The organism is Aeromonas cavernicola (assembly GCF_002795305.1).
Lineage (GTDB): Bacteria > Pseudomonadota > Gammaproteobacteria > Enterobacterales > Aeromonadaceae > Aeromonas > Aeromonas cavernicola.
Map to the genome: position 1 here is coordinate 55,099 of NZ_PGGC01000005.1, position 57,671 is coordinate 112,769.

The window sequence follows — 57,671 nt, forward strand, 5'->3', positions numbered from 1 at the left end:
TTATGAATATCCGAACTGGCGCCGCAAGTTGTCCACCGACCTGGAAGATATTTTCACTAATGAGGCACTCAAGGCACTGGCTGGCAAGATGAGTCGCGCCCGTGATGAGGCCAGTCGTTGAGCTGCTGTCACTCTCAGCTGTCTCACTTCAATCCGCTCGGGCCTTGGCCTGAGCGGATGCTCTGCCATGAAAGGAAATCTCGATGCTCGTTGAACGTTTGGTTGCTGTCCGCTGTTGCGATCCCTTCTCCCGCCTAGGCCTTCATACCAACCCGGATGGACCCGGTCTCAGACTCACAGTTTGGTTACCCGATGCGGTCGCCGTTCGCGTAAAGGATCTTAAGTCAGGAAAAATAGTGGCTACCCTGACGGCCACCGATGAAGTCGGTCTTTTTGAAACAGTTTTCACCCGCCGCAAGAACCCCTTTCCTTACCAGTTGCTCGTCACTTATCCAGATACATCGACGGTTGAAGTCACTGATCCTTACCAATTTCAAGATGCTGCGTGGGCAGGGCTCGCTGAGCTCACCTGCCAACCCGAAAACCTCTATCACACCCTGGGTGCCCAGCTACGCACGGTCGAATTGCTCGGCCAACAGGTGACGGGAGTTCGTTTTGCCGTCTATGCGCCTAGCGCTACCGCGGTGAGCCTTATCGGCGACTTTAACTTCTGGGATGGTCGCCGCCATCCGATGCAGCGTAGTCAGTGCGGCCATTGGGTGTTGTTCGTGCCAGGCCTCAAGGCAGGGGATCGCTACAAATTCGAACTAAAAGATCTGATGGGCAACCGACTGCCTCACAAGAGTGATCCGGTGGGGTTCTACTGCGAGCAATATCCTTCGTTTGCCTCTGTGGTGTATGACCACGACCATTATCAGTGGCAAGACGCGGCGTGGCTTGCCAGCCAACATAACGACAAACGCGAGCAACCACTCTCTATCTACGAGCTGCACGTCGGCTCGTGGAAGCGACATCCCAACGGTGACAGCCTCAGTTGGCGTGAGCTGGCGGTAGAGCTGGTCGCATATGTTAAAGAGATGGCGTACACCCATATCGAGCTGTTGCCCGTTTCCGAGCATCCGTTTAGCGGTTCTTGGGGTTATCAGCCGGTGGGGATGTTCTCACCAACCAGCCGTTATGGCAGTGCGGATGATTTCAAATTTTTTGTCGACCAGTGCCACCAAGCGGGGATCGGGGTGATTTTAGATTGGGTACCTGCCCATTTTCCGTCTGATTCCCACGGACTGGCTCGATTTGATGGTACCCCGCTTTATGAGTACGAAGATCCACGCCGTGGCTGGCATCCAGATTGGAACTCCTATATTTACGATTTTGGGCGCGATACCGTACGTCAATTTTTGGTGGCAAGTGCCTTATTCTGGCTCGACAAATTCCACATCGATGGCCTGCGGGTCGATGCGGTTGCCTCCATGCTCTATCTGGATTACTCCCGTGAAGAGGGAGAGTGGGTGCCAAACGTTGATGGTGGCAACCACAACTATGAAGCGATCAGCTTGCTGAAGTGGACGAACGAAGCGGTGTACGGCAAGTATCCCCATGCGATGACCATTGCAGAAGAGTCTACCGCCTTTGCTGGTGTCTCTCGTCCGACCTTCTTAGGCGGCCTCGGATTTGGTTTTAAGTGGAATATGGGCTGGATGCACGACACCCTCACCTATATGCAAAAAGAGCCGATCCACCGTCGTTATCATCACAATGACATGACCTTCTCGATGGTCTACCACTATGACGAGAACTTCGTGTTGTCGCTGTCCCATGACGAAGTGGTACACGGCAAGCACGCCATGCTCTACAAAATGCCGGGTGATGAGTGGCAGCAAGCGGCTAACTTGCGCGCCTACATGGGGTTCATGTATGCCCACCCCGGTAAAAAGCTCAATTTTATGGGAACCGAGATCGCGCAAAGCAGCGAATGGAATCATGATGCCCAGCTACCGTGGCATCTCTTGCAGTTTCCCAAGCATGCAGGCCAGCAGCGGCTGATCCGGGATCTGAACCAACTCTACCGTCATGAGCCTGCCTTGTATCAAGCCGATTATGAGCAAACCGGCTTTCGCTGGTTGGATCACCATGATGCCGATAACAGCATTTTTGCTTGGTTGCGGGCCGACCAAGCGGGCCTGCAAACCATCGCTGTAGCCGCTAACTTTACCCCAGTGCCGCGTATTGGCTATCGCCTTGGGGTACCCGCAGCGGGCCGTTATCAGGTCGTGCTTAATACGGATAGTGAGCACTACTGGGGAAGTAATTACGAGGTGGGATTGGTGTTTGTGGCTGATGACATCCCATGGCAGGGAATGGCGCACAGCATCGTGCTAGATTTGCCACCCTTGGCGACCTTATTTATCAAACAGGAGCATTAATGTTAGTGATGGAAACAGGGTCGGTGTTCCCGTTGGGACCGCAGCTTGACCAACAAGGTTGCCATTTTTGTGTGTGGGCCCCGCAATCTGAGCGGGTAGAGCTGTGCCTGTTTGACGAGCAGGAGCAAGAGTCGCTACGCCTTGAGTTACCCGGGCGCTGCGGCCAGTATCGCTTTGGTTATCTCCGTGGCTTGCAAGCGGGTCAGCGTTATGGCTTTCGGGTGCATGGGGCGGCGCAAGATGGCTTGTTATTTGATCCAGAGAAGTTGCTGATTGACCCTTATGCCAAGGCGCTTAGTCGACCAGTTTATTGGCATGATGAGCAGTATCAGGGCGATAGTGCTGCCATGGTAGCCAAGTCGGTGGTAGTAGCCGAAGCATTCGATTGGCAGGGCGTCAGCAAGCCGATGATCGATGCCGCCCACACGGTCATTTATGAGGCACATATCAAAGGCTTAACCCGTTTGCACCAAGGAATACCCAGTGAGCTGCGCGGTACTTATCTTGGCCTGAGTCATCCATTGATCATCGAGCACATGAAGCGCTTAGGGGTCACCTCGGTGCAGTTAATGCCGGTCGCGGCGTTTATGGCAGAGCCCAGACTCGAAGAGTTGGGGCTCACTAACTACTGGGGTTATAACCCGATTGCCTTCATGGCTCCTGAGCCTCGCTACAGTTGCCACCCCAGTGAAGCCGTGATCGAGTTCAAAACCATGGTGCGCGAGCTCCACCGTGCAGGGCTTGAGGTGATCCTTGATGTGGTCTACAACCACACCGCCGAGGCGGGAGTGGATGGCCCCATGCTGTCGTTCAAAGGGTTTGATAACGCCGGTTACTACGCCTTTGAAGTCGGTGCCCATGGCCCAGATTATATCCGTCATGCCAATGTGACGGGCTGTGGTAATAGCGTTAACCTGGGCAACCCGAATGCGCTGCGACTGGTGCTGGATGCCTTGCGCTATTGGGTGACCGAGATGCAAGTGGATGGTTTTCGCTTCGATCTGGCGGTCACCTTGGCCCGAGAGGCGGGCGAATTTGAGCCCATGGGAGCCTTCTTTAAAGCAGTGATGGCCGATCCTGTCCTCGCTGAGGTCAAGCTTATCGCTGAGCCTTGGGACATCGGTTCGTTTGGGTATCGTTTGGGGCAATTCCCTAGCCAATGGTTGGAGATTAACGACCGCTACCGCGATACCGTGCGTGCCTTTTGGCGTGGTGATGGTGGCAAAATGGGGGACTTTGCCACCCGGCTGGTCGGTTCGCGGGATCTGTTCCCGAAAAACTGGCGGGCCCCCCATACCAGCGTGAACTACCTCTGCTATCACGATGGTTTTACCTTGGAGGATCTGGTCTGTTACAACCAGCGCCACAATGAGGCCAACGGCGAGGATAACCGCGACGGTCACGGCCATAACCTCTCCAATAACTACGGGGTGGAAGGGCCGACGTTAGATCCTCGGATCAATAACTTGCGCCAGCAGCAAAAACGGAACCTCATTGCTACCTTGTTGCTCTCCCAGGGAACGCCGCACTTTTTGGCGGGGGACGAGATGGGCCGCAGCCAGCTGGGCAACAACAACGCGTACTGTCAGGACAACCAGATCAGCTGGGTCAACTGGCAGTGGCGGCCAGAGGATGAGCGATTGCTCACTTTCACCCAACAAATGCTGGCGCTCCGAGCTGGATCTGAGGTTTTTGCCAATTTACAGCTGCGTGATGACAGCTGGCATGGTGAATCTCAGCGCTGCCATGAGGTTAACTGGTATCACCCAGATGGCCACCAGCTAACTGATCAGGATTGGCATGCCCCGATGGGGCAGGCATTTGCTATGGATATTGGCATGATCAATAGCGAAGGGGAGCGTTGGTACGTGCTGTTTAATGCCAGTGGCTACGACATTCAATTTCGCTTACCCCCGCCCGACGAGGGGATGGAGTGGCTCCAAATTATCGATACGGCGACCAATGATGGTTTGCCGTTTTTACCCGATGATATTAAACGTCAGGTTGCCGTCGGGCGTGCTCACTCCCTCAAGCTGTTAGAGCGGGTTAAATTGGATAACAAGATCGCGCAAGCCTTGCCCCCTACCGCCCATGAAGAGGCGACCACGGCGCAAGATGAGATCGCTGATGCCAGCAAGGTATAATGTGGTTAACGTCAGACTCCGCGAGCCGTTATGCTGGGCGTCAATGTTACATAGCAAGGAGGTGAGATGAGCCGTCATAACCCCGAACAGTGGCGCAACACACTGAGCGCTGAGCAGTTTCACGTCTGCTGGGAGAAGGGCACTGAACGCCCTTACAGTGGCGCTCTGCTGCACAACCGTAAGAGCGGTGATTATCTTTGCGTCTGCTGTAAACAGGTGCTGTTCCACTCGGATGCGAAATTTGACTCCGGCTGTGGTTGGCCTTCGTTTGACAAAGCGATAGCGGGGAGGGTGACCTATACCGAGGATCACAGCCACGGTATGAAACGGGTTGAAATTACCTGTAGTCAATGTGGTTCGCACCTTGGCCACGTCTTCCCAGACGGCCCGACTGAGACGGGGCAGCGCTACTGCGTTAATAGTCTCAGCCTGGATTTTCAACCTGAGGCCTGATCCCTCGTGACTTAACACAAAAACAACGCCTCCCTCGGGAGGCGTTGTTTTTCAGCCTGACAGCCCCTGTACGCCGGTCTGGGAGTTTGATCTCATGACGGTATGATCAATAAATGGACTGCACCATACTCAGAGGCCCCGCCCCAGCAATGTGCGCTCGGGATGGCCATGGGCGACGAATTTGTCCTCAAGATCGCCTCTTGGGTAAAATCGACATGTTCATCACTTTAGAGTTGATTCGTGGCAAGGTTCGCTACTGCTATTGCCCCGACAATCGGCACCGCGCCATCGATTCTTTTCTTCAAGTTGCTCTTGATCAGCTATCTGTTTGACATACCTAGTGAGCGTCGCTGAGACATGTATCTATCAGGAGATGCTCGACGACATTGTCAATGATGTCATGAATTATCGGATGGTCGGGCCTGCTATACCGACAGCCCCCACCTCACTCAACCACCAATGAAGACGGTTACCGGCACTACACCCGTTACCCAGACTCGTAGCGGGAATACCCGCTGCGAGCACACTGTACGTGCAATAAGAATGGCAGCAAGCTGTTGATCCGACCGGCCTAGCAGGAGGTCCGATAACAAATTGTCCAGCACCGGCTGAGGGAAACAAGCAGACGGATTGACAAGGGGCAGCAAGAGACTGTGGAACGCAGTTTTGCGGATGCAAAGTAGCATCACGGGCGCCTACATGAGCGTTATTAGGGGCTGGACAAGATACAGGGACAGTGCGTCAGAACATAAGGGGGCGTTGGTGCGGAGCGGGAAGGAGCCCAAGAACCGCCTGCGCTAAGTGCTTTACCTAGGGAAATTGTTGGGGTTCTGGTTTTTGGGGCGTAGGCCCGAGACATCTAGCAAAAATAACCCCTCTTTTTTCAAAGAGTGGTTATTTAGCAGCCTGAAACCACTTCATCAACGAACTGGTTTATTAAATTGGCGGAGGGGGTGGGATTTGAACCCACGGATGGTCGCCCATCGCCGGTTTTCAAGACCGGTGCATTCAGCCGCTCTGCCACCCCTCCGAACGGCGAGCATACTACGCCAAGGGCCTGTTCATATGCAATACATATTTCCTATGAAATAGTGGAAGCGAGCAAAATGGTGGGTGGCTTGAAATTGTCCCTCGTCATCCCGATTTGTTCTTCATACAATGCAGGCGTTATATGTAGCAACAAACCGTGATCACGAGATAGCCACTTGCTGTCTCATCCTTGACCTTAAAGAGGACACCCAAGATGGATACCCGTTCTATCTTAACTGGCACCGAACGTGCTGCACGCGATACCAATAAGGTGCTGCGCAATACCTACATGCTGCTCTCTCTTACGCTGGGATTCTCCGCGATAGTGGCGGGCATTGCGACTGTGATGAATATGCCACCACTGCACTGGGCGGTATTTTTGATTGGTGTCTATGGTCTGATGTTTTTGACCCAGAAAAATCAGAACAATGGGATGGGACTGGTTTTTACCTTTGCCCTGACCGGTCTGCTGGGCTACAGCCTAGGCCCCATCATTAACATGTATATGAACAATGGTGGTGGTGAGATAGTGATGACGGCCCTTGGTGGCACAGCACTCACCTTCTTTGGATTGTCTGCCTATGCCCTGACTACCAAGCGTGATCTTTCCTTTATTGGTGGCATGTTGTTCGTCGGTTTCTGGGTGTTGCTGGTCGCAATGATTGCAAATATCTTCCTGCAGATGAGTGCCCTGAGCTTGGCTTTGTCCGCCATGTTTATGCTGTTCTCATCCGGTGCCATCTTGCTGACTACTCAGCAGATTGTGCGTGGCGGTGAAACTAACTACATCTCGGCGACAGTGACCTTGTATGTCTCTATTTACAATATTTTCCTCAGTCTCCTGAGCCTGCTGGGTGGCAACCGCAACTGATTAGTGCTGTGGGACTAGACGCTCGTTGACTCTTGGTATTCAAGAGCTCAAGTAGTCAATCAGAAAAAGGATGGCCGCAGTCAGACGGGCCATCCTTTTTTATATCGTCAGTTCGACTAATGGGTTTCACCTGATCGGCTCGGACGCAATATTATTCTGCTACTTGGTCAAATAGCGGATGGTAAAGCACTTCTCCGGAGAGGTTTGCTAAGGAGCCTGGCTGTAACTCCATGGCCATAAAACTGTCGGCCGGCACATCATAAATAGAGTGCAGACCAAAATCGCTCGCAGGACGAAAACCAAAACGACGGTAGTAAGTCGGGTCACCCAGTACAACTACGGCGTGCCAGTCCATCTCTAATGCGGTATCGAGTGCTGCGCGGATCAGGCCAGAACCAATACCTTGGCCCTGCCAAGCAGGGTGAACGGCCACAGGAGCAAGCCCGAGCCAAGGCCCTTCGACACCATTAATGGTGATGGGGCTTAACATCAGGTGCCCCATGAACTCGAACTCTTCTTCTTCGAGCATGGTAACGACAGCCGCACCGCACTCACGTAACTGATTCACTAACGTTGCTTCATCGGTGCGGCCAAATGCGGCAGCGACTAACTCATAAACTGGCAACATGTCACCGGGGCGTTCGGTTCTTAACATACAACGTGACTCCTGAGGACCGCAGAGTGGTCATTATTTCACAACATCGCCGCCAGCTGAGCTTGTTTGTTTAAAAATGAAGGGCCTCAATTGGATTGATTTTGCATGGCAGCGGCACAAGGCTATGAAGAGCTGTGTGATAGAGAGCGAATGGCAATGTTTTCAGCGCCAAACGTTATGTTGAACAACCTGCGCTTGGGGACGATAACGAGAGCAGGTTCCTCGCCAGTAGGAGGAACCTATGAAGAACCTATAGGGGTGGGGGCGTGTTATCACGTAACGAAATAGTAAGGCGGGTATGTGCCAGAGGCTAAGGTGCTAGGCGTTCGATCTGCCAGTGATTCCCTTCACGTGTGTAGTAGAATCTGTCGTGCAAGCGATGCTCGCCGCCTTGCCAAAATTCGACCGTATCGATGACGACTCGATATCCGCCCCAGAAACTGGGTAAGGGCACTTCTCCATTAGCAAACTTCTGCTTAAGCTCAAGAAATTTAGCTTCTAGCACGCCCCGTGCAGAAATACGGGTGGACTGTTTAGAGACCCACGCAGCTATTTGACTATCTTTGGGGCGGCTATGGAAATATTTCAGCACTTCCAAGGCACTGATTTGCTCAACCTTGCCCGTTATATGCACTTGTCTATCTAGGGTATGCCACGGGAAAAGGAGGCTAATGCGAGGATTAGCGGCTAGTTGCTGTGCTTTGCGGCTAGCTAAGTTGGTATAGAACACCATTCCTTGTGCATCATAGTGTTTGAGCAGTACCGTACGCTGCCAAGGTTGACCGTGGCTGTCTACGGTCGCCACCACCATGGCGGTAGGATCCGTTAATTTGGCTTCGCACGCTTGTGCCAGCCATTTCTCAAACAGATCAAGAGGATTGGCAGGTAAGTCCGCTCGATGTAGACCACCTTGGGTATATTCACGGCGCAGATCAGCAACATCCATCATCTTGATTTTCCTTAAACAAATGATGGTGCGATGACCATCAAAACAGTGATGCAGGCATTGTGCGTTGCTCACATGCTGCTGACAAGCCATAACCCATGGCGCTTAACACATTCTCGCCTATTGTTTTTTTGGCCATAGCTCAGGTCATTTTGCCTTTGACATACAGTGTGCCAGCATCTGTCGATTGTACTCCTCTGCATATGCAGCAAGTCGTTCGAACTCAGCCTGCTGATCAGGCTCAATCACATCACCAAACCCCATTAAATAACGTTCGCCGCAGCGTGCTCTGGCGCTTGCCTCTTCCTCGTCGGTAACCCCAGGGGCTAAACCGCCTCTCCCTCCCCGTATAATCAGCCGATAATCTTGCGCGCTCAGACTGCGTTCAACCGCCGCCAGAGGTTCCAATGCGGCTACGCTACCTGCTGAGCAAAGCAGTATCGCACCGGCTAACGTCCATAACACCTTGGCCATAATCTGATCCCCCCTAACATGAGCAATACATAAAGACCTAATGATCCCCCGCCACTGCTACCGCTACTACTGAGATTACTCGTGTTGCCACCAGTGGCGACTGGGGTGTCTGGCGCTGGGTCTGCAGCCATCTGATTTACCCCATTAATAGCAAAGAAAATATTATTACTACAGGTCAGCCGCAGCCTAGCTGAGCTAAGCAATGAGGCAGGCATTAACACGGTTGCTGCGCCATTGTTGGGCAAGCCTTGTGCTAAATCAGCCCAAGTAAGGCCACCATCTTGGGTTAATGCTAAATCGACCGAGGTGCAATTGATCGGGGGCTGATCGGTATTGGCCACATTCCAGGTGACGGTTTGATTGCTCCCCGCCACCATACTGCCCACGGAGGGGGTAGTAATAGCAAATGCAGTACCGGTATTCACTACCCGGACGACCATCTCGTCACCGCTAACGCCGCCCTGTCCATCTCGGACGGTCAAGCGAAAATTCAGGTCACGGTTGGTGGTGGGCCAGGCCTCCCCGCTGGCTAAGGTTCCTGCAAATAACGAACTCATTGCCGGTAAGGTGCGAGTAGGATTAACCGTTGGGGTCACAAAGCGAAATAAGGGACGAGTCCCATCATCGATCATGGTGACGGCACTCCCTGAGGCCTCACCAAGATCCAGCTGCTCCCATGTGTAGGTCAATGTATTGCCATCAAGATCTAAGGCTCGGCCTGCATTGAGTGTAAAGGCCGTATTCGCTGGGATCACCCAATCCGGCCCTGCATCGACAACAGGCGCATTGTTGGTGCTCGGCAGTGTGGTGCCACAGGAGGGGAGCGAGGCCATCAGCGTGCGCATCTGCTCGATAGATTTACTGTGGAAGAAGGGGGTGCTACTGCTTTGCAAATTCTCACTACCACAGAGGCCACTGTACCCCATGATGGTCGAGCCGCTACCAGGCTCCCAAGCCGAGTTGGTCCTACGTCCAGTTGCACATGCTTGAGCGGTGCCGTTAAAGGTGTGGTCAGCGCCTAATTGATGGCCCAGTTCATGGGCGACATAGTCGATATAAAATCCATCCCCACTGGGATTAAATGCCCCTGTCATACCGCGAGAGCGATGTGTCGGATGACAGAGGGATCTCATGGTCGCCAGTCCGCCACCAGAGGTTGTGAGAACATGCCCCAGATCAAATTCACTGGTCAGCAATAATGCCTGTTGTTGCTGATTAATTGAGATATCTTGCGTTGAATTAGTGAAGGGGTCGGTTGCGGGATCCGTAAAAATGACCTTGTCATTGTCTGCGACCAACTGAAATTCGACACCAACATCTCGTCGGTACACTTCGTTAACGCGATTGAGTAAGGTGGCTATTGCGGATAAAGCAGCAACCTTGGTGCCACCGTGATATTGGGTATATTCGCCTGTGGCAGAGATGGCAATGGCATAGCGCTTACGCAGATTGCCTTCGACCAGTACGCCGCGTTGCTCATCTTGGGAAAACGTCTCCGCTGCCTCATCAGCTTCTTGCCGTCTTAACACATTTTTTTGTGCGTACACTGCATACGCAAGACCATCTGGCAGTGGATCGATGTAGAAGGTCTGCCCCTGATGCATGAACATACCGTGAAACCCTTGCTCTGTGATATCGAATCGACCCGTGTCGCTGGCCAGTTTCGTCGAGGTGCCGCTGTAGGTTTTAATGGAGGGATAACGTAGTGCCAACGCGCTAGCAAGTACTTGATTGGGGTGAATGTAGTATTCAACTACGCTGCCATCAGGCAATGGCAACGTGAGTTTATCGGCTAAGCCATCGTCCTCAAACGGCGTGTCCGGGGTAACCACCGTCACTTTCGTCGCACGTAAGTCAAATGCCTGACGAGCATGCTCACCGCTCTCTTGAAAAGACCAGCGAGGTGCTGCCATGGCTGGGATAGATAACGCGATAGCGATCACTGCGACCCTGTATTTCATAGCGCCTCCTTGCCCTATGGTAGTGATCATCAGTATGGTGCAGCCGTTGTGGTTGAGCGTGGTTATTGGCAGTAAATGCCAAAGCGCTAACCCCAGTTATGACTCTGCGGGCTATCGGTGCTGCTGGCTCTGTGGTGTTTGTATAAAAAACGGATGCTCTTGGAAGGCATTCTGGATAGGGATATCGACGTTTATGCTGCTGATGAGGGCGAGGTATGATTGCGTGGCACACCAAACGCCTGAGCATGACGTGGCGCTTTGGTTGATAAGGTGGGCCTGCTGAGGGGGAGACCATGACCACGGCCCCAGTAGGGCGCGGTGGTCATGGTAGTGCTTAGGCGTAGAACGCTTCTACTGTGCCTTTGATGGTGATGAGCATAGGCTGACCATAGCGATCTTTGGCCTTGGGGGAGGGAATTTTTACCCAACCTTCGCTGATGCAGTACTCCTCGACATTGGTACGTTCTTTACCATTGACGCGAATACCGATCTGATACTCAAAGCACTCCGCGACATAGTGGGGGCTGCGAGGATTAGCTGCCAGACGGTCGGGCAGGGTGGGTTTGTTGTCGCTCATGATGACTACCTGTTATCGATATAAAGTGGGCCATTGTAGACAATGGCCCTGCTTGGCTCAAGACAGCCTTATTGTCAGTATTGCGCTACGCGAGATAGCTCCATGAGCGGGGATGAGGCTCTTTGCGACGTAGGGTTGCACCTAGCATCAATAACAATGAAAACCAACCCAGAGTCCCACCGCCGCTGCCACCATTTTCATTCCCAACATTATCTTCTTCTTCTTTGTCATCAATCTCACCCTTGCCAACGGTCAGTGCCAGAGGTGCGGTGATGGCAAAAAAAATGTTGTCACTGCAGGCAATTTTAAGGCGTACCAAGGGGGAAATTTCAGCAGGGAGTAAGACTTTTGCACTGCCGTTATTTGGGATGTTGCCGGCCAGGGGCAGCCAACTTGCGCCTTCATCACGAGTGAGGCTTATGTCGACGGAAGTGCAGTTGATCGGGTTTTGATCACTCCCTCCTACGTTCCATGTCACCTTGTTATTTTTCCCACTGACCAATGCATTACCTTGTGGCAGGTTGATATAAAAACGAGCACTACTCACGACCTGCACGGTCATCTCATCGGTGCCAATTCCCCCCTGATTATCACGGGCCGTGAGGCGAAAATGCATCGTCCGTTCTTGTTCTGGCCAGGTTTCGCCTTTGGCGAGCTTGCCGGTGAGTAGCGACGCTAAAGCGGGTAAGGTTCGCTGCGGTAGGGATGTGGGAGGGAGAAAGCGAAATAGTGGCCGAGAACCATCGTCAAGGGCAAGAGACTCTTGTGTGGAGGCTTCGCCTAAGTCCACTTGCTCCCAACTATAGAACAGTGGATCGCCATCGGGGTCACTGCCGTCGCCGCGTAAGGTGAACGGAGTGGCTGCGGGGATCGCATAATCACCCCCAGCATTCACCAGTGGTGCTCGGTTGTTGATCTCTAGTGAGGAGCCATTGGCAGGGAATAAGGCAAGATGTGCTTTGATTTGGTCGATGGACTTACTGTGAAAAAACGGATCACTTTGACCCTGTATGTCTTCCGTACCACATAATCCGGCATAGCCCATAATGGTGCTACCACTGCCGGGCTCCCAAGCTTGGCGCGCGCTGCGGCTGCCAATACCACAGTTGCCGGTGGTGCCATTAAAGGTATGCTCTGCGCCAAACTGGTGGCCTACTTCGTGAGCAACGTAATCAATAAAGAAGGCGTCCCCTGTTGGATTGAGGGCGCCAGTCATCCCCTTGGAACGATGGACTGTTCCTAAAGCGCCCAATACAGCTAAGCCGCCCCCTTTGGTGGCCAACACGTGTCCAAGATCGTAATCCCCCAATACCTTGGCGTTGTGCGCTGCAGCTTGTACAGATGAATTGAGGTTCATGTCCTTTGAGCTGTTGGTAAACGGGTCGTTTTGCGGATCGGTATAAATCAAGGCGTCATTACCGCTTGCAAGCCTCAACTCCACGCCTAAGTCGCGCCGATAAACCTGGTTCACTCGGTTGAGCAGGGTGGTGATGGCATTAAGGGCTTTCTCTTTTGTGCCACCAAAAAACTGGGTGTATTCACCCGTCGTGGAGATCGCTATGGTATAGGTTTTTAATAGTTCGCCTCGGTTGAGCACTTGCGGATCATCGGCGTTTTTAGGCATAACCTTTTGCGCTGCGGCTAGCAAGGTATCAGGACTCTCTTCAAGCCGACTGCGTGAATCTTGTTGGTAGTAAGCGGCGTAGCGGCCGTCACCTAGGGCGTCGAGGTAAACGAGGCGCCCCTCATGCACAAATAAACCATGAAAGCCGTTTGGCCCGATATCAAATCGCCCCTCTTCTGCGGGATTGTCTGCTCGACGCCCTTTGAAGGTGAGCAATGAAGGATAGCGATTAGTTAGGTCATCTGGCAGTAACGTATAAGGTTCCAGCCTGTAAGTGACATAGCCACCATCTGGCAACGGCAGAATGACAGAATTCATTCCGTCATAAAGTTGCTGCAAATAGCCATCGTCCGCATTTAACAAATGATAGGCTCGTGCCCTAATTTCCCCTTGTGCTTGCTCACTTCCCTTTGCTGCCAAGGTTTGCCACGGTTCAGCCCACAGCGCAGTAGATACCAGCATACTCGCGCTTACTAAACACCCGCCGATGATGTATTTCATACTAACGAGTCTCCCTTTAGTTAGTAAGTTACCTATCGGGTCAAGTAGGAATTTACTTAAATGTTATTAACGCCCGTTATCTACGTGGCGGGGCTCATTCCTGCATTTATAAGTAGCAGCATTGCATCTGCTCTGGCCTGTCCCTATGATTGGCCGGATTTCATGGTTCAAGGTTAATCTCATGCTCAAATCCCCACTGTTACCCCGCTCCGGGGATCTGGTCGTCGCCATTGTTGACGATGTTCTGGCGCAAGGCCTCACCCTTGATCGTGCCTACGCTCGCCATTTTTCTGGCATTGAGCTCAAGCCACAAGAACAGGCAAGGATTGCCTTGGTTACCGGAGACCTGCTGCGGCGCCTTAGTCTCTATTGTTTTCTGACCGGTATTCAGGTGCGGCAGGCCGAAAAAAATGTCTGGCCGTTGCTCCACAGTTGGCACGCGTTTCACAAAATTGCTCAGCCAAACCACCCCACGTTGGATCGTTTTAATGAAGAGGCATTTCGCCGTCGTCTGACCGAGGCGAAGAAAAACCCTGTGCTGATGGATGGCTGCCCTAGTTGGCTGGAGAAAATAGGACAAGCGCAGTTAGGGGAGGCTTGGCCTGCCGAGCGTGCCGCATTGGCGTGGATGCCTAAGCGTTATTTACGAGTAAATAGCCTCAAATGCAGTAAGTCTGAACTTCAAGCCGCGTTGGCCAAAGAGCAGGTCAATACGACGACGGTCGATGAGGTCGATTCAGCCCTCCAGGTCATCTCTGATGCTGCCTTATTTCGCACTAAGGCCTTTGCTGATGGTTGGTTCGAGCAGCAAGATGCAGGCTCTCAACTTGTTGCCGCAGCATTAGATGTCAGCCCTGGAATGCGGGTGATCGACGCCTGTGCCGGAGCGGGGGGAAAGACCCTGCATCTGGCAGCCCTGATGCAGGGTAAGGGGCGGCTGCTGGCAATGGATGTTGAAGAGTGGAAGCTGGAAAACCTTAAGCAGCGGGCGCGTCGTGCTGGAGCGCACAACATCGAAACGCGAGTTATTACCAGCAGTAAAACGGTTAAGCGCCTCAAAGAGAGTGCCGATCGCGTGTTACTGGATGTGCCTTGCTCAGGATTGGGGGTCCTCAAAAGAAACCCTGACGCAAAGTGGCGCGATACGGCAGAGCGTCTGCCAGTGTTAGTCGCATTGCAAGAGGAGATCCTGCAGCGCTATAGCCAGATGGTTAAGGTGGGAGGATTGCTGGTCTATGCAACCTGCTCCATTCTGCCGGAGGAAAATCGGCAACAGGTGGATAAATTTCTAGCTGGTAACGCCAATTTCCGGCTGCGAGATGATCACAGTGTCAGCCCTGCTGCGACCGGTTTTGATGGTTTTTATATGGCTCGTTTGGAGCGAATAGCCTAACTCTGAGGGGGAAGGCTCACCTTTGATGGGCGTTAACGCGAATAATCTGAGCGGGTATTGGCTGCTCAGATAGCCGTTGATGTTATGCAAATGGGGCTGGCCGATAGTCATTTATCAAGGCGTTATCAGCTATTTACTGTCTGACAGGGTTATCTGCGCCCTCTTCTTAAGGCGCTCTGACCACCACCATATTGGCTGAGGGTGACCCAGTGATCGCTAAGAAGAGAATTAAGATGCCCCAGCGTCGCCATTTAGTTGCTGATTGGTCAATGGTTTTTACTTACGGGAAAGGAGTCGGTATGATTTCACGAGCCAAAAAGAATAGATGGATGATGTGAACTCGATATGCGGATGAAACACCTGATTGCCGCGGCACTGACCGCCATTACTCTCTCCGGTTGCAGCTTGGTTTATCGCATCGATATTCCACAAGGCAACTATGTCGAACAAAAGCAGATCAATAAATTGCGTCAAGGCATGACCCGTGAGCAGGTCAGCTACGTGCTGGGTTCCCCCATGCTTCGTGACACATTTGATACCGATAGCTGGTACTACCTATATGAATTCCAGCCCGGTAAGGGAGACAAGGAGCGTAAAGAGCTGACCGTCAATTTTGTTAACGATAAGTTGAGTTCGGTCACCGGGGATTTCCCACTCCCTGCCGCATTCACCACCCCGCTCTAACCTTGTTGGTGGCAGGCTCGTTAAGGGCCTGTCGCCTCCCTGCTTGCTGTAGGCAGTTCAGGAACCCGCCATGGGTTCCTGAACTGTCCATTATTATCTGCTACGACCCCTTGTGGCTCAGCAATTTGCCGATTTCATATGATGGTGGCCCGTTTAGCTATCGCCGAGGTGTGATAGGGCGCGGCTTCTGTTCCTGTTGTGCTCTGCTGATACTCCACTAGGGGCTGACTGGGCATGGCGCGGGCAATGGTGACCGACGGTGAGCACCCACATGAGCCGCAGATGCTAAGCTGCGCCACTCTTGCCACAGTAACCCGCAGAGCGGCAGGGTGAGCAGAAGCACGGTGGTAGGTTGGGCCAGCAGCACACCATCAAGGCCCCACTGCTGCGGTAGCAGAAAAATGAGCGGCAGGAGCAGTAGGGTTTTGCTGACCGAGATAAGCAGGGCTTGGCGGGTTCGGGCCATGGCTTGTAACAGTACAATACCAAACATGATGATCCCCTCTAGGGTAATCGCACTGAGGTTGAGGGTTAAGCTACTGACGGCAGCGGCGAGCAGCTCGCTATCTTGATCCCCGATATAGAGCATGGCGACCTGCTGTGGCAGCAGTTGGATCACTGCCCACACCAACAGACCGTAAATGAACGTTAAGATAAGCCCCATCTCCATCAGATATTTCAGGTCACGGTGGCGTTGGGCTCCAGCCGCTTGGCTAATGAGGGGCTGAATCCCAAATGCGAGCCCTTGTAGGATCACGATAAACACGGCCTCGGTGTAACCTGCCACTGTGAATCCGGCCACATCCATGAGTGAGCCATAGCTGATCAGCTGGCTGTTATGCAGCATCAACAACAGCCCCAAATTAAATTGTGCGATCAAGCTTGGCAGTCCGTTAAAGAGCAGGCTTGGCATGGAGGGCAGGTTAGGTGCCATGTCGCGCCAACAGAGGCGTAACCGAGCATATGGGGTAAAAAAGTAGCCAATGCCCACTAGGCTGACGATGCCTTCTGCCATGAGGGTAGCTTGAGCGCTACCAATTAAGCCCAAACCTAAGGTGGCCACCATCACATAGTTAAGAAGAATATTCAGCACGGCGCCGCTGCTTACCAGCACCATGGCCAGTGTGGGTCTGCCATCGTTGCGCAGCAGATAGGGTACCGCCAAGTTGCAGGCCAGCAGCAGGGTGCCCCCGCCAATCCAAGCGAGATAATCGCTGGCTTGGCGCCAGGTTTCGCTACCCTGTTCAATCCCCAAGATCAGCAGTATGTCAGTGTGGCCATAGTAGAGCAGCACTGGTGCTGTGATGCCGAGGCCCAGCAGTAGCCAGAGCGCGTTGACCAGTGCCTGGCGAGCGTGTAGACGGTTTTTTGCGCCTTGTTGAAATGAAATGGCTGTGGCGGCACCCATGCTGATCATGGCTGCTAGGCCAATCAGTATCATGATCACCGGATAGACCAAATTGATCCCAGCTAGCCCAGCGGCCCCCACATAATGGCCGACAAAAATGCCATCAACTAAGTAGTAAGCGCCGGAGACCAGCATGGCAAGGACTGAGGGGAGGGCATAAGCCCAAAAGCGGCGGGTCATAACCCGCTTACGTCGTTGAAAATAGTCAGACATGTCTGCTCTCTTTAGGCGATCACCATTTGAGCGGAGAGTCTAAATTAAGCCACTTTTACTGATAATGAGGCTTTTACTTGATGGATTGATGAGTATTTTTCATCAATCCAGTGGTTTGATAGCGCGCTTTCAGCATCTCGATCAAGCTGCGTAAGCCACTGCCAAGCTGATGACGGCTGGGATAGAACAGAGAGAATCCAGCAAATGTTGGGCACCATGGGGTGAGCACGGCCACCAATTTCCCTTCGGTGATTTTGTGGCTCACCTCTTCCTCTAGGCAGTAAGCCAGCCCAAGCCCAGCCTCTGCGGCCCCCAGATAAAGTGCGGGGGTACTGGTGGTGAGCGGCCCTTTTACCTCGATCTCCAACAGGTTGCCATCAGCCGCAAAGGCCCAACGATAGTGGTGATGAGGGGTCAGACGATAACCTATACAAGCATGGCGAGTCAGTTCACTCGGGTGTGTTGGTGCGCCATGTTGGGCCAGATACGCAGGTGACCCTACCACCAGATAGCGCTGCGCGGGGCCTAATGGCAGGCCGATCATCTCACTGGGCAGTAGATCGCCATAAAACAGCCCTGCATCGTAGCCACCTTCAATAAGTTGCGGCATCAACTCGTGTTCCACTACCTCGACCTGCATTTTGGGATAACGGCCCAAATAGTCGATCAAGACAGGCGCTAATAAGGTGTCAATGGCACTGCGTGGCGCACACAGCTTCAATCGTCCTACCGGCTCGTCACTATGGCGGGTCAACTCGCCTAATGCCTCATCGAGTGCAGTCAGGGTCGGTAAGAGTTGGCTGAGCAGACGTCGCCCAATATCGGTAGGCACCACGGCGCGGGTGCTGCGGTTTAGAAGCCGCACACCTAAGCGATTTTCTAACCCTTTTAAGCTATGGCTCAATGCAGAAGCGGAGACGCCCAATTCGAGGGCCGCTTTACTAAAACTTTGGTGGCGGGCGACCGCGGCAAACACCGCGAGTTCGGCGAGATCGGTACGGGTAATAGCCATGTTGAGGTCACAACGCATTTAACAACCGAGGCAGAAGACCCCAAGGGTACGTCAAGAGAATGGGGGGAACAATCGATCTATCTGCACACTTTGTTGCCGTTTTGTTGTGTCGGCACGGTGTTGGCACATCAATGAAATTTTATTTGTTAAAAAAATCTCATGCTAAATATTGGGTTACGTGATCAAATTCAACTAAAAGGCGATCGAAATCAAAAATCAGTTGGTTTTATCAAAAAAACACTGTGATTCGTGGTGGTTCTTCATTAGAGTCTATCCATCAAACATGGCCACTGTTTCTTAGTTGTTAACGAAAAAAGCCTGTGCTTTATCAACAGTCGCTGATGCCATTGCATGTTGCTAATGTGTTTCATCTGTTGATAACAATCGAATTGAACGAGCTGGCTATGAGATGTATAGCCGCCTCAAGCCAAGGATGGGGAGCTTGCTTCCAAGGAGAGGGAGGTGGACCCATCGGGTCCTATCGACGAGTAAGATTTCCATTTCCCTAGATGACAGGAACTCCTTATGTCTGACATGAATATTGCCGCTGATGGTCGCTTAACCCGCCCCACGACCCGGGGTATTAATAAGGCCGACATGGTCTGGATGCTAGGGTTGTACGGCACAGCGATTGGCGCAGGCGTGCTGTTTTTACCGATTAATGCCGGTGTTGGCGGCTTATGGCCACTGGTTGCTATGTTGTTACTCGCCCTGCCACTGACCTTCTTTGCCCACCGTGGCCTCACTCGCTTTGTACTCTCTGGTGCGACCCGCGATGGCGACATCACGGATGTTGTTGAAGAGCATTTTGGTAAGACCGCAGGTAAGTTCATTACCCTGCTCTACTTTTTTGCGATTTACCCGATCTTATTGATGTATTCCGTGGCGATCACGAACACCGTAGAGAGCCTGATGGTGCATCAACTAGGCATGACTGCACCTCCCCGTGCCATCTTGTCGCTGGTGCTGATCCTCGGATTAATGGCGATTGTACGCCTTGGTGGACAAGTGATCGTCAAGGCGATGAGTGTGTTGGTGTTTCCATTTGTCTTGACCCTGATGGGGTTAGCGTTTTACCTAGTTCCGCATTGGAACGGCGCCATTATTAGCGAGGCCCCCGCGCTATCTGATGCCTTCAATGGCGAGTTTATAAAAACGCTGTGGTTGGCTATTCCCGTGATGGTGTTCTCGTTTAATCACTCACCGATCATCTCCTCCTTCGCAGTTGATAACAAAGGCCGTTATGGGGAGCACGCAGAACCTAAGTGCAGCAACATTTTGTTGGGAGCACATGTGATGATGGTGATGACCGTGATGTTCTTTGTCTTCAGCTGCGTGCTTAGCCTCTCGCCTGCTGATTTGGCGGCAGCAAAGGCGCAGAACATCTCAATCCTCTCTTATTTAGCCAATCACTTCGATAACCCAGTGATTGCCACGGTCGCCCCGTTGATCGCCATGGTGGCCATTAGTAAGTCCTTTCTCGGACACTACCTAGGGGCGCAAGAGGGAATGAACGGGCTGATGGCCAAAGCGCTGCGCGAGAGAGGAAAAACGGTCGACAGCAAGCAGCTCAACAAGGTGACCGCTCTCTTTATGATCTTGACCACTTGGGCTATTGCCACCGTTAACCCAAGTATTTTGGGCATGATTGAAGATCTAGGCGGCCCAATCATTGCCATGCTGTTATTCCTGATGCCGATGTATGCCATTGCTAAGGTACCCGCTATGCGCAAATATGCGGGCAATATCAGTAATGGTTTCGTCACCATCATCGGCTTGATCGCCATGTCTGGGATTATCTACAAGTTGATCGCTTAATAGGTCACTTAGGTAAAGAGCACTTGCGTCTGTTGGCTAAGTGAAGAGATCAATAAAAAAACCTCCCAGAATCGGCTCTGGGAGGTTTTTTATTACGCGGTAAAAGTGCGTTGCAGCTGAGCAATGCACAGCCCTGACGCAAAACGTATGTTAAATCGTGAAGCCCATCGATTGGCGTAGGTAGGCACCAGCGCCAAGCAGGCCTGGATTGTGGTGAGTGATGAGGAATACTGGGATCTCTTTTAAGTAGCTGTTGAAGCGCCCTTTATCTTCAAAAGCCACTCGAAAACCGGAGTTGACAAAAAACGCCTGAAAACGAGGCACAATACCTCCCGCAATATAGACGCCACCAAACGTGCCTAGATTCAGGGCCAAGTTGCCCGCAAAGCGGCCCATCAGTACGCAAAATAAGCTGAGGGTGCGGCGGCAATCGAGGCAGGTACTAGAAACGGCGCGCTCGGTGATCTCTTTGGGCGCTAATGGTTCAGGCTCTCTCCCATCAGCCTTGACCAAGCCACGATATAGGTTGACTAAGCCTGGACCGGATAGGAAGCGCTCGGCTGACACATGCCCCAGCTCGCTACGCATAACCTGTAAAATGGCATCTTCCTCGGCGTTGTTGGCAGCAAAGTCCACGTGCCCACCTTCACCAGGCAGACTTAGCCACCGCGCACCCGTGTTGACTAAGTGCGCTACGCCTAACCCTGTCCCAGCACCATAAATAGCGATCGGTTTACCTGCAAGCGGGGCGCTGCCACCGAGTTGGAGACGGTCGCTATCGGTCAGCATGGGGACCGCCATCGAGACTGCGGTAAAGTCGTTAATAACTTGCAGTTGGGTCAGCCCGAGATTGCGCTGCATTTCGCTGATTGAGAATGCCCAGCTGTGGTTGGTCATTGTGACATGGTCCCCATTAATAGGGCAGGCGATCGCAATGCAGGCGTTATCCACCGCCACCTGATAGTGGTTCAAATAGAGGCTTACGACAGCCTCAAGCGAGGGGTGCTCCAGCCCGCTATAGGTGTGGATATGGGAAAGTGCACCTGTGGCTAACTCACACAACGCCAGCCGGGCGTTGGTTCCGCCGACATCGCCGACTAGGGCATGGGTGTATTTCATAACAGCTCCTTCGTTACAAGGGGGCAACTCACATTGCCCTGACATTATTATTTATGGCCGATTCTACCCGAGCGAGCAGACGTGAACTTGTTGGCACAATACAAACGTGCGCGTGCTCACAAAGTTGTTTTTTTACAACATTTGTAAGCGATTTCATGGTGTAGTGACGTTTTGTAACAAGGAGTAAGAAATAATTAGACATGAGTCATATTTTACATGGCGGACGTTAGTGACGGTAAATGCTTGTCTTGTATAGTCACTAGGTAAACTGGAAACCTGCTTAGTAGTAAATTCAGTGCAAAGATACTGAAGCTAAATTACAAGATACCTGGTGGTAATGATGAATACCCTTGATAAAATTACAAATAACTTGGAAAGTTTCAGTAAGTCAGAGCGCAAGGTGGCTGAAGTTATTCTTGCTTCTCCGCAAACTGCGATCCACTCCAGCATTGCTGCTTTAGCTAAAATGGCAGATGTGAGCGAACCAACCGTGAATCGCTTTTGCCGTCGCCTCGATACTAAAGGCTTTCCTGATTTTAAATTGCACTTGGCCCAAAGTTTGGCCAACGGCACCCCTTACGTTAATCGCCATGTCGAGGCCGAGGATGGCCCTGAAATCTACACAGCTAAGATTTTCGAATCGACCATGGCTTGTCTTGATGCGGCTAAAAACAGCCTAGATATCTCCGCGATCAATCGCGGTGTCGATATTCTGACCCAGTCCAAGAAAATCAGTTTTTTTGGCTTAGGTGCTTCATCTGCCGTCGCGCGTGATGCTCAAAATAAGTTCTTTCGCTTTAATATCCCCGTTGTGAGTTTCGACGACATCGTCATGATGCGGATGAGCTGTATTAACAGCAGTGAAGGGGATGTGGTGGTGTTAATTTCCCACACTGGGAGGACTAAAGCCCTAGTTGAAATTGCTGCACTGGCCCGTGAAAACGATGCCACTGTGATCGGTATGACAGCCAAAGATTCGCCGTTGGCACGTGAATGCAGTCTCGTTCTCTCGATGGATGTGCCGGAAGACACCGATGTTTACATGCCGATGGCTTCCCGGATTGCTCAACTCGTTCTAGTCGATGTATTAGCGACGGGATTTACTCTGCGTCGTGGTATGCGGTTTCGTGAAAATTTGAAGAAAGTCAAAGAAGGGTTGCGAGAGTCTCGGTTTGATACTCCCCATTCTGTCTGATGATGCCGGTGGAGTCCCCCATGGTCTATGAGTTCCTCCTTTGGTGTAGTATCGTCATTTGGTAACAAACACAACCCAGATGGTTTGCAAGCGAGGCGATGAGCCACCTGTGATGGGACAGAATCTCAAGTCATATCAACTTCATATTGGAGTCTTTCATGCCTAGACGTACAAAGATTGTAACCACACTCGGTCCGGCCACCGACCGCGAAGGGATCCTCGAAGGGATCATCCGCGCCGGGGCCGACATGGTGCGGATGAACTTCTCTCACGGCACTGCTGAAGACCACATCCTGCGCGCCAATCAGGTGCGTGACATTGCTGCCAAGCTTGGCCGTCATGTCGCCATCATGGGTGACCTGCAAGGCCCGAAAATCCGCGTCTCCACGTTCAAGGATGGAAAAATCTATCTGGCCATTGGTGACAAGTTCATTCTCGACGCGGCACTCGGCAAGGGGGAAGGGTGTCAGGAACAGGTCGGTATCGACTACAAGAGCTTGCCAGACGATGTGGTACAGGGCGACATCCTGCTGCTGGACGATGGCCGTGTGCAGCTGAAGGTCGAGCAGGTTGAAGGTTCCCGCATTCATACCACGGTGACCGTGGCCGGGCCGCTCTCCAACAACAAGGGCATCAACAAGAAAGGGGGCGGTCTCTCCGCTCCGGCTCTGACCGAGAAAGACAAGGAAGACATCAAGACCGCTGCCCGCATGAATGTGGACTATCTGGCTGTCTCCTTCCCGCGCTGTGGCGATGATCTGCGTTACGCCCGCGAGCTGGCCCGCGAAGCCGGTTCCAATGCCAAGATCGTGGCCAAAGTTGAGCGTGCCGAAACCGTCGCCACCGATGAGGCGATGGAAGACATCATCCTCGGTTCCGATGCCGTCATGGTCGCTCGTGGCGACCTCGGTGTTGAGATCGGTGACCCCGAGCTGGTTGGCGTACAGAAGAAGCTGATCCGCCACTCCCGTCGGCTGAACCGCGTGGTGATTACCGCGACCCAGATGATGGAGTCGATGATCAACGCACCACTGCCGACCCGCGCCGAAGTGATGGACGTCGCCAACGCGGTGCTGGACGGTACCGATGCGGTGATGCTCTCTGCCGAAACGGCTGCCGGTCAGTTCCCCATCGAGACTGTGACCTCCATGGCGAGCGTCTGCGTCGGTGCCGAGAAGCACCCGAGTCTGAACGTCTCCAATCACCGCATGAGCTACACCTTCACCTCAGTGGAAGAGGCGGTGGCGATGTCCACTATGTATGCGGCCAACCACCTAGAAGGGGTCAAGGCAATCGTGGCGCTGACTGAATCGGGGACCACTCCACTGCTAATGTCTCGTATCAGTTCCGGTCTGCCGATCTTCGCTATGTCTCCCCACAACAAGACCCTAGCATGGACCAACCTCTATCGTGGCGTTACGCCAGTGCTGTTCGATGGCGATGAGACCAAGCCGGTCTATGAAGTGTGCCGTGATGCGCTGGCCGTGCTCAAGGAAAAGGGGCTGCTGCAAAGTGGCGACATGGTGCTGCTCACCCACGGTGACAAGATGGAGACCGTCGGTAGTACCAACACCTGCAAGGTGATGATGGTCGAATAAGTAGGCCTGTTGTCACACTGATCTGCAAGGCTGTTCGTCTCTGACGAGCAGCCTTTTTGCTATCTACAGTTGGTCATACGCAGACTCAATGATTGCTTAATCTGGCACCCATTCTGATAATGCGAAGTGACCGACTCTGGGTGGTCGGTGTTTGCTTTGCTCACCAGACCACCTCTGACACTCGGCAATGAGGGAGTGAAAAGATGAACAAGCGTAACTGGTTACTGGCGCTATCACTGATGTTGGTGTTGTCGCCCAGCCATGCCGATTGGGAGAAATTGAAGGCTGCGGCCTCTGACCTAGGTACCGCGGTGAGCGAGACCGGCAAGGAGGTCTGGCAGGACGTCAGCGATTTCTCCCAAAAGAGTTGGGCATCGATCTCTGCGTGGGGTGAAAATGCGTTCAACACCGCGGGTGTCTGGACCGACAAGAGTATCGCGACCGGTAAGGGGTGGCTTAAGGTTGCCGACAAGAAGCTCGATGAAATGTTGGAGCCCAAGACCCCGCAAGAGGCACGGCTAGCCCTCAATACCATGGCCGATACAGCACTGGTGCGGTTGTTCAATGAGCAGCCTTCAGCCAAGTTGTTGTTTGACAATGCGTATGGCTATGCGGTGTTCGATTCGCGTAAGTTCTCCTTGATGCTCCATACCAATCAGGGGGCAGGGGTGGCGGTCAATCGTAAAAACGGCAAGCACACTTACATGAAGATGTTTGGTGCGGGTCTGGCTGCTGGGATTGGCGGTAAGTTCTATCAGCAGGTGATCCTGTTTGAGGACAAGACTAGATTTGATGCCTTTGTCAGCAAAGGGTGGGAGGCCACTTCCGAGATGGGGGTGGTGGCAGGTAAGGAGAGCGCCGAGCTGACCGCTAAGTACAATGGCGGTATGGCGATTTATCAAATTGGTGAGAAGGGACTGCTATTCGATGCCAATCTTTCGGGCTCTAAATATTGGGCCGATGATGACCTGAACCAATCAAACCAGTAGTTTCCCTACGTGATGGTATGTGATGGCTTAACCTGATCCGTTAGCTCGGTTGCGGTTAAGCCAACTGTCAGCAATGCTCTTTTGGGGCATGCCATTGACCTTGTGGTTCCTTCCCATTGTTTGAGTTTCAATTGAAACAAAAAGTGGCTACGCAGCAACATATGCAATGTTTTGGCATTCTAATTGCTTACTGTTGACCAGCGTCAATGAATTGTCGGGGGATCAAATATGGAAATTAACGCAAGTAATCTTATGCAAGAGATGCAGGCACTAAAAATTGAAGCCGGCGCCACACCGTTTGAACCATCCACTCGCCAAGTTACCTCTGATTTTGGTCAATTACTGCAGCAAGCCCTGAGCAATGTTAATGAGATGCAGGGAGCCGCCAATGATTTACGTACTCGTTTTGATACGGGTGATAAGTCGGTTGATCTGGCAGAAGTGATGATCGCAGGCCAAAAATCGTCTATCGCTTTCGAAGCAACAGTACAGGTACGTAACAAGGTGGTTGATGCTTACAAAACCATCATGAACATGCCGGTGTAAGAATTGACTGTTGGCAATTAACTAATATGGCGAACGGCTTATGAAGGATGAAGGTACGACAGCCCTTGATGAGAATGAGCAGAAGAGCTCAGCACTTGGGTTTTTGTCCAACACCGATATGCTGCGACAGATCACCTTGATCTTGGCATTGGCCATCTGTTTGGCTATCGCAGTGTTTATTCTGTTGTGGGGAAAAGAGCCAGAAATGCGGCCTCTGGGCACCTACAACACCCAAGAGCTAGTCGCGACCCTCGATTATCTTGATCAGCAACAGATCCCCTACCAGGTGGATGGTAAGAGTGTGTTGGTCAGTGCTGAAAAGTACGCTGATATTCGCCTACTACTGACACGTGCAGGGCTTGCGACTAGTGACAATGTAACCAACGATGGCGAGGCTATTTTATTAAAAGACTCTAGCTTTGGTGTGAGTCAGCGAATGGAGGGAGAACGTCTTAAATTAAGCCGTGAGCGGCAGCTATCCAGCGCCATAGAGCAGTTTCAGAATGTGGCTAAAGCACAGGTATTACTTGCGATCCCAAAGGATAATGTGTTCGCCCGCAATGAGCGCAAACCTAGTGCGACAGTGGTGTTAAGTCTTAAAGGCGTTGCTCTTGGGCAAGGAGAGGTTGACTCCATCGTCGATATGGTCGCGTCTGCCGTTCATGGTTTAGAGCCGACCCGAGTCACTGTGACTGACCAAAATGGTCGTCTGCTTAACTCCGGATCTCAGGACCCACTGTCTGCCCAGACGCGCAAAGAATTTGCTATGCAGCAGAAGCAGGAGCTTGAATACAAACAAAAAATTGATGCGATCCTGATCCCAGTACTAGGCGCTGATAACTACACCGCAGAAGTGGATCTCTCCCTTGATTTTTCTCAGCAAGAACAAACTCGTAAAACTTACAACCCAGACTTGCCAGCCGTACGCTCTGAAATGACGTTAGAAGAAAATAGCGCCAGCGGGAGCAATGGTGGGATACCGGGCGCACTCTCTAACCAGCCTCCCGCCGCTTCGAATATTCCAGAGCAAGCAACGGGAGGTGAAGGTGGTAGCTCTGCTAGCGCAGGCCGCTCCCGTAAAGAGGCTACGCGAAATTTTGAACTGGATACGACCGTTAGCCATACCCGCCGTCAGATGGGTGGTATTCGACGCATGACAGTCTCGGTTGCGGTTGATTATAAGTCCGTCCCAGGTGCAGACGGCGCAACTACCCGTGAAGCCCGTAGCCAAGCTGAACTTGATACTTTACGTCGTTTACTCAGTGGTGGATTGGGATTTGATGTGACGAGAGGCGATACCCTTGAGGTTGTTGCAATCCCGTTTAATCGTCCTGAACTTGATTCCGTCGCGGAGTCACCGATTTATGAACAGGCTTGGTTCTGGCGTGCGGTACGTATCGTTGCTTCCGTGTTAGTGATCATTGTGCTGATCGTCATGGTGGTGCGTCCGATGCTGAAACGGTTGCTGTATCCAGATGCAAAATCCTCAGGAGATCTTGATTTAGACAACAGTATCGTACTGGGTGGCGATGATGACCTTAGTTTGTTGGCGGCACAGTCAGAGTCTGAACCTATATTTGGTCTGCGGGATGGACAGCTGAAGCTACCAGATCTCCACCGAGATGAAGATTTGCTAAAAGCGGTTAGAGCGCTGGTTGCAAATGAGCCAGACTTGGCAGCGCAGGTCATTAAAGAGTGGGTGATCAATAAAGATGGCTGACGAAAATAAAAGTCAAGTGACAGGCAATGATATGACCGATAGCCAGCGCCAGCTCCTCGAACAGATGAGTGGCATGGAGATGGCTGCGGTATTAATGCTGAGTCTCAATGAAGATGATGCGGCACAGATTTTTCGCCACCTAGAGCCTAAGCAGGTACAGCGGCTGGGTATGTCGATGGCATCGATGTCGGATTTTAGCCATGACCGAGTTGCCGCAGTCCATCGCCAATTTATCGATGATATTCAGAAGTACACCAACATTGGTATCGGTAGCGAAGACTTTGTACGTAAAGTCTTGGTGGCTGCGCTAGGGGAAGACAAAGCGGGTAATTTGGTAGATCAAATCATCCTCGGCTCTGGTGCCAGAGGGTTGGATTCACTGAAATGGATGGATGCACGTCAGGTCGCCAGCATTATTCAGAACGAACACCCGCAGATCCAGACCATTGTGCTCTCTTATCTCGAACCGGAGCAATCTGCTGAGATCCTAGGTCAATTCCCAGAGCAGGTACGACTCGATTTGGTGATGCGGATTGCTAATCTCGAGGAAGTGCAACCCGCGGCGCTGCAAGAACTCAATGACATCATGGAGAAACAATTCGCCGGTGCGGCAGGTGCTCAAGCGGCCAAGATGGGTGGCCTGAAAGCGGCTGCAAACATCATGAATTATCTCGATACCAATATCGAAGGTCAATTGATGGATGCTATTCGTGAATCAGATGAGGAGATGAGCCAGCAGATCCAAGATCTGATGTTTGTGTTTGAAAACCTCATTGATGTCGACGATCGCGGTATTCAGACACTGTTACGTGAGGTTGCTGGTGACTTACTGCAGCGGGCTCTTAAGGGGTCTGATGACCAAATGCGTGAGAAGATCTTTAAGAACATGTCTAAACGGGCAGCCGAGATGTTGGCAGACGACTTGGAGGCCATGGGGCCAATCAGAGTGTCTGAGGTTGAAGCTGCTCAGAAAGAGATCCTCTCTATTGCTCGCCGTTTAGCTGATGCCGGTGAAATTATGTTGGGCTCGGGTGGTGGTGAGGAGTTCCTCTAAATCATGAGTAACAAACTGCGAAGCTATGTACGTCTCAGTGGTGATGATGCTCAGGTCGAAACATGGGGTTGGCCTGAAATCATGGCAGAAAAAACAGCGGAGACGAATGCTCTTGGTCTCGCCTCTGACTGGTATCAGCAAGAGGGTACAGAAGTTGAGGGACCACCTGAACCGACACCACCACCTAGCATCACCGCTGAGGAGCTGGATGCTATTCGTCAGGCTGCTTGGGAAGAAGGAGTGGCTGAAGGCCATGCCGTTGGCTTTGTGCAAGGGTTGGAGGAGGGGAAGCTTGAGGGGTTGCAGCAAGGTCATAGCACTGGGCTTGAACAGGGTAAAGAGCAAGGGCTAGCCCTGGGGCGAGAGTTGATTGATGAGCAGATGAGTCATTGGCAGTCATTGCTTGATCGTCTCGCTAATCCTCTTGCTGCGTTAGATCATGCAGTTGAACAACAGCTGATTACCTTGGTACTTCAACTGGCTCGTGCGTTGATTCATCATGAAGCTGAGACATCACCTCGAATCTTACTTGCAGCGCTCAAACAAGGATTAGCCCTGTTGCCAGCAGCCGAGAAGGGGGTAACGTTGATGCTGCATCCTGATGATGTTACTCGAGTGGAACAGGCATTTGGTCTGGAAGAGTGTGCTAAGCGTCATTGGCAGCTGCGCAGTGATCCCACCCTCTCTTTGGGGGATTTGCAACTGGCGACTGAGCTTTCGAGCATTGATATGGTTCTATCTGGGCGCATTGATCAACTATTACGTCATTTTTTGCGAGACAATGCCTCAATGAGCGCATCCTTTGATACGCCATCAGCGCACCCTGCCGAACAGGACTCTCATCCCTAATCAGGCTGTGGGTACTTGTCGATTTTCTATCTTCTTGGAGGCAAGATGAGCGGCTTGTTACTGAACCGATTACAGAGGTATCGGGTATGTGACAGTGCACCTAAGCCACCAGTTGCCGGCAAATTGACTCGGGTGGTCGGATTGACCCTTGAGGCGATCGGTTGTCGTGCTGCGATCGGTGCTCTGTGTCGTATTGATACCCTTGAAGGTACATTGGAGGCTGAAGTGGTAGGCTTTTCTGGTGATCGCCTTTATCTGATGCCAAGTGAACAGCTTAAAGGCGTTATTCCCGGTGCGCGCGTGGTTCCTATCACTGAAGAATATGGTATTCCAGTTGGCATGAGTCTGTTGGGACGCGTCATTGATGGAATTGGTCAGCCGCTTGATGGTCTGGGTCCTATCCTTTCCTCTCAAACAGTGCAGTTTGCCCAACATCGTATCAACCCACTTTCCCGTCGCCCAATCCATCAGCCCATGGACGTTGGTGTGCGCGCTATTAACGCCGTCCTGACAGTTGGACAAGGACAGCGAATGGGACTTTTTGCTGGGTCGGGGGTGGGTAAATCGGTACTACTTGGCATGATGACACGCGGTTCAGTTGCGGATGTTGTTGTTGTGGGCCTGATTGGTGAACGGGGTCGAGAGGTAAAAGAGTTTATAGAAGAAATATTAGGTGAAGAGGGACGTGAGCGTGCAGTCGTGGTGGCCGCTCCTGCTGATGCGTCGCCATTAATGCGGTTGAAAGGGTGTGAAACAGCGCTGGCGATTGCAGAATATTTCCGCGATCAGGGGCTCAATGTATTGCTGCTGATGGATTCATTGACTCGCTATGCCCAGGCTCAGCGGGAAATTGCATTGGCGGTGGGTGAACCACCAGCAACTAAAGGCTATCCCCCCTCAGTCTTTGCCAAATTGCCGGCACTCGTTGAACGTGCAGGTAACGGTAGCGATGGTCAGGGTTCGATTACCGCTTTTTTCACCGTGTTGACCGAAGGCGATGATCTGCAAGACCCTATTGCAGATGCGGCTCGAGCAATTTTAGATGGCCATATCGTATTGTCACGGGAGCTGGCTGATGCTGGTCACTACCCTGCTATCGACATCGAAAAATCGATCAGTCGGGTGATGCCAATGGTGACCTCCTCTGAACACATGACGTTAGCGCGTACGCTTAAACAGTTTTACTCCTTGTATCAGCAGAATAGAGATCTCATTAGCATTGGCGCCTATAGCCAAGGCGCAGATCCTCGGATTGACCGCGCTATTATTCAAAAACCTTTTCTGGATCAATTCTTGCAGCAGGGAATGCGAGAGGTCATTCCCTACGACGATGGCCTACAAGCACTACAAATGGTCGCCATGCCATTGATGCGCTGATGAAGACCAGCCAGAGGGATAGTGATGAGTAAAGGATTAATATTATTGGCTGATCGACTGGTAGAAGCAGAGCAGCAATGTGCCTTAGCACTTGCCAAAGCGCAGCAGGATCTTCAGTTGTTTATGGAGCAGCAGCAGGCTCTTAATCAATATCGTCAAATATATCACCAGCAATGGACGGATCGTGGTCTGCAGGGCATTAATGCCCAACAAAACAGTCAATTCCACGCTTTTATTAACAAACTCGAACTAGCTGCGACCCAGCAGTATGAAGGCGTTCTACAGGTACGCCAAGCGCTAGAATTGCGTCGTCAAGAGTGGTTGGCTGCGCAGCAACGTCGTAAAGCAGTAGCGTTGTTGTTGGAAAAACAGGCAAGTCGAGCACAGCAAGTCGCATTGCGCCAAGAGCAAAAAATGCTAGATGAATACGCAATACAGCGTCGATTCTCTCAAGCTGGCCTGTAATTTGCTAGAGAACATATATATGCGCTATGAGTCTATGAGCTGATAGGCCAAATACACGTTATTGTCAGGGACATAATAATGATGCAGACCCCATTAATCCCAACCATCCAAGCCTCTGACAAGAGCAGCATAAGCACTATTATCATCTCTGAGCAAGCTGGGGATGCGAAGTCTGCCTTTGCGAGCCTGATGGCCGAAACTCAGCAGATTGATACAGCATCCTCACTTAAAGTAGATGACTTAGGTGTTCAGGCTTGTCCCTCCGTTTTAATAGGTATCTCTCACAATGAGAGTGTTAGCGCAAGCAGTGCAACGATAAACGTCACTGGCGTTAACCAAGAAATGTTAACGGGTGAGTTTGCTGACAATAATTTGGCGAGTGAGCCAGTGATAAGGGGGGAAAGAGGTGAGTGCTTGGTTACGGGAGGCAAAGTTAATAAAGTTCTGTCCACTTCTGCCCATGAATTATCTGATGATAAGCACGATGACGATAATGCTACGAATCTTTTTCTACTCCATCTTCAAGATTCTCTCGCTCAGGATACCTCGCTAGTTTCTCCTCGACTGGTGCAGCATGAACTTCCGAGTGATGGCAATAAGTTGCCGTTAATGCAGACGGTTGATTTGTCTGACGTCGAGTTAGCAAATGATGATTCACATATACAAGAGGAGGCAGCAAGCCTGTCTAATCAAGCGACTGCGGTTGCTAATCATGTCGTAACTACAGCTTTGTCTGACGTAATGCCCAATGGGGGTGATGATTTGAGTGAAGCATTATCAATAGAGCCTCCAGCCATCGAGTCTGCTGTTGTTGATACCCAATCTGCGTTATCTATGGGACGCGCCACAGGCCCTGCTGAGTTGCCCAAAGATAATGCCCCTTTGCGTGTGGCTTTAGAATTCTTCGATAACATGCCATCTCTTGAGGCAACCTCATTATCAGATAAAGAGCCGCCGCAGCTGCAGCGTACTCAATCTAAAAGTATACAGGTTTTACAAGAGAGTAAGCCTTTAGCGTATTCGTCCATTTCGTCAATGATGGGAGGTGCTAAAGAGCCAGTAAGTGAAAAAAGTCAGGTCGCTCCGACTTCGGGATTGGATATTTTAGCTGATATACCGCCAACGTTAGAAAATGATGGCGTCAATTCTAAAGAGAATGCTCCTGTTGAGGTGAGTCAGCAAAAGTTGACCAAGGATGTTATTAAATACGCTTTAACAGAATCCACGCCGGAAGTTCGGCTAAGAAGTCCTGCTAGCCCAGAGATGACTCACGAAACTGAAGAGCATATTGTCAATGCAGGTATGGATCCCTCTATTGATGGCAAAGGTGATATAGAGAGTCAGCGTACTATTGTCAGTCGAGGTCCCGCAGTATCTTTAATGAATACACCACCAGTAATCGGTAATATATTAGTTAATGATCCTGTATTAGCCGTATCGTCATCCGTATTTGTGCAAGCACAAGCCCATCATGCCCAGGCTGCTATGGCCGCACCATCTGCCAGCATTAAACTTCAAGGAGAGGCGGTAATCGGTGAGGTATTTAAGGATAAATTAGACATAAAGCAAAAAATGGCTGAGCTAATAAAAACCGGTCCATCAGTAGAGAGTACTAGCCAGATCGAGCAGAATCAGATAATTCCTCCATCAGCGCAAACATCCCCCCCTGCCTCTATTAATAGCAGAGAGTTGGGGCCTCTTGAGATGATGACCCGTCGTGAACCGCAAGGGCTGCCACACCTCAAACTGGCGAGTTCAGATGCGCCTGCTGAATTACATCAAAGAGTTAATGTTATGCTGGCTGATAAGTTACAACAGATTGAAATTCAATTGGACCCCATCGGCCTTGGTAAAATGAAAATTCAAATTCAGATAAGCGCCGATCAGCAGGCTAATGTCCAGTTCGTGGTGCAGCACAGCCAGACTCGGGAGATGTTGGAGCAATCAATGCCTCGCTTGCGCGATATGCTGGCTGGACAAGGCATTCAACTTGGTCAGACTCATGTGCAGCAGCAGCAGCAGCAGCAGCAGCAGCAGCAGACATTTACCGGACAAGGCCAGCATGAGCAAGGGCGTGGGCATCATGGTCGTGATGGTCATGTTGATGGAGCTTCTCCTTCTAGTTTAAAACACCATGTTGACTCAAGGCTCCGTTCTGGAATTGATTACTACGCTTGATCTATGACTCATTAACTTCATGATAAGAAACAACTTTGATACTGGGATGGATAACCGATGGCAGATGATAACGAATTGATGTTGAAAGACCCTGCAGCAGGTAAAAAGAAGAAACTGATTATTATTGTGATCTTAGCTGTTGTTATATTAGTCGGAGGAGGAATAGGTGCTTGGTTTATGCTTTCAGGCTCTGAAACTCAGCCAGAGAGTGAGCAAACCGGAGAAGCAACACCAGCGGCTGTGGTGCCAGAGCCCTCTTTGTATGTCGAGATGCCACGTCCATTCGTATTCAATGTGGCAGGAGCACAACGGGATCGATTGGTACAAATAAAGATTCAGTTGATGGTACGAGGTACTGCAGATGAGGCACTGGCTAAGCAGCATATCCCATTGATAGAAGGTACTTTGTTACGGGTATTTAGCCTTGCGAGTGTTGAGCAACTGATGACCTTTGAGGGGAAAGAAAAATTGCGAGTAGATTCATTGGAAGAGTGTCGCAGAGTGTTAAAAGAGCTCACCTCTTCCACCGTCATTGAACAAGTGCTGTTTACCGGCTTTGTAATGCAGTAGTAGGTGAAGCGTGAGCGATCTGTTAAGTCAGGATGAAATTGACGCCCTGTTACATGGTGTTGATGATGTGGAAGAGGAAGAAGTTGGCGCTACTGGCAATATTGGTGTCGGCCAATTTGATTTCTCTTCCCAAGACCGTATTGTTCGTGGCCGCATGCCAACATTAGAGTTGGTAAATGAGCGTTTTGCGCGTCACATGCGGATCAGCCTGTTCAACATGATGCGTCGTACTGCCGAAGTCTCTATCAATGGTGTGCAGATGCTCAAATTTGGTGAGTATGTCCATACCTTGTTTGTACCCACGAGTCTCAACATGGTGCGATTTAGACCACTCAAGGGCACAGCACTTATTACAATGGAGGCTCGGTTGGTCTTCATTTTAGTTGAGAACTTCTTTGGGGGTGATGGCCGCTATCACGCCAAAATCGAAGGGAGAGAGTTTACGCCGACCGAGCGGCGAATAATCCAGATGTTACTCAAGCTCGTGTTTGAAGATTATAAAGATGCTTGGGCTCCAGTGATGGATGTCGGGTTTGAGTACCTTGATTCTGAGGTAAACCCTGCAATGGCTAATATTGTTAGCCCTACTGAAGTCATTGTGGTTAGTTCATTTCATATCGAGCTAGATGGTGGTGGAGGAGATTTTCACGTGGCAATGCCGTACGCCATGCTTGAGCCGATTAGAGAATTGCTCGATGCAGGGGTGCAGAGTGACAAAGGAGATACAGATGTCCGTTGGAGCAAGGCATTACGTGATGAAATAATGGATGTCAAAGTGGAGCTACAGGCCAAGTTATTGGAGATTGAACTCTCTTTACGCGAGCTAATGGAGCTTGAGCCCGGCGACATTATTCCGATTGATATGCCCGAGCATTTATTAGTACTAGTTGAAGACTTGCCTACTTTTCGCGCCAAAATGGGGCGAACAAGAGACAATGTGGCCGTTAAAATTACAGAGAAGCTCAAGCGCCCAGAAGGGATTAAAACAGAGATGCATAGGGTTACTCGCAGAGGCGTTCGTATTGATGGCGAAGCTGAGTTAGAAGAACTAGAGCGTGGTATAGAAGATCAAAAATTATAGTCGGTGATAGATATTAAATTTTTGCGACGAGATAGTAATTAAAAGGAATCGAAATGAGTGGAACCGAAGAAGAGGATGTAATGGCGGATGCATGGGCTGCCGCATTGGAAGAACAGGTCGTATCCGATGCTAAGCCTGCTCCTCTTGAGGAGTTGAAAGATGATGCTCCTATCAATCCAGATGAACGTCGTAAACTTGATACTATCTTGGATATTCCAGTCACTATTGCTATGGAAGTTGGTCGTTGCCAAATAAGTATTCGTAACCTGTTACAGCTGAACCAAGGCTCGGTTGTGGAGTTGGAGAGGGTGGCTGGTGAGCCACTAGACGTTCTCGTTAATGGAACACTGATAGCTCATGGTGAGGTGGTTGTAGTAAATGATAAGTTTGGTATTCGCTTGACAGATGTTATTAGTCAAATAGAACGGATAAAAAAGCTCAAATGATGCGTCTGGTGCTAATAATAATACCTGTGCCTCTATATGCTGAGGTTGGCAATTCGGTGAGCTCACCTAGTTTGAGTTCTTGGTTATTGTCCAGCATGATGGTAATCGGTCTGATCCTTATACTGGGGATTATACTCAAGAAGAGTAAAATAGTTACCATTATGGGGAGTGGGCAGATGAAAATAATTGCCAGCTTGCCATTGGGTTACAAAGAAAAACTACTAGTGGTCAAAGTTGGCGAACAGCAATTTTTGCTTGGTGTGACGCCTCAGCAGATTAATTTTCTCTATCGTTTAGAATCACAGCTTAATGAGGATGAGCCTCACGCATTTTCTACCCAATTGAGCAAGTTAATGAGTAAGCATGAAAAAAGCTAACAGAGTATTGTATTATCGGTGGCCATTCATTGGCTCACTATTTCTCATTTTGTTTATGCCCTTAGCTGTAGCTCAAGATGGCATGTCTGCTGTAACCATAAAAACAATGGCAGATGGGAGCCAAGAATATAGCCTGACATTACAAGTGCTGGCATTGATGACAGCGCTGTCATTTTTACCAGCGATGGTCATTATGATGACCTCTTTTACTCGTATTGTGGTTGTGCTTGGTATTTTGCGTCAGGCCATAGGTCTTCAACAGAGTCCATCTAATCAGGTGTTAATCGGTATTTCCTTGTTCATGTCGTTTTTCATCATGTCACCAGTTCTTGATCGTATTAACAATGAAGCGCTGCAACCTTATCTCTCTGAGAGCATTCAAGCCCAAGAAGCATTGGAGCGGGCAAAGCTCCCTATTCACCAATTTATGTTGGCTCAGACTCGAATCAAAGATCTTAATACATTCATGGAAATCGCAGATGTACAGATAGATAAACCTACTGATGTGCCGCTACGAATACTGATCCCAGCATTTGTCACTAGCGAGTTGAAGACGGCATTTCAAATTGGTTTTATGTTGTTTTTACCGTTTTTGGTTATTGATTTGGTAGTGGCAAGTATTTTGATGGCGATGGGTATGATGATGCTCTCACCTATGATCGTTTCTCTACCTTTTAAGTTGATGCTGTTTGTTATGGTTGATGGCTGGAATTTGATCCTTGGGTCACTGGTCAGTAGCTTTGGATTAGGTGTTAGCTAAATGAGTCAGACATGAAGGAGCCTGCAGCATGAGCCCTGAAACGTTTGTCGATGTTTTTCGTGAGGCTCTTTGGTTGGTCAATATCATGGTGAGTGCAGTGATATTACCCAGTCTTGCTATCGGACTTTTGGTGGCAATATTTCAGGCCGCTACCTCCATTAATGAACAGACCTTAAGTTTTTTACCCCGTCTGATCGTTACTTTATTAGCGTTAGGGTTGGGGGCACATTGGGGTCTTCAAAGCTTAATGGACTTTTTCCTGCTAATGGTCAGCCAAATACCTGAGGTGGTTGGGTAATGGCATCTCAAGCGGAGATGTTTGTGGAGTTAGACCAGTGATTTACACCACAGGTCTACTTATGGAGTGGCTTTCTTCCATTGTTTGGCCATTAGCACGGGTTAGCAGTTTATTAATGGTTATGGCCGTTTTTGGTAGTAGGCTTGCTCCAGCTAGAATTAGGATTGGCTTAGCTCTGTCTATTACGCTCTTGATCTCATCGGTTTTGCCAAAAATGCCGTCGGTTGAACTTTTTTCCCTCGCCAGCTTTCTCGTTCTTGCCCAGCAGTTGCTTGTCGGTATTGCCCTTGGTTTGATGACCCAATTTTTGATGGAAAGCTTTGTTATGGCTGGTCAAGTGATTGCGATGCAGACCAGCCTAGGGTTTGCCACCCTTGTTGATCCTATGAATGGTCAATCTGCTCCTGTTGTCGGTCAGTTTTACTTGATGTTGGCGACATTGGTTTTTTTGGCACTTGATGGCCACTTAATAATGATACGACTGATAGTACTCAGTTTTGAAACGCTCCCAGTTTCTGAACAAGGTATTCCCCTGCCTGCAATTCGTACTTTGGTTGGCTTTTTAGGTGTTATGTACCAAGCATCCTTGATGATGGCTCTTTCGGCAATCGTTGCCCTATTACTGATTAATTTTGCATTTGGTGTTATGACGCGTGCAGCTCCTCAGCTTAACATTTTCAGTATTGGATTTGCTGTCAGCATGATGTCGGGCCTATTGATTCTTTGGCTAACTATTGGTGGATTTCTTGGTCACTTTGACCCTATGTGGGAACGAGTACAAGAAGTCAGCTGCCAGTTGATCGATACCCAATGTTTTGGAGGTGCGAATGGCTGATAACGATCAGGAGCGTACGGAACAGCCTACGAGTAAACGACTACAAAAAGCTCGTGAAAAAGGGCAAATTGCTCGTTCCAAAGAATTGGGTACAGCAAGCGTATTGCTGGCGGCAGTATTTGGTTTGCTGATGCTCAAGGGATCGTTGGCTAGTGCTATGGTGAACGTATTGACCATGGGTTTTACCTTGGAACGGGAGCAAGCATTCGATCCTAACGCCATGATCGGTATGCTACCTAATCTGTTAGAGCCGTTAGTATTGCCATTAAGTTTACTCTTTTGTTTAGTGGCTATTGCCGCATTTATTGGTAATACCTTGATGGGCGGGATGAACTTCTCAACGGAAGCAATGTTACCTAAGTGGAGCAAACTTAGTCCTCTTCGCGGTCTTAAACGTATGTTTGGTGTGCAGTCGTTGGTGGAGTTGATTAAATCTATCGCTAAGGTGCTATTCATCACTTTATTTGCTTGGTGGATGCTATCTAGCCAGTTTGATCATCTGCTTAATCTCTCCATGGAAGGATTTCCTGGGGGGATCATCGATGCACTTGAGTTATTTCTGTGGATGTTAATTATGCTTTGCTGTGCCCTGATTCCGATTGTGGCTATCGATGTGCCTTTCCAACAATGGAATCATATGCGTCAGCTGAAGATGACTAAGCAAGAAATAAAGGATGAATATAAAGATAGTGAGGGTAAGCCTGAAGTGAAGGGGCGGATCCGTCGCTTACAAATGGAGATGGCCACTCGCAGAATGATGGGGGATGTGCCTAAAGCCGACGTCATTATCACTAACCCGACCCATTATTCGGTAGCGCTACAGTATGATGCAACTAAACCAGGTACAGCCCCGAAAGTGCTTGCTAAAGGGGTCGATGAGATCGCAATGAAGATTAGGGAAATAGGTCGTGAGTACGACATTACTATTTTGCCTTCCGCTGCACTGACTCGTGCCATTTACTACTCTACTGATATCGGCCGCGAAATTCCTGAAGGATTATTTGCTGCAGTGGCTCAGGTGCTTGCGTATGTTTATCAGCTCAAAAAGTTTCGCCGTGGTCGTGGCCATAGGCCTACCCCGTTGGCGGCAAAGTTACCAATCCCTCCTGAATATCAGAAATGACGAAGTTCTGACGCTGCAAAATAAAACCATATGAAATCAATGTAATATCATTTTGGCTCGATGTTTGCTTAAGCTCACTATTGGCTGGTTGACATTGAGAGCGATAATGGAATTCAAGGCATCTTTGAGCCGATTTAAAGAGTACAAATGGGTACTTGGGAAAGGGGTTGGGACACCGTTATTAGTCTTAGCCTCTCTGGGGATGGTTGTACTACCTATTCCCCCCTTGATGCTTGATATTCTCTTTTCTTTCAATATTGCACTTTCTATTGTTGTGCTGCTTGTCGCTGTTTATACCCGTCGACCGTTAGAGTTTGCAGCTTTCCCGACTGTTTTGCTGATTGCGACCTTACTCCGTTTGGCTCTAAACGTTGCATCTACTCGAGTTGTGCTATTGGAAGGCCATAACGGTAGTGCAGCCGCAGGTCACGTGATTGAAGCCTTTGGTAATGTTGTCATCGGCGGCAATTATGCAGTGGGTATCATAGTTTTCATTATATTAGTGATCATTAACTTTGTTGTCGTCACGAAGGGGGCAGGACGGATTTCAGAGGTAAGTGCTCGGTTTACATTGGATGCAATGCCTGGCAAACAGATGGCAATTGATGCTGATTTAAATGCAGGCTTAATTAACCAAGAAGAGGCGAAAAAACGTCGCCAAGACGTCACGCAAGAAGCTGATTTCTATGGTTCTATGGATGGCGCCTCTAAATTTGTAAAAGGGGATGCTGTGGCTGGCATCATGATCTTATTTATTAATATTATCGGCGGATTCATCATTGGCATGGTGCAGCATCAGCTTAGCTTCACTGAGTCTGCTCAAATTTACACATTACTTGCTATAGGGGATGGACTAGTTGCCCAGATTCCATCATTACTCCTTTCTATTGCGGCAGCAATCATTGTGACTCGGCAAAATACAGACCAAGACATGGGAACTGCTGTACTCGGCCAGTTGTTTGATAATCCGAAAGCTCTGGTTATTTCTGCTGGTATTTTACTGATGATGGGTCTTGTGCCTGGTATGCCGCATTTTGCTTTTTTAAGCTTGGGGGTTATCTCTGCAGCAGGATCTTGGTGGTTATTCCGTCGCGAGAAGCAAACTGCTACCAAAGCTGCTAAAGGAGAGCTAATGCCGCCTAACGCTGATCAACACCCTAGTGAGCACAAAGATTTAAGTTGGGATGATGTGATGCCTGTCGACATCATCGGGCTAGAGGTGGGTTACCAACTTATTCCATTGGTGGATCGTAGCCAGGGTGGTGAGCTACTCAATCGCATTAAAGGGGTTCGCAAGAAGCTCTCTCAGGAGTTTGGTTTCTTGGTGCCAGCTGTCCATATACGAGACAACCTAGAGTTGGCTCCTAATCAATATAGGATCACATTGATGGGGGTTAGTACGGGTGAGGCTAATGTCTATTACGATAAAGAGATGGCCATTAACCCTGGGCAGGTATTTGGTCAATTGCAAGGTATTACCACTCAAGATCCAGCTTTTGGTCTAGATGCAGTATGGGTTTCGAAAGATCAAGTTTCTCACGCACAAACATTGGGATATACAGTGGTTGATGCAGCCACCGTTGTGGCAACTCATCTTAGCCATATCCTCTCTAATAATGCAGCGTTACTACTTGGTCATGATGAGGTTCAGCAGTTACTTGATATGATTGGTAAGCATCAAAACAAGCTTGTTGAAGGTCTGGTCCCAGAAGTTATTACTATGGGCAATCTATTGAAAATATTGCAGAATTTGCTCAATGAAAATGTTCCTATTCGTGATATGCGTACAATCTTACAGACCTTGGTTGAATATGCGCCTAGAAGCCCAGACCCAGATGTGCTGACGGCAGCCTGCCGGATTGCACTGCGTCGTTTAATTGTTCAAGAAATTGCTGGGCCAGCCCCAGAGTTACCAGTAATCACATTGGCACCAGAGTTGGAACGTATATTGCATCAATCTCTGCAGGCGGGTGGGGGTGATGGTGCTGGTATTGAGCCTGGGCTAGCGGAAAGGATGCAGCGTTCACTGGTGGAGGCGACTCAGAGGCAAGAGTTAGAAGGTCAGCCTGCAGTGCTTCTGACGTCGGGGATACTACGTAACACTCTTGCCAAATTTGTCAAAAATGCGATTCCAGGGTTACGGGTTTTGTCTTATCAAGAAGTGCCTGATGATAAGCAAATTCGCATAGTCAGTGCGGTGGGGCAGAACTAGGTAATGGAGATGACGGGTGAAAATTAAGCGTTTTTTTGCCAAGGATATGCGAACAGCCTTGGCCGAAGTCAAAGAGACTCTCGGTCCGGACGCCGTCATTATGTCCAATAAAAAAGTGACTGGTGGCATTGAAATTGTCGCGGCTGTTGATTATCAATCTCAAGTTCCTGAACCCAAAGATATACAGACTCACCGTCAATTAAACAATGAAAGTGTCAATATTTCGCCTGCTAGCCGCCAAGTTACACCTCCTGTAACTGTGTCTACTAATGAGCATTATGCTGATACGTTAGCGGCTTTGCTTGCTCGTCAACAGAAGTTGAATCCTACAGCTGAAGGGAATCAATTTGCCGCATTACCATCTGAATCTAGAGCTCCAAGAACCCTAGCTGAGCAAGGGCAATGGGTTACTCCATCGATAGAGCAAGTTGCTAGGCCTAAGTCCAGAGTTCCTCATATCAGCCGACCTCCTCAGCCTGTTCAAGAGGAAATGGAGGCCGTACGCAAGGAAATGGTCAGTATTCGTAAGCTTTTAGAGCATCAGATATCTGGGTTAATGTGGCAGGAGGTCGAGCGCCGCGAGCCTATGCGCGCTTTGCTGATCAAAGAACTCCAAAAAATGGGGTTCGACGACGGATTTTCAGATCAATTGGCGGGCCTTGTGCCTGAGGATATGTCTGTGCATCAAGGAATGGCGCAATTGGCGGAAGTGTTGACTGCGCAGCTTAAAATTAGTGAAGACGAAATTTTACGGCAGGGTGGTGCCGTTGCATTGCTCGGTCCAACAGGTGTCGGTAAAACGACCACCATTGCGAAACTAGCTGCACGTTTTGCCATTAAATATGGTGCCGATCAAGTTGCGCTTATTACAACAGACAACTATCGGATTGGTGCTAATGAACAATTACAAACCTACGGCCGAATTATGGGCTGTCCTGTGCGTCAAGCAAAAGATAATGAAGAACTTGCGAATGCATTATATCAATTTCGACATCGTAGGCTTGTGTTAATTGATACAGCTGGTGTGGGGCAACGGGATATCAGGCTTAGCGAGCAGTTAGATACCTTAGTTAAAAATGCCAAAGTACATATTCGAAGCTATCTAGTAATGTCTGCCACATCACAGCGTCGAGTGATGCAAGAGGCGGTTGAGCATTTTCGTCGAATTCCTCTGAGTGGTTGTATTTTAACCAAACTCGATGAGAGTTTGAATTTGGGGGAAGTAATAAACGTATGTATCCAAAATGCTTTACCTATCAGCTATATCACCGATGGTCAAAGAGTGCCGGAAGATATCCAAGTTGCCAATGCAGCGCAGTTAGTCGGAGCTGCGATGGGCTCGCTTGAGCGAGAAACAGAAGAGCCTTATTTTTGGGGCACAGGCTTTGGCGAGGCCGAAGATTCGGAGTTCTATGAATAATATGTATATAGATCAGGCGAGTGGTTTGCGCAAAATGCGTCAAAATAATCATGTAAAAGTGATAGCCGTGTCTGGTGGTAAAGGGGGGGTGGGGAAGACTAATGTTACACTCAACGTAGCGGGTTCCATGGCAGCCCAAGGTAAACGTGTAATGGTGTTGGATGCCGATCTAGGACTGGCTAATGTCGATGTTATGCTCGGCTTACGAGTACATCGTAATCTCTCTCATGTATTGGCGGGTGAATGTACACTTGATGATATTATTGTCGAAGGACCGTACGGCATGATGATTGTGCCCGCGACATCAGGCACTCAGTCAATGGTTGAACTCTCACCTGTGCAGCATGCCGAATTAATTCGGGCCTTTAGTGAAATGAAGACCCCAGTTGACATATTGTTGGTAGATACTGCTGCTGGCATCTCTGACATGGTATTGAGTTTTACTCGTGCGGCTCAAGATATCATGGTTGTTGTGTGTGATGAGCCTAGCTCCATTACTGATGCGTATGCACTTATCAAAATATTATCAAAAGAATATGGTGTGTTTCGTTTCAAGGTTGTAGCTAATATGGTCCGTAGCTTACGAGAAGGGCAGGAACTGTATGCTAAGTTGACTCGAGTCACAGACCGTTTTCTCGATACCTCATTAGAGCTTGTTGCTTGTGTCCCGTATGATGCCAATCTGCGTGCGGCTGTGCGTAAGCAAAAACTAATAATTGAGGCTTTTCCCAAATCTCCAGCGGCATTGGCATTCAGGTCATTGGCTAATAAAGCTGCAAGTTGGCCTCTTCCTAATCAGCCTGGTGGTCATCTGGAATTTTTTTTAGAAAACTTATTGCAAAAGCCGGTCATCGCACAGGAAGGTTCCCGTGAATAAAGCCCAAGCGTACTTGCGTCATCAGGATTCCTACGTATTGGTTGAACGGCATGCTCCACTTGTTAAGCGGATTGCTCAGCATCTACTTGCACGGTTGCCAAGTAGTGTTTTACTCGATGACCTCATTCAAGCAGGTATGATTGGTTTGCTGGAGGCGTCACGCAATTTTGATGGTAGTAAAGGAGCTAGTTTTGAAACCTATGCAGGTATCCGTATTCGTGGGTCCATGCTAGATGAGATTCGCCGAGGTGATTGGGTTCCTCGTTCAGTTCACCGTAATAGTCGTACTATTGCTGAGGCTATAGAGAATATTGAACAAACTCATGGGCGAGACGCTCGCGATACCGAAGTCGCAGCTCACATGGGGATACCTCTTCACGAATATCATGCCATGTTGCAAGATGTATCTTGCGGTAAGATTATTGGCATAGAGGATCTTGGTGTTAGTGAAGATGTAATTAGTGCTCCTGATCACGTTAATGGTTCAGGATTTGATGATTTGGCTGCAGCTCGTTTTCAAAGTGATCTGGCAGAACATATTAAACGTTTGCCTGAGCGAGAGGCTCTTGTATTATCCCTTTATTATGATGAAGAGCTTAATTTGCGAGAAATAGGTGAAGTATTGAGTGTAAGTGAGTCGCGTGTAAGCCAGATTCATAGTCAAGCGATGCACCGTCTACGAGCTCGTCTGCGAGACTGGCATTTATAGTCCATCAGTATTGACTACACTGATATAATAACCCAGGGTGCTATTAACTGAATTAGTTTTTTAAAAAAACTTTGGTGGTCTAAACGACTATTTAGGAGGAAAATTGGACAAGAACATGAAAATCCTCATCGTTGATGATTTTTCAACAATGCGTCGTATTATCAAAAATTTACTTCGAGATTTAGGCTTTAATAATACTCATGAAGCTGATGACGGCAATACGGCATTACCAATGCTGAAAAATGGTGACTTTCAGTTTGTCGTAACAGATTGGAATATGCCTGGTATGCAAGGAATTGATTTACTTAAAGCTATCAGGCTCGATGAGAAACTTAAGCATTTGCCCGTCTTGATGGTTACGGCAGAAGCTAAGAGAGAGCAGATAATAGAGGCGGCACAAGCAGGGGTTAATGGCTATATAGTCAAGCCTTTTACCGCTGCAACACTCAAAGAGAAGTTAGACAAAGTTTTTGAACGAATAGCGTAAAAGGAGTGACAAGGATGATGGCCAAAACGAGTGCGGTTATTTCGCTCGAACAGGCAAAAAACCTTGTCTCTCACTTGGTGCAAGGTCATTTTGACCTAGCTGATGAGCTTACCGCAGTGATCTGCGAATCTAATACAACAGGCTTGTTTTCTAAGGTGGGTCTGTTGACCCGCCAATTGCACTCTTCATTAGAAGACTTCAACTTTGATCCGCGAATTCCTGATTTTGCTCTGCACGATATACCTGATGCTCGGGAGCACCTTAGCGATATCATTAATATGATGGATAAAGCAGCGAATCGTGAAATGGATTCACTAGGGGGTGATCTGCCGATGGCTGAGCATCTTAATGATAATATCCAGATGGTTATTCCTAATTGGAATGTGTCGATGACTCGTGATGTGTGCATTGGGCAGTTTAAAATACAGTGTCATCAACAGGATTATTTTATTAAGACTTCTGAATCCGATGCCGATGAATTAAGGAAGCTGCTTACTGAAATTCTAATGGCACAGGATTTTCAGGCTTTAACTGACCAAATTATTCGTAAACCGATCTAATTAGTGCAGGAAATTGAAAAAACTAGTAGAAATGTTGGTAATGTGTGGAGAGGGGATTATTGAATATTCAGCTCACCAACCTACTATCAGCGGGATTGAAGCAGAAGGCCCGATCATGAACCCTGCAACTCGCGCTGATGTGGTTAATGGTCGGGATGATGTAGACGATCTGCTCTTTAGCCTCGGATTCTAATGGAGTGAGCCATGGCCTTCGAAGTTGATGAAGACATACTGCAAGATTTCTTGGTCGAAGCATCTGAAATATTGGAGCAGTTGTCAGAACAATTAGTCGATTTGGAGAAGCGACCTGACGATGCAGGTCTGCTGAATGCTATTTTTCGTGGTTTTCATACCGTAAAGGGTGGTGCAGGTTTCCTATCGTTGAGTGAATTAGTGGATGTTTGCCATGGTGCAGAAAATGTATTCGATATATTGCGTAATGGTAAGCGAGAAGTTACTGCGGAGTTGATGGATGTTATTCTACAGGCATTAGATGCAGTCAACGCGATGTTTAGTCAAGTGCAAAATCGTGAGGAGCTGTGTGCGGCCTCGGATGCTTTATTGCATGATTTGCATGAGTTATGCAAGCCCGAAGGTGATGAGCAATTACTAACTGTCACGGCTGATAATTATACTGCTGCTAAAGTAGATTTGGACTCCAACGGAGTGAGTTTTGTAGCTCGAGACATTACTGCAGACTCACCGATTCAGCCTGTATCAGGAGATAGCAGTGGAACGATAGACGAAATATCTGCTGATGAGTTTGAGCGTCTACTTGATGAACTGCATGGCGTTGGGGGAACACCTGCGTCAGGCACTCCTTACTGTGCGAGTAATCAGTCTGGCGATATCACAGATGATGAGTTTGAGGCTCTGCTCGATGAACTGCATGGACGTGGGCAGCATATGGGAGCTCCAGATGTTAATACTCTTGAGTCAGTAAAAAAATCAGTCGATGAGTTAATTGACGATGATGAATTTGAACGTTTACTTGATGAGTTACATGGCAGTAGTAAGGCTTCACAATCTGTGACTACGGATCATCCTGCTTCATCAACCAGTGTTTCACCTATATCGCCTAATGCGATTATTGAAGAGAATCGTTCTTCAAGTAAGTCAACACCAATCTCTATCAATAGCAAGGCGACAGCTTCTCAAGCTTCAGGTAAGAGTTCTGGACAGAGCGCTGAGAGTAATACTGTCCAAAGTGATACCACTGTGAGGGTTGATACAAAAACGTTAGATGTCATCATGAATATGGTTGGGGAGTTAGTGCTTGTGCGTAACCGTCTGGTTAGCCTTGGTGTAGCCAGTAACGATGAAGAAATGTCAAAAGCTGTTGCGAATTTAGATGTTGTGACTGCCGATTTGCAAGGTGCAGTTATGAAAACTCGTATGCAGCCAATTAAAAAGGTGTTTGGCCGTTTTCCTAGGGTTGTTCGTGATTTAGCTCGCTCTCTTAAAAAAGAGATAGAGTTAGTTATGGTGGGTGAAGATACAGACCTTGATAAGAATTTGGTCGAGGCATTAGCTGATCCCTTAGTGCATTTAGTTCGTAACTCCTGTGACCATGGTGTCGAAATGCCCGATGTGCGTCAGCAAGCAGGCAAACCACGACAAGGAACGATAACCCTCAGCGCCTCTCAGCAGGGCGATCATATTCTGCTTTGTATTGAAGATGATGGGGCGGGAATGGATCCTGATAAGCTCAAGTCGATAGCTGTTAGTAGAGGCGTCTTGGATGTTGACAGTGCTGCTAGAATGAGCGATAGCGACGCTTATAATCTTATATTTGCGCCTGGTTTTTCTACCAAGTCCGAAATTTCCGATATATCTGGACGTGGTGTAGGGATGGATGTGGTCAAAACCAGCATAGTTAGCCTCAATGGTTCAGTGCATATAGATTCAACTTGGGGTAAGGGAACTCGTCTTGAAATAAAAGTTCCTCTCACCCTAGCGATATTACCAACGTTAATGGTTGAAGTCGGTCAGCAGACATTTGCTTTGCCTCTCGGTTGTGTTAATGAAATCTTTCATTTAGACCTTGACAAAGCGAATGTTGTTGACGGTCAGCTCACTATAATTGTTCGCGAAAAAGCAATTCCGTTGTTTTATTTACATAAATGGCTGATTCGTGGAGCCAGCCAACGGACTCGCCAAGATAGTGGACATGTAGTAATAGTGCAACTTGGAGCTCAACAAGTAGGTTTTGTTGTAGACAGCCTAATTGGCCAAGAAGAGGTAGTAATTAAACCGCTGGATAGCTTACTGCAAGGTACACCTGGAATGGCTGGAGCAACTATTACTAGTGATGGTGGTATTGCGCTGATCCTCGATGTTCCTAGTCTGCTTAAAGCCTATGCTCGTAGGCATTAAGTGTTCGGGCCCAAGGAGTTAGAAACGTACCATGGTAGTTAAGGTATTAGTCGTTGATGATTCAAGCTTTTTTCGTCGTAGAGTGAGTGAAATCATTACTCAAGATCCATTATTGACGGTGATCGATACAGCACAAAATGGGCGAGAGGCGGTTGAGAAAGCGATTGCACTACGCCCCGACGTAATTACCATGGATATTGAAATGCCAATAATGGATGGCATTAGTGCTGTACGTGAGATTATGGCAAAAAGCCCTACACCTATCTTGATGTTTTCATCTCTTACTCAAGATGGTGCTAAAGCGACCCTAGATGCTCTTGATGCAGGAGCTCTCGATTTTTTGCCAAAAAAATTTGAAGATATCGCTCGAGATAAAGATGAAGCAGTGCGTTTGTTACAGCAGCGAGTCAAAGAGATTTCTCGAAAACGTTTTTTATTGGCTACATCTGTTCGTTCTAAGATGCCTGATACTATTGTCAAAGCGTCGGAGCGTTCAGATCTACAACGTAGTTCGCCAGCATCAATCCCCAAACGCAGCGGTAAAGTTTATCAGCTGGTTGCAATCGGGACCTCAACGGGAGGGCCGGTTGCGCTACAAAATGTGCTTACCAAGCTACCTGGTAATTTTTCCCATCCTATTTTGTTGATTCAGCATATGCCTGCGACGTTTACGGCAGCTTTTGCAACTCGGCTTAATGGATTATGCCAAATAAGTGTCAAAGAGGCGGAGGATGGCGATCTTCTTAGGCCTGGTTGTGCATATTTGGCTCCAGGTGGCAGGCAAATGATGTTAGAAGGTCGTGGGACAGGAGTTAGGATTCGTATTGTCGATGGTAATGAAAAAATAAATTACAAACCCTGTGTTGATATTACGTTTGCATCAGCAGCAAAGGCCTATTCTGACAAAGTGCTAGCTATTGTATTAACAGGTATGGGGTCAGATGGTCGAGATGGTGCTCGTTTACTCAAAGAACAAGGGTCAACTATTTGGGCTCAAGATGAAGCATCTTGTGTTGTATATGGAATGCCTCAGGCTGTTGCTAAAGCTGGGATAGCTAGCGAGTCTCTTCCTCTTGATAGGGTTGCCCAGCGAATTCTCATGGAGTTAGGGCGTTAACAATGGGAATTTTAGGGTTGCTCTTGGCAATAAGTGCAATAACTCTTGCGCAGTGGTGGCACGGTGGTTCTTTGTTGACCTTATTCGATGGGCCAGCCTTAGTTATTGTATTAGGAGGAACGTTGGGGGCTGTTATATTACAAACGCCAACTACCTATATATCTCTGTCTGTTAGACAGCTACTGTGGGTTGCAATTCCTCCATATCAAGATTTAGCCGCCCAAGCAGAACGATTACAAGTTTGGGCTGCTTTCGCAAGGCAACAGGGCTTACTAGCGCTTGAAGAACAGGTTGAAGAAGTCAGAGACACCTTTACTCAGCAAGGTTTGACGATGATCATCGACGGTATTGGTGGTGATGATATCCGGAGATTACTTGAGATTGATATTGATATAGAGCAAGAGCGTAATGAGCATGCGGCTCGAGTATTTGAGTCTATGGGGGGATATAGCCCAACAATCGGAATCATTGGCGCGGTGATTGGTTTAATTCAGGCGATGTCTCATTTAGAAGATCCTGAAGTATTGGGGGCAAGTATTGCAGTTGCTTTCGTTGCCACGATCTACGGGGTCGGTTTTGCCAATTTGGTTTACTTGCCCGTTGCGAATCGTCTGCGGGCTTTTCACTACCGCCATGTATTGTTTCAAGAAATGACTTTAGAAGGACTGATTGCGATTGCTCATGGAGAGAATGGGCTACAGGTTGAGCGTAGGCTTAGGGCGTATTTGAAAGGAGAGTAGCCATGCGCAAGCGTTATCGTTTGCACCGTCAGGGGCATGAACACCTTGATCGTTGGTTGGTCTCTTACGCCGATTATATGACGCTGATATTTGCTTTGTTTGTGGTGCTTTACTCCGCAGCCCTAATCAATAAAGAACGTTATCTCGTTGTGATAGATGGTTTATCACACGCATTTACTATAGAAACACAGTCTCGTGACAGTATTAAAAATGATCAAGTAAATGAGTTCGCCGCTGAGCCAACCGCATCTAGCTTAATGATTCCTTCCTTGCCCGAAAATTTAGTAGCCGTTTCCCCCGCTAGCAAAGGAGTTTCACTTCTTCCTAGTAATAAAAATGGTATGAAGCTTGCATTGATCAATGATGAGTTATCTGAAAGCATGGGTTTGTTCATTGATAGTGGGAGCGTGAAGTTGGTGCAGAACGAGGATTGGTTGACTATTGAAATTAGCGCTGAGTTGTTGTTTAGCAGCGGTAGTGCTTTCATGACACCTAATTCAGCATCAGTCATGAATGCGGTCTCCAAAATTATTAAGCCTATTAATAACTATGTGCGAGTACGTGGTTACACAGACAACCTGCAAATTAATAATGAATTGTTTAGCTCAAATTGGGTCTTGTCGGCTGCCCGTGCTCAAGCCGTATTAGATGTCCTGGTGGCCTCAGGTATTGCCCCTCAGCGTTTGGCCTATGAAGCATATGGTGAGTTTTCCCCATTTACGGACAATGATACTGAGGAGGGGCGTTTACAAAACCGCAAAGTAGTTATAGCCGTTTCTAGGCTTGCTTGGGAGGCTCCACCACCTAAGTCAATTAAATCGGTTGTTGTAGATTCAGCTCCAAATGAGGTTGGTCCGGTGACATCTACAGAGATCAAGGAGATTACTCTGCCCGGCGGTGGTATACGTATAACAACAAGGCAGGATTGATACTGTGATTGTTTGGACTGTTGCCAACCAAAAAGGTGGAGTGGGTAAAACCACAACTGTTATCTCGTTGGCTGGGATTTTGGCTCAACGTGGAAAGCGAGTGCTGTTAATTGACACAGATCCTCATGCATCTCTCACGGCTTATCTCAATTTTGATTCAGATAAACTCGACGGTACCCTCTACGAAATATTTCAATCTGTCAGACCAAGTACAGAAATGGTCTCTAAGCAAATCCTTAAAACCAAGTTTGAGAACATTCATCTATTGCCCGCCACCATTACATTGGCCACTCTTGATCGGGTTATGGGCAACAGAGAAGGTATGGGGCTTGTTTTAAAAAGAGCATTATTACAGATTCGTGAACAGTATGATTATGTATTAATAGATTGCCCCCCAGTGTTGGGGGTTATGATGGTCAACGCATTGGCTGCTTGTGATCGTATCTTAGTTCCTGTTCAAACTGAGTTTTTGGCTCTTAAGGGGCTAGAGCGCATGATGAAAACTTTCGAGATCATGCAGCGTTCCAAAAAAGATGCGTTTCACTACACCGTCATTCCGACCATGTTCGATAAGCGTACACGTGCGTCATTAATGACCTTGAAGGCTATCAAAGATCAATATGGCCAGGCCGTATGGGATGCTGTGATTCCCATCGATACTAAATTCAGAGATGCCAGTTTGTTGCATATCCCACCATCTATCTATGCTCCGCACGGCCGTGGTACTTATGCTTATGAAACGTTGCTTAATTATCTGGACTCGTTAGAGCTGTTGCGTGTCAATGAGGCTCGGCGATGAAAGATACACGTCAAGTTAGAGCGATGGATGATTATTTTCACTCTTTGCTGCTAGATGAGTCCCATGCTTTAGATATTAAAGATATTAATAAGCAAGGAGAGGTAATGCTCGTAACTACTGCTCAGCGACAGTCGCAAGTTATACCTGAAGCCCAGTCAATGGGTTTTATGGAAAGCGATGCTCGGTTTGAGCAGTTGAGTGAATTACTCGCCCAAGTAGCTCACGTGTCAGACGAAGAAATAGAGACACAGCCACATTTGGAGTTAACCACCGAAAAAGAATCGCTTGAAGCTATTGAACCTATTGCTATCCCTGCACAGCCAATAAACCCAATTAGATCAATCACTACATCAGCAACGGAACCCTCCATTGATGTAGTGGATAACGTATCGAATAAACCTGCTTCTGAAGTGACCGTTTCAGCTAATAGTTGGGAAAATATTGAGACAGGAAAAGAGTTTCAAGCGCTATTTTTTGAAGTTGCCGGTATGACTTTTGCTGTTCCTTTGACTGAACTTGGCGGTATACATCAGCTGACTGAGATTACCCCATTATTTGGTCAGCCAGCTTGGTTTAAGGGGTTGATCAATTCTCGTGAACATAAAATAAATGTCGTGGACACAGCACAGTGGGTGATCCCAGAACAACGGGGTGAAACGGAGGATTATAGCTATTTGATTGTACTAGGTGAGTCTCGTTGGGGGCTTGCCTGTCATCATCTCAAAGGGACGGAGTTATTACATCGTGACCAAGTTAAGTGGCGGCATCAAGAAGGGCGTCGTCCTTGGCTGGCAGGGATGGTGAAAGAGAAGATGTGTGCCTTGCTACATGTAAAGGCATTACTGTTGCTGCTAGAGCGAGGAGTCAATATAGAAGGGCGTTGATTACTACTTACTATGCTGAACAGCTAAATTAAATGAGTCGCTGGCATTTTCATAAAAGGGATAAGACATGACAGAAAAGCGCAATATTGCCCAGAGTTTGGCAGAAGATGAGGTCTTACAATGGGTTACCTTCCAACTTGAAAATGAAACCTACGGTATCAATGTGATGCAGGTGCAAGAGGTATTGCGCTACACCGAAATTGCACCGGTTCCTGGTGCGCCTGACTATGTCCTCGGTATCATCAACCTACGTGGTAACGTGGTGACGGTAATTGATACTCGCTCTCGCTTTGGGTTGCCCTCCGGTGAGGTCAGTGAAAACTCTCGGATTGTCATCATTGAAGCTGAAAAGCAGGTCATCGGTATTATGGTGGACAGTGTTGCAGAGGTCGTCTATCTGCGTTCTTCCGAAATAGATGCAGCTCCGGCAGTCGGGACAGAAGAGAGTGCGAAGTTTATTCAAGGCGTGAGCAACCGAGATGGTCAGTTACTTATCCTAGTTGATTTAAATCGGCTGCTTTCCGATGACGAGTGGGATGATATCGCTTCACTCTAGTAAATAAGGTGATGTCTTGATTATTGACATAGTTAGTTTGGGGGTCTCGCTCATTGCACTCGTGTCTGCAATTTCTTTTGGATTGCGCATTAAGCGTGTTCGGCAGGAGAGCGAAGAGCGAATTAACGAACTGCAGGGCAAACTCGATAGCATTCGCAAACAGATGATCGAGCTGCATACTGGCACCATTGGCATGGGGCAGCGCCTGCAAGTTATCGAAGGAGGGATGCAGCAGGTAAACGATCGCCAACAGGAACTCACGCTGCAAGATCCTGAGCGTAGGCTATACAGCCGTGCAGCTAAAATGGTTGAGCTCGGAGCGGACCTCGATGAGGTAATGAACGAGTGTGAATTGCCAAAGGCTGAAGCTGAATTATTGATTTCTTTAAGAAAAGGTCGGGTTTGATAGCTCAGGAGGGTCAATACCTTCCTGCTTTTTTCTGGTTTACCTCGTAACCGCGATCTTGCCCACAAAACCGATTGATGGGGAGGATCTTTGAAAATCCCCTCTCAATAGTGTGTTAAGATGCGGGCCGCATCTTTTCATCTAATTACATCCTCATGCTGCTTTGCATTAACAATCTGAGCTGTGTGCGTGAAGATCGCACCTTGTTCGAACAGCTCTCTTTTACGGTCAGCCCCGGTGACTTGCTTCAGATAGAGGGGCCAAACGGCGTTGGCAAAACCAGCTTATTGCGTCTACTCACTGGTTTGTCGCATCCCTCTGCTGGTGAAGTGAGCTGGAATGGTGAAAATATTCGTCACTGTCGCGATGAGTATCATGCCAATCTGCTCTATCTCGGTCATCAGCCAGGTGTAAAAGCGGCGCTGACTCCTCTCGAAAATCTGACCTTTTATCAACAACTGCACTCGCCAAGGCACACTGATATGGATCTGTGGCAAGTGTTAGCGCGTGTTGGATTAGCTGGTTTTGAAGAGAATCCTACCGGCCAACTCTCCGCAGGTCAGCAGCGCAGAGTTGCCTTGGCAAGGCTATGGCTGTGTGAGACGCCCTCTCTGTGGATTTTGGATGAGCCATTTACGGCTATCGATAAGCAGGGGGTTAAGGTGTTAGAACAGCTGCTGTTGGCTCATGCAGATCGAGGTGGAATGGTTATCTTGACCACTCACCAAGACTTAATCCTGATGCAGGGGCGGTTGAAGACTCTGACCCTTAGCTCGTCACTGCAGGAGTAATGGCATGTTACGTGCGGTAATACATCTTATCCACCGTGAACTTCTGATAGCACTGCGTCAGCGCTCAGACATTCTCAACCCGCTCTGGTTTTTTCTGATCGTGATTACCCTCTTCCCGCTCGGCATTGGTCCTGAACCTCAGCTGCTTACCCGTATTGCACCAGGCATTATCTGGGTAGCAGCGTTGCTGGCCGCCATGTTATCCCTCGAACGACTGTTTCGTGATGATTTCAGCGATGGTGCGCTGGAGCAAATGATGTTGATGCCACACCCCCTTGGGCTGTTGGCGTTGGCCAAAGTGGTTGCGCACTGGTTGCTGACGGGCCTGCCGTTACTGCTAGTTTCGCCACTGCTGGCGATTTTACTGTCACTGGATAGCCAAACTTATCTGGCTGTAGTGGTTACGTTGGCGCTAGGCACTCCGGTGCTAAGCCTACTAGGGGCGGTGGGAGTTGCATTGACGGTGGGATTGCGTAAGGGCGGGGTATTGCTCAGTTTGCTGATTTTGCCGCTCTACATTCCGGTATTGATTTTTGCAACGTCTGCGATTGATGCGGCAGGGATGGGCTTGCCTTATGGTGGGCAGCTGGCGATCCTCGCGGCCATGTTGGTAGGGGCATTAACGCTGACGCCGTTGGCAGTGTCAGCAGCACTACGAGTTAGTCTGAACTGATGCCGACGTGATCTTGCAGTAAGCGTTGAATGGCGCCCAACTGAAAAAGAAAGTTGCGATGGATCAAGGAGAGCTCTTCTTATCTCTTTGGGGGTATTCTACCGAGCCGTCGGGTCGGTATGGTAAGCCCCGCCAAACGATTAATAACAAAAGGTGTTGTGAGCTATGTGGAAATGGTTACATCCCTATGCCAAACCAGAGCGAGCCTATCAGCTAGCAGGTACCTTGTTACCCTGGTTCGCGGTCATCAGTCTGATCTCCTTGGTCTTTGGTAGTGTCTGGGGATTAGCGTTTGCGCCTGCCGATTATCAGCAGGGCGACTCGTTTAGGATTATTTATATTCATGTCCCAGCCGCGATTCTCTCAATGGGGGCTTACTCCACCATGGCGGTCGCTGCGTTTATTGGCATGGTATGGCAATTACGGATGGCAGACATGACCGTGGCGGCCATCGCGCCAGTCGGCGCCATTTTCACCTTCATCGCGCTCTTTACTGGGGCTGCGTGGGGCAAGCCGATGTGGGGAACCTGGTGGGTATGGGATGCACGGCTCACCTCTGAGCTCATTTTACTGTTTCTCTATCTTGGGGTCATTGCCCTGTATAACGCTTTTAGTGACAAAGTGGTGGCGGGGCGTGCTGCCGGGATTTTGGCGCTAGTTGGGGTTATCAATTTGCCTATCATCCATTACTCGGTGGAGTGGTGGAATACCCTGCATCAAGGGGCCACCATCACTAAGTTTGATAAGCCCTCTATTTCTCCCGAGATGTTATGGCCACTGCTCATTATGATCTTGGCGTTTGCCGCGTTTCTGGGGGCCGTGACCCTGATGCGTTTTCGTAACGAACTCTTGATGCGTGAGTGGCATCGTCCTTGGGTTAAAGAGATTGCCGAGCAGGAGAAATAACCATGCACTTTGCCTCTTTCAGTGACTTCTTAGCGATGGGAGGGTACGCCTTTTATGTGTGGCTCTCTTTTGGTCTAACGCTGCTATGCCTGGTGGGGATCGTTATCACCACGCGCATGAAAACCCGCAGTTTGCTCAATGAATTACGTACTAAACAAGCGAGGGAGGCGCGTCGCAAGGCCGCTCAGCAGATGGAGAATACCCTGTGAATCCGAGACGCAAGAAACGCCTCACCATTATCTTGGCCATCAGCCTTGGTTTGGCAACGGTGAGTGGCTTAGTGCTCTATGCCCTCAGTCAGAATATTGACCTTTTTTATACCCCCAGTGAGCTGGTGGAAGGCAAGGGGCCAAACAAGATCAAACCAGAAGCAGGCCAGCGGCTGCGTATCGGGGGCTTAGTCGTACCAGGCTCGGTGCAGCGCGCGCCAGACAGCCTCAAAGTTGCCTTCAAGTTGGTGGATAATGGCGGCCAGCAGGTTACCGTCACTTTTAATGGCATCTTGCCAGATCTGTTTCGGGAGGGGCAGGGCATTGTTGCCCAGGGCAATCTCAAAGATGCGACCACGGTCGAGGCGTTCGAAGTGTTGGCCAAACACGATGAGAACTACATGCCACCAGAGGTCGCCGATGCAACCAATGGGATGCATTTTAAACCTGAATATACCGATGCTCAGCTAAAGGGGAGCAAGCCATGATCCCAGAATTAGGTCAGTTTGCCCTGATCTTAGCCTTTGCGACGGCCTTGCTGCTGGGCAGTTATCCACTGCTCGGTGCAAGCTGGGGCCGCCTTGGCATGATGTCGGCGGCACGGCCACTGGCTTACGCGCAATTTTTACTGCTGTTACTGTCGTTTCTATGCCTAACGTGGGCCTTTATCGATAACGATTTTACCGTGCAGTATGTGGCTACTAACTCCAACACGTTGTTGCCTCTGGCTTATCGTATCTCTGCGGTATGGGGAGCCCATGAGGGATCTTTACTGCTTTGGGTGCTGACCTTAGGGGGATGGACGGCGGCGGTAGCCCTGTTTAGCCGCCGGTTACCGCTTGATGCGGTCGCACGGGTGCTTGGGGTGCTCGGGCTGATTTCGGTCGGATTTACCGCGTTTGTGCTGTTCACCTCAGACCCCTTCACTCGCACCTTGCCCTACTTCCCTGTGGATGGCCGTGATTTGAACCCGCTGCTGCAGGATCCGGGTCTTATCTTCCACCCACCGATGCTTTATATGGGCTATGTCGGTTTCTCGGTTGCGTTTGCTTTTGCCATCGCCTCCTTGATGACCGGGCGACTTGATGCCACTTGGGCACGCTGGTCACGCCCTTGGACTATGGCCGCGTGGGTCTTCTTGACACTGGGGATTGTGCTGGGCTCTTGGTGGGCTTATTACGAACTGGGTTGGGGTGGCTGGTGGTTTTGGGACCCAGTGGAAAACGCATCTTTTATGCCATGGCTAGCGGGCACGGCCCTGCTGCATTCGCTTGCGGTGAGCGAAAAGCGGGCCACCTTCAAGGCGTGGACGGTGTTGCTGGCTCTTTCCGCGTTCTCCTTGAGCTTGCTTGGAACCTTTTTGGTGCGCTCAGGGGTGTTGGTATCGGTCCATGCGTTTGCGTCTGATCCCACTCGTGGCCTGTTTATCTTGGGCTTTCTGTTAGCTGTCATCGGCTCTTCTTTACTGATGTTTGCGTTTAAAGGCTCACAGGTGAAAAGTCACGGGAAACACGAGTTGTGGAGCCGTGAAACCCTGCTGCTGGCCAATAACATCATGCTGGTGGCGGGCCTGTTGACGGTGCTGCTCGGGACTTTGCTACCGCTGGTGCACAAGGAGTTGGGGCTAGGCAGCATTTCTATTGGCACGCCTTTTTTCAACCACATCTATAGCTGGTTGATCATCCCGTTTGCTCTGTTGTTGGGGCTTGGCCCGCTATTTCGTTGGCGGCGTCAACAGCTTGGCGAGCTAAAGGGTAAGGTACTGCTGGCGCTACTATTGAGCGTGGCGGCGGCCTTGTTATTGCCACTGACGTTGGCCGAGGAGTTCAAACCGTGGGCGGCCGTGGGCATTGGCCTAGGTGTTTGGATCATCGTGACCAGCGTACAAGAGACTTGGGTACGTGCTACCCATAAGCATCGTTTTGTGGTCGGGGTGCGCAAACTTGGCAACAGTCACTGGGCGATGATTTTGGGTCACGTCGGGTTGGCGGTCAGCATCATTGGCATCGCTTGCACCCAAAACTACAGCATTGAGAAGGATCTGCGAATGCAGGCTGGGGATCGGGTGCAGTTTGCCGATTACGAGTTCGTCTTCACCGGCATTATGGAAAAGAACGGCCCGAACTATGATGGTTTTAAAGGGGGGCTGGAAGTGTTGCAACATGGCAAGCAGGTTGCCCTGCTAACGCCGGAAAAGCGGATGTATAAGGTCAGTCGGATGCCGATGACCGAAGCGGCCATTGACGCGGGGATCACCCGTGATCTCTATGCCGCATTAGGGGAGCAACTCGAT

At 49.4% G+C, this 57,671-nt stretch carries 54 protein-coding genes, 1 tRNA gene and 1 pseudogene (2 of these 56 only partly in view); 46 read left to right on the forward strand and 10 right to left on the reverse strand.

The window, feature by feature from the left end; genetic code table 11:
- The 4 genes from malQ to msrB all read left to right on the forward strand — a co-directional run.
- Nucleotides 1-121 carry the end of a 4-alpha-glucanotransferase gene (gene malQ, locus CUC53_RS00870; RefSeq protein ID WP_100292409.1) on the forward strand. The gene continues 2,069 nt to the left of window position 1, outside the view, so the window shows 121 of its 2,190 coding nt (coding positions 2,070-2,190); its start codon lies beyond the left edge, outside the window; the stop codon is at nt 119-121.
- Nucleotides 122-203: 82 nt separating this feature from the next.
- Nucleotides 204-2,384 carry a 1,4-alpha-glucan branching protein GlgB gene (gene glgB / locus CUC53_RS00875; RefSeq protein ID WP_100292410.1) on the forward strand — a complete coding sequence of 727 codons (2,181 nt, stop codon included), beginning with the start codon at nt 204-206 and terminating at the stop codon, nt 2,382-2,384.
- On the forward strand, nt 2,384-4,528 hold the full coding sequence (gene glgX, locus CUC53_RS00880; RefSeq protein ID WP_100292411.1) for a glycogen debranching protein GlgX: 2,145 nt from the start codon (nt 2,384-2,386) through the stop codon (nt 4,526-4,528). Before glgB ends, glgX begins: the two co-directional genes overlap by 1 nt.
- A gap of 66 nt (nt 4,529-4,594) precedes the next feature.
- Nucleotides 4,595-4,981 carry a peptide-methionine (R)-S-oxide reductase MsrB gene (gene msrB, locus CUC53_RS00885; protein WP_100292412.1) on the forward strand — a complete coding sequence of 129 codons (387 nt, stop codon included), beginning with the start codon at nt 4,595-4,597 and terminating at the stop codon, nt 4,979-4,981.
- 942 nt (nt 4,982-5,923) lie between these two features.
- Here the strand turns inward: msrB and CUC53_RS00890 are convergent.
- A tRNA-Ser gene (locus CUC53_RS00890) sits at nt 5,924-6,011 on the reverse strand.
- 213 nt (nt 6,012-6,224) lie between these two features.
- Here CUC53_RS00890 and CUC53_RS00895 point away from each other — a divergent pair.
- A complete protein-coding gene (locus CUC53_RS00895) occupies nt 6,225-6,881 on the forward strand; it encodes a Bax inhibitor-1/YccA family protein (RefSeq protein WP_100292413.1) in 657 nt (218 codons plus the stop codon).
- 151 nt (nt 6,882-7,032) lie between these two features.
- Here CUC53_RS00895 and CUC53_RS00900 read toward each other — a convergent pair whose 3' ends face one another.
- The 6 genes from CUC53_RS00900 to CUC53_RS00925 all read right to left on the reverse strand — a co-directional run bounded on the left by CUC53_RS00900 (nt 7,033) and on the right by CUC53_RS00925 (nt 13,619).
- Nucleotides 7,033-7,536 carry a GNAT family N-acetyltransferase gene (locus CUC53_RS00900; protein WP_100292414.1) on the reverse strand — a complete coding sequence of 168 codons (504 nt, stop codon included), beginning with the start codon at nt 7,534-7,536 and terminating at the stop codon, nt 7,033-7,035.
- 310 nt (nt 7,537-7,846) lie between these two features.
- The gene (pdxH, locus tag CUC53_RS00905; RefSeq protein WP_100292415.1) at nt 7,847-8,485 is read right to left on the reverse strand and encodes a pyridoxamine 5'-phosphate oxidase; all 639 of its coding nucleotides are present in this window, start codon (nt 8,483-8,485) and stop codon (nt 7,847-7,849) included.
- 144 nt (nt 8,486-8,629) lie between these two features.
- Nucleotides 8,630-8,956 (reverse strand): hypothetical protein, encoded by a 327-nt coding sequence (locus CUC53_RS00910; protein WP_100292416.1) that lies wholly within the window; start codon nt 8,954-8,956, stop codon nt 8,630-8,632.
- A complete protein-coding gene (locus CUC53_RS00915) occupies nt 8,932-10,917 on the reverse strand; it encodes a reprolysin-like metallopeptidase (protein WP_100292417.1) in 1,986 nt (661 codons plus the stop codon). Before CUC53_RS00915 ends, CUC53_RS00910 begins: the two co-directional genes overlap by 25 nt.
- Nucleotides 10,918-11,251: 334 nt before the next feature.
- Complete coding sequence (locus tag CUC53_RS00920; RefSeq protein WP_100292418.1) at nt 11,252-11,494, reverse strand: DUF3297 family protein; 243 nt, start codon at nt 11,492-11,494, stop codon at nt 11,252-11,254.
- A gap of 85 nt (nt 11,495-11,579) precedes the next feature.
- Nucleotides 11,580-13,619, reverse strand: coding sequence for a reprolysin-like metallopeptidase (locus tag CUC53_RS00925; RefSeq protein ID WP_100292419.1), 2,040 nt, complete (start codon nt 13,617-13,619; stop codon nt 11,580-11,582).
- A 181-nt stretch (nt 13,620-13,800) separates the two neighbouring features.
- Here CUC53_RS00925 and CUC53_RS00930 point away from each other — a divergent pair, with 181 nt between their 5' ends.
- Both CUC53_RS00930 and CUC53_RS00935 read left to right on the forward strand, forming a co-directional pair.
- Nucleotides 13,801-15,012, forward strand: a complete 1,212-nt coding sequence (locus CUC53_RS00930; protein ID WP_100292420.1) for an RsmB/NOP family class I SAM-dependent RNA methyltransferase — start codon at nt 13,801-13,803, stop codon at nt 15,010-15,012.
- Between the two features lie 345 nt (nt 15,013-15,357).
- Nucleotides 15,358-15,696, forward strand: a complete 339-nt coding sequence (locus CUC53_RS00935) for an outer membrane protein assembly factor BamE (RefSeq protein WP_100292421.1) — start codon at nt 15,358-15,360, stop codon at nt 15,694-15,696.
- Nucleotides 15,697-15,913: 217 nt separating this feature from the next.
- On the opposite strand, the gene CUC53_RS00940 is transcribed toward CUC53_RS00935, so the two are convergent.
- Both CUC53_RS00940 and CUC53_RS00945 read right to left on the reverse strand, forming a co-directional pair.
- Nucleotides 15,914-17,317 carry an MATE family efflux transporter gene (locus tag CUC53_RS00940; protein WP_100292422.1) on the reverse strand — a complete coding sequence of 468 codons (1,404 nt, stop codon included), beginning with the start codon at nt 17,315-17,317 and terminating at the stop codon, nt 15,914-15,916.
- Between the two features lie 73 nt (nt 17,318-17,390).
- Nucleotides 17,391-18,329, reverse strand: a complete 939-nt coding sequence (locus tag CUC53_RS00945; protein ID WP_100292423.1) for a LysR substrate-binding domain-containing protein — start codon at nt 18,327-18,329, stop codon at nt 17,391-17,393.
- Nucleotides 18,330-18,854: 525 nt separating this feature from the next.
- Between CUC53_RS00945 and CUC53_RS00950 the strand changes: the two genes are divergently transcribed.
- On the forward strand, nt 18,855-20,147 hold the full coding sequence (locus CUC53_RS00950; RefSeq protein WP_167386641.1) for an HAAAP family serine/threonine permease: 1,293 nt from the start codon (nt 18,855-18,857) through the stop codon (nt 20,145-20,147).
- 150 nt (nt 20,148-20,297) lie between these two features.
- Here the strand turns inward: CUC53_RS00950 and glk are convergent, their stop codons facing one another.
- A complete protein-coding gene (gene glk / locus CUC53_RS00955) occupies nt 20,298-21,266 on the reverse strand; it encodes a glucokinase (protein ID WP_100292424.1) in 969 nt (322 codons plus the stop codon).
- 340 nt (nt 21,267-21,606) lie between these two features.
- Here glk and CUC53_RS00960 point away from each other — a divergent pair, with 340 nt between their 5' ends.
- The 38 genes and pseudogenes from CUC53_RS00960 to CUC53_RS01145 form a co-directional block, all read left to right on the forward strand.
- Complete coding sequence (locus CUC53_RS00960) at nt 21,607-22,461, forward strand: MurR/RpiR family transcriptional regulator (protein WP_272896740.1); 855 nt, start codon at nt 21,607-21,609, stop codon at nt 22,459-22,461.
- Between the two features lie 158 nt (nt 22,462-22,619).
- The gene (gene pyk, locus CUC53_RS00965) at nt 22,620-24,059 is read left to right on the forward strand and encodes a pyruvate kinase (protein WP_100292426.1); all 1,440 of its coding nucleotides are present in this window, start codon (nt 22,620-22,622) and stop codon (nt 24,057-24,059) included.
- 203 nt (nt 24,060-24,262) lie between these two features.
- Nucleotides 24,263-25,048 (forward strand): beta cell expansion factor BefA, encoded by a 786-nt coding sequence (gene befA, locus CUC53_RS00970; protein ID WP_100292427.1) that lies wholly within the window; start codon nt 24,263-24,265, stop codon nt 25,046-25,048.
- Nucleotides 25,049-25,276: 228 nt separating this feature from the next.
- Nucleotides 25,277-25,594: a flagellar hook-basal body complex protein FliE gene (gene fliE / locus CUC53_RS00975; RefSeq protein ID WP_100292428.1), complete on the forward strand. Its 318-nt coding sequence runs from the start codon at nt 25,277-25,279 to the stop codon at nt 25,592-25,594.
- Nucleotides 25,595-25,634: 40 nt separating this feature from the next.
- The gene (fliF, locus tag CUC53_RS00980; protein WP_100292429.1) at nt 25,635-27,314 is read left to right on the forward strand and encodes a flagellar basal-body MS-ring/collar protein FliF; all 1,680 of its coding nucleotides are present in this window, start codon (nt 25,635-25,637) and stop codon (nt 27,312-27,314) included.
- On the forward strand, nt 27,307-28,368 hold the full coding sequence (fliG, locus tag CUC53_RS00985; RefSeq protein WP_100292430.1) for a flagellar motor switch protein FliG: 1,062 nt from the start codon (nt 27,307-27,309) through the stop codon (nt 28,366-28,368). The genes fliF and fliG overlap by 8 nt, the downstream gene beginning before the upstream one ends.
- Nucleotides 28,369-28,371: 3 nt before the next feature.
- Complete coding sequence (gene fliH, locus CUC53_RS00990; RefSeq protein ID WP_167386643.1) at nt 28,372-29,217, forward strand: flagellar assembly protein FliH; 846 nt, start codon at nt 28,372-28,374, stop codon at nt 29,215-29,217.
- A 45-nt stretch (nt 29,218-29,262) separates the two neighbouring features.
- Nucleotides 29,263-30,594, forward strand: coding sequence for a flagellar protein export ATPase FliI (gene fliI / locus CUC53_RS00995; protein ID WP_100292432.1), 1,332 nt, complete (start codon nt 29,263-29,265; stop codon nt 30,592-30,594).
- A 24-nt stretch (nt 30,595-30,618) separates the two neighbouring features.
- Nucleotides 30,619-31,059, forward strand: a complete 441-nt coding sequence (gene fliJ / locus CUC53_RS01000) for a flagellar export protein FliJ (protein WP_100292433.1) — start codon at nt 30,619-30,621, stop codon at nt 31,057-31,059.
- A 78-nt stretch (nt 31,060-31,137) separates the two neighbouring features.
- Nucleotides 31,138-33,237 carry a flagellar hook-length control protein FliK gene (locus tag CUC53_RS01005; RefSeq protein WP_236757835.1) on the forward strand — a complete coding sequence of 700 codons (2,100 nt, stop codon included), beginning with the start codon at nt 31,138-31,140 and terminating at the stop codon, nt 33,235-33,237.
- Nucleotides 33,238-33,294: 57 nt separating this feature from the next.
- Nucleotides 33,295-33,807, forward strand: a complete 513-nt coding sequence (fliL, locus tag CUC53_RS01010) for a flagellar basal body-associated protein FliL (RefSeq protein WP_100292434.1) — start codon at nt 33,295-33,297, stop codon at nt 33,805-33,807.
- Nucleotides 33,808-33,817: 10 nt separating this feature from the next.
- Nucleotides 33,818-34,888 (forward strand): flagellar motor switch protein FliM, encoded by a 1,071-nt coding sequence (fliM, locus tag CUC53_RS01015; RefSeq protein ID WP_100292435.1) that lies wholly within the window; start codon nt 33,818-33,820, stop codon nt 34,886-34,888.
- A gap of 53 nt (nt 34,889-34,941) precedes the next feature.
- Nucleotides 34,942-35,334 (forward strand): flagellar motor switch protein FliN, encoded by a 393-nt coding sequence (fliN, locus tag CUC53_RS01020; protein ID WP_100292436.1) that lies wholly within the window; start codon nt 34,942-34,944, stop codon nt 35,332-35,334.
- The gene (gene fliO, locus CUC53_RS01025; RefSeq protein WP_100292437.1) at nt 35,331-35,711 is read left to right on the forward strand and encodes a flagellar biosynthetic protein FliO; all 381 of its coding nucleotides are present in this window, start codon (nt 35,331-35,333) and stop codon (nt 35,709-35,711) included. The genes fliN and fliO overlap by 4 nt, the downstream gene beginning before the upstream one ends.
- Nucleotides 35,698-36,471, forward strand: coding sequence for a flagellar type III secretion system pore protein FliP (gene fliP, locus CUC53_RS01030; RefSeq protein WP_100292438.1), 774 nt, complete (start codon nt 35,698-35,700; stop codon nt 36,469-36,471). Before fliO ends, fliP begins: the two co-directional genes overlap by 14 nt.
- A 28-nt stretch (nt 36,472-36,499) precedes the next feature.
- The gene (gene fliQ / locus CUC53_RS01035) at nt 36,500-36,769 is read left to right on the forward strand and encodes a flagellar biosynthesis protein FliQ (protein ID WP_100292439.1); all 270 of its coding nucleotides are present in this window, start codon (nt 36,500-36,502) and stop codon (nt 36,767-36,769) included.
- 37 nt (nt 36,770-36,806) lie between these two features.
- Nucleotides 36,807-37,604 carry a flagellar biosynthetic protein FliR gene (gene fliR, locus CUC53_RS01040; RefSeq protein WP_100292440.1) on the forward strand — a complete coding sequence of 266 codons (798 nt, stop codon included), beginning with the start codon at nt 36,807-36,809 and terminating at the stop codon, nt 37,602-37,604.
- Nucleotides 37,597-38,727 carry a flagellar biosynthesis protein FlhB gene (flhB, locus tag CUC53_RS01045; RefSeq protein ID WP_100292441.1) on the forward strand — a complete coding sequence of 377 codons (1,131 nt, stop codon included), beginning with the start codon at nt 37,597-37,599 and terminating at the stop codon, nt 38,725-38,727. The genes fliR and flhB overlap by 8 nt, the downstream gene beginning before the upstream one ends.
- Nucleotides 38,728-38,833: 106 nt before the next feature.
- Entirely contained in the window at nt 38,834-40,939 is a 2,106-nt protein-coding gene (flhA, locus tag CUC53_RS01050) for a flagellar biosynthesis protein FlhA (RefSeq protein WP_100292442.1), read from the forward strand.
- 16 nt (nt 40,940-40,955) lie between these two features.
- Nucleotides 40,956-42,359, forward strand: a complete 1,404-nt coding sequence (gene flhF, locus CUC53_RS01055; RefSeq protein WP_100292443.1) for a flagellar biosynthesis GTPase FlhF — start codon at nt 40,956-40,958, stop codon at nt 42,357-42,359.
- 1 nt (nt 42,360) lies between these two features.
- Nucleotides 42,361-43,236 (forward strand): MinD/ParA family protein, encoded by an 876-nt coding sequence (locus CUC53_RS01060; RefSeq protein WP_201796699.1) that lies wholly within the window; start codon nt 42,361-42,363, stop codon nt 43,234-43,236.
- Nucleotides 43,229-43,945 (forward strand): RNA polymerase sigma factor FliA, encoded by a 717-nt coding sequence (locus CUC53_RS01065; protein ID WP_100292444.1) that lies wholly within the window; start codon nt 43,229-43,231, stop codon nt 43,943-43,945. Before CUC53_RS01060 ends, CUC53_RS01065 begins: the two co-directional genes overlap by 8 nt.
- 115 nt (nt 43,946-44,060) lie before the next feature.
- The gene (gene cheY, locus CUC53_RS01070) at nt 44,061-44,432 is read left to right on the forward strand and encodes a chemotaxis response regulator CheY (protein WP_476692202.1); all 372 of its coding nucleotides are present in this window, start codon (nt 44,061-44,063) and stop codon (nt 44,430-44,432) included.
- Nucleotides 44,433-44,446: 14 nt separating this feature from the next.
- Nucleotides 44,447-45,185 (forward strand): annotated as a pseudogene (locus tag CUC53_RS01075) (protein phosphatase CheZ).
- Between the two features lie 11 nt (nt 45,186-45,196).
- The gene (locus CUC53_RS01080) at nt 45,197-47,368 is read left to right on the forward strand and encodes a chemotaxis protein CheA (protein ID WP_100292446.1); all 2,172 of its coding nucleotides are present in this window, start codon (nt 45,197-45,199) and stop codon (nt 47,366-47,368) included.
- A 31-nt stretch (nt 47,369-47,399) separates the two neighbouring features.
- Entirely contained in the window at nt 47,400-48,485 is a 1,086-nt protein-coding gene (locus CUC53_RS01085) for a protein-glutamate methylesterase/protein-glutamine glutaminase (protein ID WP_100292447.1), read from the forward strand.
- Between the two features lie 2 nt (nt 48,486-48,487).
- The gene (locus CUC53_RS01090; RefSeq protein WP_167386645.1) at nt 48,488-49,225 is read left to right on the forward strand and encodes a flagellar motor protein; all 738 of its coding nucleotides are present in this window, start codon (nt 48,488-48,490) and stop codon (nt 49,223-49,225) included.
- A 2-nt stretch (nt 49,226-49,227) separates the two neighbouring features.
- Complete coding sequence (locus CUC53_RS01095; RefSeq protein ID WP_100292448.1) at nt 49,228-50,154, forward strand: OmpA family protein; 927 nt, start codon at nt 49,228-49,230, stop codon at nt 50,152-50,154.
- A 4-nt stretch (nt 50,155-50,158) separates the two neighbouring features.
- Nucleotides 50,159-50,953 carry a ParA family protein gene (locus tag CUC53_RS01100; protein ID WP_100292449.1) on the forward strand — a complete coding sequence of 265 codons (795 nt, stop codon included), beginning with the start codon at nt 50,159-50,161 and terminating at the stop codon, nt 50,951-50,953.
- The gene (locus tag CUC53_RS01105) at nt 50,950-51,837 is read left to right on the forward strand and encodes a chemotaxis protein CheW (protein WP_100292450.1); all 888 of its coding nucleotides are present in this window, start codon (nt 50,950-50,952) and stop codon (nt 51,835-51,837) included. The genes CUC53_RS01100 and CUC53_RS01105 overlap by 4 nt, the downstream gene beginning before the upstream one ends.
- A 67-nt stretch (nt 51,838-51,904) precedes the next feature.
- Nucleotides 51,905-52,393 (forward strand): chemotaxis protein CheW, encoded by a 489-nt coding sequence (locus tag CUC53_RS01110; protein ID WP_100292451.1) that lies wholly within the window; start codon nt 51,905-51,907, stop codon nt 52,391-52,393.
- Nucleotides 52,394-52,409: 16 nt separating this feature from the next.
- Nucleotides 52,410-52,799: a DUF2802 domain-containing protein gene (locus CUC53_RS01115; protein ID WP_167386646.1), complete on the forward strand. Its 390-nt coding sequence runs from the start codon at nt 52,410-52,412 to the stop codon at nt 52,797-52,799.
- Nucleotides 52,800-52,954: 155 nt separating this feature from the next.
- Nucleotides 52,955-53,590 (forward strand): cytochrome c biogenesis heme-transporting ATPase CcmA, encoded by a 636-nt coding sequence (ccmA, locus tag CUC53_RS01120; RefSeq protein ID WP_100292452.1) that lies wholly within the window; start codon nt 52,955-52,957, stop codon nt 53,588-53,590.
- Nucleotides 53,591-53,594: 4 nt separating this feature from the next.
- Nucleotides 53,595-54,263, forward strand: coding sequence for a heme exporter protein CcmB (gene ccmB, locus CUC53_RS01125; RefSeq protein WP_100292453.1), 669 nt, complete (start codon nt 53,595-53,597; stop codon nt 54,261-54,263).
- Nucleotides 54,264-54,428: 165 nt separating this feature from the next.
- On the forward strand, nt 54,429-55,169 hold the full coding sequence (locus CUC53_RS01130; protein WP_100292454.1) for a heme ABC transporter permease: 741 nt from the start codon (nt 54,429-54,431) through the stop codon (nt 55,167-55,169).
- 2 nt (nt 55,170-55,171) lie between these two features.
- The gene (gene ccmD, locus CUC53_RS01135) at nt 55,172-55,378 is read left to right on the forward strand and encodes a heme exporter protein CcmD (RefSeq protein ID WP_100292455.1); all 207 of its coding nucleotides are present in this window, start codon (nt 55,172-55,174) and stop codon (nt 55,376-55,378) included.
- Complete coding sequence (gene ccmE / locus CUC53_RS01140; RefSeq protein ID WP_100292456.1) at nt 55,375-55,866, forward strand: cytochrome c maturation protein CcmE; 492 nt, start codon at nt 55,375-55,377, stop codon at nt 55,864-55,866. The genes ccmD and ccmE overlap by 4 nt, the downstream gene beginning before the upstream one ends.
- Nucleotides 55,863-57,671, forward strand: the 5' portion of a protein-coding gene (locus tag CUC53_RS01145) for a heme lyase CcmF/NrfE family subunit (RefSeq protein ID WP_100292457.1). 147 nt of this gene lie beyond the right edge of the window; only the first 1,809 of its 1,956 coding nucleotides appear in the window; it begins with the start codon at nt 55,863-55,865; its stop codon lies off the right edge, out of view. Before ccmE ends, CUC53_RS01145 begins: the two co-directional genes overlap by 4 nt.

Excerpts from the sequence above, each read along its gene's own strand:
- CUC53_RS00950 (WP_167386641.1), top strand. The coding sequence starts at position 18,855 with ATGTCTGACATGAATATTGCCGCTGATGGTCGCTTAACCCGCCCCACG.
- CUC53_RS00935 (WP_100292421.1), top strand. The coding sequence starts at position 15,358 with ATGCGGATGAAACACCTGATTGCCGCGGCACTGACCGCCATTACTCTC.
- fliF (WP_100292429.1), top strand. The coding sequence starts at position 25,635 with ATGAAGGATGAAGGTACGACAGCCCTTGATGAGAATGAGCAGAAGAGC.
- CUC53_RS01060 (WP_201796699.1), top strand. The coding sequence starts at position 42,361 with ATGTATATAGATCAGGCGAGTGGTTTGCGCAAAATGCGTCAAAATAAT.
- CUC53_RS01005 (WP_236757835.1), top strand. The coding sequence starts at position 31,138 with ATGATGCAGACCCCATTAATCCCAACCATCCAAGCCTCTGACAAGAGC.
- CUC53_RS00895 (WP_100292413.1), top strand. The coding sequence starts at position 6,225 with ATGGATACCCGTTCTATCTTAACTGGCACCGAACGTGCTGCACGCGAT.
- CUC53_RS01105 (WP_100292450.1), top strand. The coding sequence starts at position 50,950 with ATGAAAGATACACGTCAAGTTAGAGCGATGGATGATTATTTTCACTCT.
- fliH (WP_167386643.1), top strand. The coding sequence starts at position 28,372 with ATGAGTAACAAACTGCGAAGCTATGTACGTCTCAGTGGTGATGATGCT.
- CUC53_RS01085 (WP_100292447.1), top strand. The coding sequence starts at position 47,400 with ATGGTAGTTAAGGTATTAGTCGTTGATGATTCAAGCTTTTTTCGTCGT.
- CUC53_RS00945 (WP_100292423.1), bottom strand. The coding sequence starts at position 18,329 with ATGGCTATTACCCGTACCGATCTCGCCGAACTCGCGGTGTTTGCCGCG.
- fliL (WP_100292434.1), top strand. The coding sequence starts at position 33,295 with ATGGCAGATGATAACGAATTGATGTTGAAAGACCCTGCAGCAGGTAAA.
- befA (WP_100292427.1), top strand. The coding sequence starts at position 24,263 with ATGAACAAGCGTAACTGGTTACTGGCGCTATCACTGATGTTGGTGTTG.
- CUC53_RS01090 (WP_167386645.1), top strand. The coding sequence starts at position 48,488 with ATGGGAATTTTAGGGTTGCTCTTGGCAATAAGTGCAATAACTCTTGCG.
- pyk (WP_100292426.1), top strand. The coding sequence starts at position 22,620 with ATGCCTAGACGTACAAAGATTGTAACCACACTCGGTCCGGCCACCGAC.
- CUC53_RS00910 (WP_100292416.1), bottom strand. The coding sequence starts at position 8,956 with ATGGCCAAGGTGTTATGGACGTTAGCCGGTGCGATACTGCTTTGCTCA.
- CUC53_RS00920 (WP_100292418.1), bottom strand. The coding sequence starts at position 11,494 with ATGAGCGACAACAAACCCACCCTGCCCGACCGTCTGGCAGCTAATCCT.
- ccmD (WP_100292455.1), top strand. The coding sequence starts at position 55,172 with ATGCACTTTGCCTCTTTCAGTGACTTCTTAGCGATGGGAGGGTACGCC.
- msrB (WP_100292412.1), top strand. The coding sequence starts at position 4,595 with ATGAGCCGTCATAACCCCGAACAGTGGCGCAACACACTGAGCGCTGAG.
- glgX (WP_100292411.1), top strand. The coding sequence starts at position 2,384 with ATGTTAGTGATGGAAACAGGGTCGGTGTTCCCGTTGGGACCGCAGCTT.
- cheY (WP_476692202.1), top strand. The coding sequence starts at position 44,061 with ATGAAAATCCTCATCGTTGATGATTTTTCAACAATGCGTCGTATTATC.
- fliP (WP_100292438.1), top strand. The coding sequence starts at position 35,698 with ATGAAAAAAGCTAACAGAGTATTGTATTATCGGTGGCCATTCATTGGC.
- fliQ (WP_100292439.1), top strand. The coding sequence starts at position 36,500 with ATGAGCCCTGAAACGTTTGTCGATGTTTTTCGTGAGGCTCTTTGGTTG.
- CUC53_RS00915 (WP_100292417.1), bottom strand. The coding sequence starts at position 10,917 with ATGAAATACAGGGTCGCAGTGATCGCTATCGCGTTATCTATCCCAGCC.
- flhB (WP_100292441.1), top strand. The coding sequence starts at position 37,597 with ATGGCTGATAACGATCAGGAGCGTACGGAACAGCCTACGAGTAAACGA.
- CUC53_RS00940 (WP_100292422.1), bottom strand. The coding sequence starts at position 17,317 with ATGTCTGACTATTTTCAACGACGTAAGCGGGTTATGACCCGCCGCTTT.
- pdxH (WP_100292415.1), bottom strand. The coding sequence starts at position 8,485 with ATGATGGATGTTGCTGATCTGCGCCGTGAATATACCCAAGGTGGTCTA.
- fliO (WP_100292437.1), top strand. The coding sequence starts at position 35,331 with ATGATGCGTCTGGTGCTAATAATAATACCTGTGCCTCTATATGCTGAG.
- glgB (WP_100292410.1), top strand. The coding sequence starts at position 204 with ATGCTCGTTGAACGTTTGGTTGCTGTCCGCTGTTGCGATCCCTTCTCC.
- CUC53_RS00930 (WP_100292420.1), top strand. The coding sequence starts at position 13,801 with ATGCTCAAATCCCCACTGTTACCCCGCTCCGGGGATCTGGTCGTCGCC.
- CUC53_RS01080 (WP_100292446.1), top strand. The coding sequence starts at position 45,197 with ATGGCCTTCGAAGTTGATGAAGACATACTGCAAGATTTCTTGGTCGAA.
- glk (WP_100292424.1), bottom strand. The coding sequence starts at position 21,266 with ATGAAATACACCCATGCCCTAGTCGGCGATGTCGGCGGAACCAACGCC.
- ccmA (WP_100292452.1), top strand. The coding sequence starts at position 52,955 with ATGCTGCTTTGCATTAACAATCTGAGCTGTGTGCGTGAAGATCGCACC.
- fliG (WP_100292430.1), top strand. The coding sequence starts at position 27,307 with ATGGCTGACGAAAATAAAAGTCAAGTGACAGGCAATGATATGACCGAT.
- CUC53_RS01130 (WP_100292454.1), top strand. The coding sequence starts at position 54,429 with ATGTGGAAATGGTTACATCCCTATGCCAAACCAGAGCGAGCCTATCAG.
- CUC53_RS01095 (WP_100292448.1), top strand. The coding sequence starts at position 49,228 with ATGCGCAAGCGTTATCGTTTGCACCGTCAGGGGCATGAACACCTTGAT.
- fliI (WP_100292432.1), top strand. The coding sequence starts at position 29,263 with ATGAGCGGCTTGTTACTGAACCGATTACAGAGGTATCGGGTATGTGAC.
- CUC53_RS00960 (WP_272896740.1), top strand. The coding sequence starts at position 21,607 with ATGAATACCCTTGATAAAATTACAAATAACTTGGAAAGTTTCAGTAAG.
- flhA (WP_100292442.1), top strand. The coding sequence starts at position 38,834 with ATGGAATTCAAGGCATCTTTGAGCCGATTTAAAGAGTACAAATGGGTA.
- fliE (WP_100292428.1), top strand. The coding sequence starts at position 25,277 with ATGGAAATTAACGCAAGTAATCTTATGCAAGAGATGCAGGCACTAAAA.
- ccmB (WP_100292453.1), top strand. The coding sequence starts at position 53,595 with ATGTTACGTGCGGTAATACATCTTATCCACCGTGAACTTCTGATAGCA.
- fliN (WP_100292436.1), top strand. The coding sequence starts at position 34,942 with ATGAGTGGAACCGAAGAAGAGGATGTAATGGCGGATGCATGGGCTGCC.
- CUC53_RS00900 (WP_100292414.1), bottom strand. The coding sequence starts at position 7,536 with ATGTTAAGAACCGAACGCCCCGGTGACATGTTGCCAGTTTATGAGTTA.
- fliJ (WP_100292433.1), top strand. The coding sequence starts at position 30,619 with ATGAGTAAAGGATTAATATTATTGGCTGATCGACTGGTAGAAGCAGAG.
- CUC53_RS01110 (WP_100292451.1), top strand. The coding sequence starts at position 51,905 with ATGACAGAAAAGCGCAATATTGCCCAGAGTTTGGCAGAAGATGAGGTC.
- CUC53_RS00925 (WP_100292419.1), bottom strand. The coding sequence starts at position 13,619 with ATGAAATACATCATCGGCGGGTGTTTAGTAAGCGCGAGTATGCTGGTA.